We start from the raw sequence: 54,431 nt of genomic DNA on the forward strand, positions 1-54,431 counted from the left end.
CCTGGACAAGGAGCTTGCAGCCGTCGACGGACTCACCCGACTCCGGTCATCCCGAAGCTGAGAATCCATCGATCCACAGGTATTGACGATTGCTCCGTGGAATGTATGAGGATGAATCCACGGGGCGGGGCGGGGCAGCGGAAGCTGGCGCACCTCTACACGCCCTTTACGACCCATGAACGGACCGGAACCACATGGTTGCCTCGACGGACGAATCCTGGACTCGCATCGAGTCATGGCTCAGCGAACACGCCCCCCGTACCTACGCCACTCTCAACCCACCCGCCGACGCGGAATCACTGCGCGCGGCCGAGGAAGCCCTGGGGCTCGCCCTGCCACCGGACCTCGTCGCCTCGCTCCTGCGGCACGACGGCTCCGGTGCTGATCAGTACACCCAGGGACGCTTTACCCTCCCTGCGGAGTACGGGCTATTGGGCCTCGAAGGAATCACCCGGCAGTGGCACATGCTGGGCAAGCTACTTGCCTCCTACGATAGCTCTATGGTGGGGTCGTGGTGGCACACTCAGTGGGTCCCTATTGCCGAACATGTCACCGGTGACACCCTTTTCGTGGACCAACGCCCAGGCCCGCGCCAAGGCAGCGTCGGCGAACTTCTCACCCACGACGGCGCGTCGGTTGGCTTGTGGGCCTCCTTCGCCAATCTTCTGGAACAGACGGCGGAAGCACTGGAAACCGGTGAGGAAACTGCGGAATGCGCGGCCGTTGTCTACGGCGATGGGTCGCTCGGCTGGGAATAGTTCGCCATTGACCTCTGAGCGTACGCATTCAGCAGGGAGTCGATGGACGACCGGTGCTCTTCGGCGAGGCGAAGATCCTAGTCCAGCGGTTGTCGACTGGAAGGACCGTATCCGGACGTACCAGATAACTTGTGGCAGGTGAAGTGTTCCAGCGAGCCGTCGACAAGGAGTTCCGGACTGGTTCCGGCGAACTCCAGCCCGCCGTGATGGCAGTAGAACGGTAAGCATTCAGGTAGGTCGATCGTCCGTCCCGGTTCTGACGATGTGACAGGTCGGGGCTGGGTGGGGCAGGATCCGTGGTCATGTCGTCGGGGTTGGGGTCTGCGTCGCGTGAGGATCTCCTCGCGTTGATCGGGCTGCTCCAGCGGCAGAACGATGAGCTGGCTGCTGCGAACGAGCGGTTGACTGCCCGGGTCGCGGAGCTGGAGCGGCGCCTGGGCCGAAACTCGGGCAACTCCTCGCTGCCGCCCTCGACCGGTACCTTCGGACGTCCGGTGAAGAAGGCGGCCCCGTCCAGCGGGCGCAAGCGGGGCCGTCAGTCCGGTGCCCCGGGTGGCGCGCTGAGTATGGTCGTCGGTCCAGATCGCACCGAGGATCACTTTCCGGCTGCCTGCAGTGGCTGCGGGAGTGAGCTGGGCGAGCGCGACAGTGTCGGCTTCGAGCGGCGCCAGGTGCGGGACGTTCCGCTGGTCACGGTGGTGGTGACCGAGCACCGGGCGCATCGCTGTCGCTGTGCGTGCGGGACGGTCACCGCCGAGCCGATGCCCGGGACGGTGGCTGGCTCGCCGTCCTCCTACGGCCCGAACCTGCGGGCGTTGGCCGTTTACCGGGTCTTCGAAGTTGAGCGGTGCGGTGGCGCTGAGGGCCTGACCTACGGTCACTCCGCGTGAGCACCCATTTCTCAACCTGCACCCAGGCGATGGTTTCAAGCAGGTAGTGACTACACTCGCCGACGCCGTGATCGCGGGCCCGCAGAGCAGAAGGACACGAAGATGCAGAATCCGTTCAGGGATGGCGGTCCGCTCGACATCGCCATGGGACTGCTCGGTCTGATGTTCTCGATCGCTCTCTTGTGGCAGGGCCTACAGATGGCCCAGAACGGGGGCTCGTGGTGGTGGCCGCTGACTGCAGGCGTACTGGTCGTCCTCAGCCTGCATGGCCTGTACCGGCGCCGCCGGGCGAAACGCCGGAGCAGTTCGTAAGCGCGGCGCCGCAACCTGCGTCTGGTGTGTCTCATCAGCATGCTGACTGTTCGTCACGGCTGCGATGTGCATGGCCAGGACCGGTTCCCCGAATGCGGGACGCCCGTGGTCCTGGGTGATCATTTCTGTTCTCTACGCAGAAGGATCACTGGGGAGCCACGGGCTTGGTCAACGATACGACGTTGCTGCTCGACCTCGACGGGGTGTCCGTCATACGGGTCGAGCGGTGCGAGGATGGCAGGCGCCGGGTCCACCTGGCCACGGCGGATGCCTCGGCCCGGGCCTGCCCGGTCTGCGGGGTCTTCTGGTCCCGGGTGAAAGGGTCCGCGACCACCCGTCCCCGAGATCTCCCCTACGGCGAGCGCGGGCTGGAGTTCTTGTGGCACAAGCGGCGCTGGTGGTGCCGCGAGCCGGCGTGTCCTCGCAGGTCGTTCACCGAGCAGATCCCGCAGATCCCGGCCGGCGCCCGGCTGACCGGGAGGCTGCGGAGTGCGGCCGGGCGCCGGATACGGGACGCCGGCTCCACGGTCATCCAGGCAGCCCGCGATCTGCACCTGTCCTGGCCGACCGTGATGGACTCCTTCAAGGCCGCCGCCCGGCAGGTCGTCGAAGCACCGCTGCCCGAGGTCGAGGTGCTGGGCATCGACGAGACGAGGCGCGGAAGGCCCCGCTGGGAACAGGATCCCGACAGCGGCAAGTGGCAGCTGACCAGGGACCGGTGGCACACCGGGTTCGTCGATGCGCTCGGGGCCGGTGGCCTGCTCGGCCAGGTCGAGGGCCGCACGGTCGCCAACGTGCTGGCCTGGCTCGCCACCACACCCCTGACCTGGCGCAACAACATCCGGCACGTTGCCATCGACATGTCGGCCACCTACCGAGCCGCCCTGCGCATCGGCCTGCCCCACGCCACCGTCGTGGTCGACCACTTCCATGTCGTGCAGCTCGCGAACAAGATGCTGTCCCTGGTGCGGCGCCGCACCACCGCCGAAATCCGCGGACGACGCGGACGCGCCACCGACCCGGAATGGAAGGCTCGCAGGCGTCTGCTGCGCAACCGGGAGGACCTCACCTCCGAGCAGTTCGCGAAGATGTGGAACCCGCTGCTGGACGAGGGGAAGATCGGACAGACTCTGCTGAGCGCCTGGATCGCCAAGGAAAGCCTGCGCACCCTCCTTGCTCTGGCCCGCACCGGCGCCGACCGCCACCGCATCGGCCATGCCCGCTACAAGTTCCTCACTTGGTGCGCCAACGCCGACATCCCGGAAGTACGTACCCTCGCCGTCACCGTGGACCGCTGGTGGAACGAGATCGCCGCGTTCATCGACACCGGACACAGCAACGCCAAAAGCGAGGGCATCAACCGCGTGATCAAGCTCGTCGCCCGCGCCGCCTTCGGGTTCCGCAACGCCACGAACCAGCGGCTACGCACACGCTGCGTCACTACCCGCCGAGTCCGTGGACACCTCCGCACCGCTCAACTTTGAAGACCCCGTTTACCTGTTGGTCTTCCAGCACGTCCCCGTCGAGCGGACCGCGCAGCTGATCGCGGACGTGACCGGGGCTGCGGTGTCCACCGGCTGGGTCGCCTCCCTGCTGCCCGAAGCCGAGAGCCTGGTCGCCGACTCCGTGAACCTGATCCGCGCTCTGCTGGTCATGGGCCACATCCTGCACGCGGATGAGACCACCACCCGAATCGGTGCGACCCGCCGGTGGCTGCACGTGGCCTGCACCGAGTTCCTCACCCTGCTCCACCTCGCCCCGCGATCACGGGCCGGCGCCGATATGGGCGGGGTACTGCCGCACTACCGCGGAGTGCTGGTGCACGACTCGCTGTCGCTGTATGCCGGATACGCTGCCTGCACCCATCAACTGTGCGGGGCCCACCTGATCCGCGAACTCACCGCGGCCGAGGAGGACTTCCCCGACCAGAAGTGGCATCAGCAGATCCGCTGGGCCCTGGCCGGGCTGAACAAGCACGCCACCCGCGTCCGCAACGCAGAGATCACCGAGATCGCCCCGGACGCCCTGCTCCTGCACCTTGAAGCCTTCCACCAGGGCATCAAGGTCGGCCTGTCCAAGCATCCACGGGCTGAGGGGCGAAAACAGTCCACCGCCCGCAACCTCCTGGAACGTCTGCGCGATCAAGCGCACGACGTGCTCCGGTACGCCGACGACCCCCGCCACGTGCCCTTCACCAACAACTCCGGCGAACGCGCCCTGCGCCCGGTGAAGACCCAGTTGAAGATCTCCGGCTGCCACCAGTCCGAACACGGCGCGAGGGCCTGGCTCACCGTACGCTCCTACCTCGACTCCGCCCGCAAGCACGGCATCAGCGCCTTCGAAGCCATCCACCGCGCCTTCACCGGCAACCTCTGGATGCCCCCGATCGAGCAGACCGCCTGACCAGGCAGCATCACACAGCGCCACCGGTCAAGCCCATTCCTACTGAATGCTTACAAGAACGAGTCCCGCAGTCCGCCTGAAACAAGATCACCGGACTCTACAAAACTCAGGGCAGCTCACTTCTCCTTCTGCTGGGATCAGTGGTTCGCCCCACCCGGACCCCTGGATTCCACCGCGCCGGACCCGTGTCCCGACGAGGGGTCAGAGAGGGGGACCAGCCCCGTCCTACCAGCCCCAACAGCCTTGCTGGCCTATGGCCTTACGAGCCATTCGTTCCTGGCTCACCCCCGCCGTCACCCTGAACCGGTGGTGGCGAGCCTGGACGGACAAGGACCCACCCTCCGAGCTCCAGGCCCTGATCGACGCGGTCACCACCGGACACGGCATTGACCTCTACTGCCGGATTTAACGAACTACCGGTAAGAGTTCGCAACACGGCCCACGGGTCTACGGACACGACGGCCTCCTCACGCCGTCATCAGCCCGAAAGGTTTCGCAACAAGCACCTGCCGCCCCAGCCGCCGGAGCCGAACCTGGCCGTCATCAGCCCACGAGGGTTCGCAACGAGGGGATGCGGGGAGCCCCGTACGGCTGGCGGGCGTTTCCGATAGCGGTGCCGCCCTCCTCGTCGTCCGTGGCGGTGTCACTGCCGTGAGCCAGCGTCATCCGGAGATCATGGAGAGGCCCGCAAAATGGGCGGCAGCACTCATCAAGCCCGCAATGGGTCCGTGACCTCGGCTTTTTGGTGTGACGGAAGTCCCGTCTGCTGCCATCCGACGCGGCGGCAACATAGCCCGGAAACGCCGGTTAGCCAAACCGGCGTTTCCAGAGACGATTAATGCACCAACGTCCGCACCCGAGCACTACCACAGATCGAAGCGATGATGAAGGCGCGTCGCCGCTACCTGCCGAAAATTCGCCGCGCGTTCTCCGTTCGCGAACTGTGCTGTCCGTCTCTGGACTCTTCCGCAGATCCATCTAGTGTTCCGTACTCCCCGGAGAACAGCCGCACTTGCCCAATGAACCAATAGCCGCCATTGCCAACGCCGAACCGCATCGCGAGAAGGAGGCACCAGCGAACCCTGCAGCCGCTCACAATCACGCCGTCTCACCTGATATCCAAGCGCTTCTCCTCACCAGCGCCTGGTATTCAACCAGTGACCTCGCTGCCTGCCTGAGAGTCGACGCCTCTACCCTGCGCCGCTGGCGCACCACCCAGCCACCCCAGGGGCCACCGTTCGTCACGGTCTCGGAACGCGTCGTCATGTACAGCGCCCTTGACGTCGAGGAATGGCTGCGCCACCGACGTACCGTCCCGACCAAGGGACTCAATGGCCGATAAGACCAACGTTCCTGTCGGTGTCCGGCTCTCGACCGATATCGAGTACCGTCCTGACCGCCCCACTCCGTATCGGGCGCGTGTCCGGTGGACCGATCCGACCAGCAAGCGCCGCCAGTCACTGTCCGAGGGAAAGGACAGCGAAGAAGAGGCTCAGGAATGGCTCCAGGCCATCATCGAGGCCGCAGAGGCCGGCCTGAGCCCGTCGCTGGCCACCATGAAGCTCGCCGAATACGGCGAAGCGAACATGGCACTCGCCCTGCGTGGCCTGGAGTTGAAAACGCTGGACCCCTACCTGGCGGGGTGGCGGATGCGCGTGGTCCCCGCCCTGGGCCACCTCGCGGTGCGGATGATCACCAATGGTGTCGTCGACCGCACCGTGCAGAACTGGATCGCCGACGAGCACAGCCGCTCCACGGTGAAGAACACCATCGCCGTCCTGGTCCGCGTCATGGAGCAGGCAGTCCGTGACGGCATCATCAAGGTCAACCCCGCCCGGGTGACCGGCTGGCAGAAGCTCTACAAGCAGGCCGAGGACGAACTCCTCGACCCACGGGCGCTGGCCCTGCCCGACTGGGAGACCCTCGTCGCCCTGGCCAATGCGCTCGTTGCCGCCTCCCACGACCAGTACCGCGGCTGGGGAGACGTGGTCGTCTTCGCCGCGTGCACTGCCGCACGGATCGGCGAGGTCTCAGGCTGCCGTGTCGGGGACATCGACACCACCCAGTGGATCTGGACCGTGCGGCGCCAGACCACACCCGCGCCCGGCGGGCTGACCGACAAGGGCACCAAGGGCAAGCGGGCCCGCAAGGTTCCCATCGTCGAGGAGATCCGTCCCCTCGTCGCCCAGCGCGTCCTGTCCGCCGGCCCGAATCCCGATGCCCGCCTGTTCACCGGCCCGCGCGGCGGACGCATCTCCACCGCCGTCCTGCGCGACGCCACACACTGGGACGACGTGGTCACCAAGCTCGGCTACGAGCACCTGCGCCGCCACGACCTCCGGCACACCGGACTGACCTGGTTCGCCGACGCCGGAGTCCAGGTACACGTCCTGCGACGCATCGCCGGCCACGGCTCCCTGACCACCACCCAGCGCTACCTGCACCCGGACGTACACAAGATCACGGCCGCCGGGGCGGCGCTCTCCGCCCACCTCAGCGTCCTGCGTGCACCGCGCTCCCTGCCGAGCCCGATCGTCGTGACCCGCTGACCCCGGTCAAGGGCGCCGGTCCCCAACTGGTCCCCAAGAATGATCAAGGGCCGGTTTCGGACACCCCCGAAACCGGCCCTGACCTGCGACTGTCTCCAGTCGGGACGACAGGATTTGAACCTGCGACCCCTTGACCCCCAGTCAAGTGCGCTACCAAGCTGCGCCACGTCCCGGTGCCGTTTGACCTGGGGTTTCCCCGATCGAAACGCGCAGGGAAACAATACCGCACTCGGGTCGGTGGTCGCGCACCCGTTTACGGTTGACCTCGACCTTGGTTGAGGTTGCACGATCGTCAGCATGACGACCACAGCGCACGAGAACCGCGCGTCCGACCCGTCCCACAGCGGCGGAACCCACGGCTACGACGACCTGCCCCGGCTGATGGGTCTGATGACCGGCGACGAGAAGCACGGCCCGGCGGCCACCTCCACGCTCGACGTGCTGTGGGTGCTGTACGACCGGGTGCTGCGGGTCACCCCGGAGCGGACGGACGACCCGGCCCGGGACCGGTTCCTGCTCAGCAAGGGGCACGGGCCGATGGCGTACTACGCCGTCCTCGCCGCCAAGGGTTTTGTACCGGTGAAGTGGCTGCCGGGGTTCGGCTCGTACGACTCCCCGCTCGGGCACCATCCGGACCGGGTGCTGGTACCGGGGGCCGAGATCGGCAGCGGGTCGCTCGGGCACGGGCTGCCGATCGGCGTGGGCACCGCGCTGGGCCTGCGTGCGCAGGGGCTGAGCGACCCGGCCGTCTGGGTGCTGATCGGCGACGCCGAGCTGGACGAGGGCAGCAATCACGAGGCGATCGCCTTCGCCGGGGCCGCCGGGCTGGAGCGGCTGCACACGGTCGTCGTGGACAACTCCTCCGCCAGCCACGCCCTGCCCGGCGGGATCGCCGCCCGGTTCGAGGCGGCGGGCTGGTCCGCGGTGACCGTCGACGGGCGGGACCACGCGGCCCTGTACGCCGCGTTCACCGCCCCGCATCCGGGACGCCCGCACGTGGTCGTCGCCCGGGTCGAGCCGAAGACCGCGCTCTGACTCCCCGGCCCGCTGTCCCGCCGTCCGGCCACTCCCACTGTCCGGCCACGCCGCTGTCCGGCCACTCCGCTGTCCGGCCGTGCGGCGTCCGATCACCTCACCGTCCCATCTATGGAAAGGGCTCCCTTCATGGACACCATGCGTGACCGTTTCGCTCCGGTCGTCTCCCGGCTGCTGGACGAGGATCCGCGGGTCGCGGTCGTCCTCGCCGAGATCGGCAGGGACGGCTTCACCGAGGCCGCCCGCCGGCATCCGGACCGGGTGATCAACGTCGGCATCCGCGAGCAGCTGCTGGTCGGGGCAGCCGCCGGGATGGCGCTCACCGGGCTCCGGCCTATCGTGCACACCTTCGCCAGCTTTCTCGTCGAGCGGCCCTTCGAGCAGGTCAAGCTGGACCTGGGGCACCAGGACGCTGGCGCGGTGCTGGTCAGCGCGGCCGCCTCCTTCGACTGGCCGGCAGGTGGTTTCACCCACATGGCGCCCGGTGACATCGCCCTCCTCGACACGCTGGACGGGTGGACCGTACACGTGCCCGGACATCCGGACGAGGCGGAGACACTGCTGAGGCACGCGGTCGCCGCGGGCGACGACAAGGTGTACGTACGCCTGTCCGTGCAGGCCAACCGGCAGGCGCGGCCGGTCGACGGCGAGCGCCTGCTGACCGTGCGCGAAGGGCGCGCCGGCGTCGTTCTCGCGGTCGGGCCCGTCCTGGACGCCGTGCTCGCCGCCACGGAGGGGCTGGACGTGACCGTCCTGTACGCCACGACCGTGCGGCCCTTCGACGCGGCCGGGCTGCGCCGGGCGACGGAGGACGCGGGCACGGACGTCGTCCTCGTGGAGCCGTACCTCGCCGGCACCTCGACGGCCGCCGTGAGCGAGGCCCTGGCCGACGTCCCGCACCGTGTCCTCGGCCTCGGCGTCAGCCGCCGTGAGCTGCGGCGCTACGGGACCCTGGAGGAGCACGTGGCCGCGCACGGGCTGGACGCGAAGAGCCTCGGGGAGCGAATCCGGGCGTTTGTGGGAGCGGAGGCGGTCGGTGTGGGCGGGTGATCGGCGGCCCCTGGTGTGGGGGCGGTACCTATGTGGGGCGGTACCTGTGTGGGGCGGTACCTATGTGTGGGCGGTACCCATGTGTGGGCGTACCTGTGCCCCGGCCGCTCGGTGGTGGGCTCAGTGGGCGGATATCCGGGTGTCGGCCCGTACCAGGTCGCGTATCGCCGGGACCGCGAGCAGGGCCGCGGCCACGACCAGGCTCATGACGGCGGCGACGAGCAGGACGTGATCGGCGCCGAGAGCCTCGGCTGCCGGGCCGGCGAGGGCCTGGCCCACGGGCAGCATGGCGAGGGAACCGGCGACGTCGTAGGCGTGGATGCGGTTGAGGACGTCGGCGGGGACCTGGGTCTGCACACTGGTCGCCCACATCACGCCCCAGAACGACATTCCGGCGCCGGCCACCGCCGCCCCGGCCGCCATGGCCGGTACGCCGAGGCCCGCGCCGACGGCCGCAGGGAAGCCGACGAAGGCGAACAGGGCGATGGCGCCGGCCCGGAGCATGCGGCGGGGGCGCAGCCGGAGGGCGAGGAGGCCGCCGACGACGGTGCCGGCGCCGAGGGCGGAGTTGATCAGGCCGTAGGCGCCCGGACCGTGGTGCCGGACCACTTCCGTGGCCACGAGCGGGACCGTCGGCCCCCAGACGGCGATCATGTACACGCACCACACGGCGATCACGCCCCACAGCCACGTTCTGGCCCGGAACTCCCGCCAGCCCTCGACCAGGTCGGCCCGGAAGGCGCGCAGGGCCGGGCCGGCGCTGCGGGCGCCCTCGGGGAGCGGGGGCAGCCGGAGCAACAGCAGGCAGAGCGCGCTGATCGCGTAGGTGGCGGCGTGCGCGGCGAACACCCCGCCCGGTGAGGCGAGGCCGACGAGCACTCCGGCGACGGCGGGGCCCGCCAGCTGTGCCGCGGACTCGGCGATACGGATCGCGCCGTTGGCGCCCTGGATGTCGGCGGCGAGCCGGGGCACCGTGCTGGCCACGCCGGGCTGGAACGCGGCTCCCGCCACGCCGTTGAGGGCGCCGATGGCGCAGACCTCCCACAGGACCACATGCCCGGCGAAGAACAGCCCGGCGGCGAGGGACTGGGTGACGAGCCGCACCAGGTCGGCGCCGATCATCAGCCTGCGGGTGCTGAACCGGTCGGCGATGACCCCGCCGAGGACGACGAGGCCGGCGAAGGCCGCCGCCGTGGACGCCATGGCGAGTCCGACCGCGCCGGCGCCGTACCCGTGCTCCAGCAGACCGGCGGCCAGCGCCACGGGCAGGATGGTGTCGCCGAGCCGCGCGACGGCCCGCGCCACGAAGAACAGCGCGAAGTCCCGCGACCAGACGGCCGGGGACGGGGAACCGGACGAGGAACCGGACGCGGCACCGGAGCCGGCCTTCGCCCCTGCCGGCGCGACGCGCTCGTGCCGTGCGTCCGTACCGGTCACCCTGTGCACTCCCCCGGTTTCCCCGTGCTCCGTCCGCGATCCCCGCGCGGTCCGCCCGCGAGATCCGCCCGCCCGCGGGTCCGCCTCCGGGATCCGCCCGCCCGCGCGGGATCATGCCACGCCGCCCCGCCCCCTGCCGAGTGGTTTTCAGCGCTCGTCCGGCAGACCCAATTCGGGGTGCAGGTCCAGGAGCCGGGGCGGGGCGGCCTGGCGCCAGGAGTCGGCGAGGATGTCACGCAGCTCGTCCTCGTCCTCCAGGGCGGCGAGCCGGGCTCTGACCCACGCGAACTGTGCCTCGTGGTCGGCGATCCAGAACTTCCGGGGCTCGGACATGACCAGTTCGTCGCGCTCCTCCTTGGGGCAGCGCACGGCGATGGACGTCTCCTCCTCCGGGAGCGTGGCGAACATCTTCCCGGCCACCCGGAACGTGGGCATGCTCCAGGCGATCTTCTCCGTCGTGTCCGGCAGGGAGAGGGCGATACGGCGTACGTCTTCGGCATCGGGCATGCTTCGCACCGTAACCGCTGCCACTGACAGTCGCCCCCAGGTCACCCCCGGCGGCCCCTGGCACGGAGACCCCGGTCACTCGGTCACTCGGTCACTCGGTCACCCGGTCACTCCCGTCCGCCGAACGCGGCCAGCGTGCGTTCCAGCGCCGGCATCGCCCGCACCACCCGCTTCGAGCGGATCAGCAGGTCCCACGCGGGCTCGAACTTCTTCCAGCCGCCGGCGTACGCGAGGTGCCGGAGCCGTTCGTGCGCGCCGGGCTGGGCGGACGCGCCCCGCCAGATGTTGGACCAGCGGTAGAAGTCGCGGTACGCCCGCCAGTAGCCGTCCTCCAGCTGACGCGGTGTCATGCCCTTGGGCCGGTAGACGACATGGCGGGTGTCGTAGAGGTCCCAGTCGCGGTGGACGATGCGGTCCTCGGACTCCAGCTGCCGCCACAGTCCGGTCGACGGGTACGGCGTCATGATGTGGAAGGTCGCCGTCTCGATGCCCTGCCCGACCGCCCACGCGACGGTGCGGTCGAAGACGTCGGGGCCGTCCTGGTCGAGCCCGAAGACGAAGCTGGCGTTGACCATGACCCCGGCCTCGTGCAGGCGCCGGACCGCCGCGTCGTAGTCGGTGCCGATGTTCTGGTCCTTGCGGCGCTCGGCCAGGTTGGCGTCGTTGACCGTCTCGAAGCCGACGAACAGGCTGCGCAGCCCCGCTTCGACAGCCCGCTCCAACAGGTCGGGTTTCAGTACGGAGTTGACGGTGCCGGCGGCCTGCCACAGCCGTCCCATGCCGCGCATTCCCTCGAACAGGGCCTCCGCGAAACGGCGGTTGCCCAGCAGGTGGTCGTCGAGGAAGTAGAGGTGGCGGCCGGGCAGCCGGTCGATCTCCGCGAGGGCGTCGTCCACGGCCTGCGTGTAGAAGGACTTGCCGCCCTCGAAGAAGGCGTCCTTGTAGCAGAAGTCGCAGTGGTGCGGGCATCCCCGCGACACCACGATCGAGTTGGGTACGAGATAGAGGTGACGCTTGATCAGGTCCCGTCTGATCGGCGGAAGTCCGGCGAGGGTGCGCTGCGTGGAGTCATAGCGGCGGGCGGGGACGCCGTCGCGGAAGTCCTTCAGGAACAGCGGCCAGGTGTCCTCGCCGGGGCCGGTGAAGACCGTGTCGGCGTGGGCCGCCGCCTCCTCGGGCAGCGAGGTGACGTGCAGGCCGCCCATCACGACGTGGACACCCCGGGCGCGGAAGTGGTCGGCTATCTCGTAGCCGCGCCGGGCCGAGGTGATGTACGGCTGCACCACCAGCAGGTCCGGGGTGTCGAGGGAGTCCAGGTCGATGCGCTCCACGTGCTCGTCGTGGAGCGTGACCTCGTCGTCGGGGTCGAGGTAGCCGGCGAGGGTCGCGAGGCCGAGGGGCGGGAAGAGCGAGTACTTGATGGGCCGGAACAGCGGGCTCGTCGCCTCGGTGAGGGCCGGAAGGATCATCGTCACACGCATGAAAGCCCAGACTGCGCACGACCGGTGGCCGGTTCCCTACGCCCCGGCCGCCTCTCCCAGTGCCGCCAGCACCGGGCGGATCAGCGGGTGCTCCTCGGCGCCCCGTCGCACCGCCGCGAAGACCCTGCGGGTCGGGGCCACGCCGTCCACGGGGCGCACGACGACGCCGGTGAGGTCCATGCCGCGCAGGGCCGAGCGGGGCACGAGGGCCACGCCCGCGTCCGCCGAGGCCAGGGCGACGACGGCCCGGAAGTCGTCGGAGGAGTGCTCCAGCCGGGGCTGGAAACCGGCGCTCTCGCAGGCCAGGACGACCACGTCGTGGCAGGGGTTGCCGGGGTACGGGCCGATCCACGCGTCCTTGGACAGCTCGGACAGCGAGACCTCGGGGGTGTCGGCGAGGCGGTGGCCGACGGGTACGACCGCGTCGAACGGCTCGGCGTAGAGCGGGACGTGGGTCAGGCGGGGGTCGTCGGCGGGCGGGGCGCCCCGGTACTCGACGGCGACCGCCACGTCGACCTGCCGGTCCAGGACCATGGTCAGGCTTTCGTCGCCCTCCGCGTCCAGGACGCGCAGGCGGATGCCGGGCGCGGTGGAGGCGAGCCGGGCCACCGCGGGCGCCACCACCTGGGCGATGCCCGTCGCGAAGGCGGCCACGGTGACCGTGCCGGCCTCCCCGGAGCCGTAGGCGGCGAGCTCCGCCTCGGCCCGCTCCAGCTGGGCCAGGACCGCGTTGGTGTGGCTGAGCAGGATCTCGCCGGCCGGGGTGAGCCGTACGCCCTTCGCGCCGCGCTCGACGAGGCGGTGGCCGGTCTCCTGTTCCAGGGCCGACAGCTGCTGGGAGACGGCCGAGGGGGTCAGATACAGCGCGGCGGCTGCCGCCGTGACCGTGCGGTGGTCGGCCACCGCACGGAGGATGTGGAGCCGCCGTGCTTCGATCATGGGAACAATTATCGCAAGGTGAGTGCGTCGGTCAGGCCGGCCGGCTGGTCAGGCCGGCGGCCGGTCGGTTCGCCGGCTGCTCAGGGCCCGCGGCTGCCCAGAGCCGGCGGCTGCCCAGGGCCAGCAGCCGGTCAGGCCTCCAGCTCCGCGCGGGCCGCGACGAAGGCGTCGACCGCGCGGTCGACGTCCTCGGTGGAGTGCGCGGCGGAAAGCTGGACCCGGATGCGGGCCTGTCCCTGCGGGACGACCGGGTAGGAGAAGCCGATCACGTACACGCCCCGCTCCAGCAGCAGCTCCGCCATGCGGGCCGCCTTCGCCGCGTCGCCGATCATGACGGGCGCGATGGCGTGGTCGCCGGGCAGGACGTCGAAGCCCTCCGCGGTCATCCGGCTGCGGAAGAGCGCCGTGTTCTCGCTCAGGCGCACGCGCAGGTCGTCGGCCGACTCCAACAGGTCGAGGACCTTCAGGGAGGCGGCGGCGATCACCGGGGCGAGCGTGTTGGAGAACAGGTAGGGGCGGGAACGCTGGCGCAGCAGGGCGACGATCTCCGCGCGCGCGGAGACGTAGCCGCCGGAGGCGCCGCCGAGCGCCTTGCCGAGGGTGCCGGTGATGATGTCGACGCGGTCCATGACGCCGTGCAGCTCGGGGGTGCCCTTGCCGGACGGGCCGACGAAGCCGACGGCGTGCGAGTCGTCGACCATGACCATGGCGTCGTAGCGGTCGGCGAGGTCGCAGATCTCGGCGAGCGGGGCCACGTAGCCGTCCATGGAGAAGACGCCGTCGGTGACGATCAGCGTGCGCCGGGCGCCGCCGTCGGCCGCCTCCTTCAGCTTCGCCTCCAGGTCCGCCATGTCACGGTTGGCGTAGCGGAAGCGGCGGGCCTTGGACAGGCGGATGCCGTCGATGATGGAGGCGTGGTTGAGGGCGTCGGAGATCACCGCGTCCTCCTCGCCGAGCAGGGTCTCGAAGACACCGCCGTTGGCGTCGAAGCAGGAGGAGTACAGGATCGTGTCCTCCTGGCCGAGGAAGGCCGCGAGGCGGGCCTCCAGCTCCTTGTGGACCTCCTGGGTGCCGCAGATGAAGCGCACGGAGGCCATGCCGTAGCCCCAGCGGTCCAGGGCCTCGTGGGCGGCGGCGATCACCTCGGGGTGGTCGGCGAGGCCGAGGTAGTTGTTGGCACAGAAGTTGAGGACCTCGCCGGGACGGCCGCCGGCGGTGACGTTGACGGTCGCGGACTGCGGGGTGCCGATGACCCGCTCGGGCTTGTGCAGACCGGCGGCACGGATCTCGTCGAGGGTGGCGCGCAGGTCGTCACGAACAGAGGTGAACATGTGGGGACTCCATCAAGTACGAGGGCGAGTGAGCCGAAGGGGCGCCGTAGGAGCACCGAAGGGGCGCGCCGGCACCGGCTTTGGCGCCCGGAGGCGAACCGGGCCAGAAATCAGGCGGTCCAGTCGAGGATGATCTTGCCGCCGGTGCCGCTCGCCGCGTCGGCGAAGGCCGCGTCGAAGTCGCGGTAGTCGTAGCGGCCGGTGATCACCGGGGCGAGGTCCAGACCGCCCTCCAGCAGCACCGACATGGCGTACCAGGTCTCGAACATCTCGCGGCCGTAGATGCCCTTGATGGTGATCATCGAGGTGACGACGCGGGCCCAGTCGACGGGGAACTCCTGCGCGGGCAGCCCGAGCATGGCGATGCGGCCGCCGTGCGTCATGTTGGCGATCATGTCCCGCATGGCCTCGGGGCGGCCGGACATCTCCAGGCCGATGTCGAAGCCCTCGCGCAGGCCCAGCTCGCGCTGTCCGTCCGCGATCGTGGTCTTCGCGACGTTCAGGGCGAGGCTCACGCCGATCTTGCGGGCCAGCTCCAGGCGCTCCTCGCTGACGTCGGTGATGACGACGTTGCGGGCGCCCGCGTGGCGCGCGACGGTCGCCGCCATGAGGCCGATCGGGCCCGCGCCGGTGATCAGGACGTCCTCGCCGACGAGCGGGAAGGACAGCGCGGTGTGCACGGCGTTGCCGAACGGGTCGAAGATCGCGGCGATGTCGAGGTCGACGGGGACGCGGTGCACCCAGACGTTGGAGGCGGGCAGGGCGACGTACTCGGCGAACGCGCCGTCCCGGCCGACGCCGAGGCCGACGGTGGCCCGGCACAGGTGGCGGCGGCCGGCCAGGCAGTTGCGGCACTTGCCGCACACCAGGTGGCCCTCGCCGCTGACCCGGTCGCCGACCCGGATGTCCGTGACGTCGCGGCCGGTCTCCACGACCTGGCCGACGAACTCGTGCCCGAGCACGAGCGGGGTGCTGATGGCCTGCCGCGCCCAGCCGTCCCAGGCGCGGATGTGCAGGTCGGTGCCGCAGATGCCGGTCCGCATGACCTTGATCAGTACGTCACCGGCACCGATGACGGGCTCCGGTACGTCCGCGAGCCACAGCCCCGGCTCCGCCTTGTCCTTGACCAGCGCCTTCAACGCAACGGCTCCTGTGGGTGAGGTCCCGGCCGCGGGCATGCCGAAGGCGCCCGCACCGGGTCAGAGGGGTGGAATCACCCTGCAATCTGCCGTACGCGCGAGCCGGGGTCCATCGAGCTTTTCTTAACCGGCGCCTCAGGTTTCCTTCACGCCTGGCGCCTGACGCCTGAGGTCTGGCGCCCGGCGGGCGGCGTGCGGCGGGCGGCGTGTGGCGGGCCCGCGGTTCAGATGGGCAGGCCGTCCTGCGCGGACCGCTCGATCCGTGCGACGAGGTCGGCGGCGAGCGCCTTGATGGCGTCCAGTCCGGGCCTCCCCCAGGCCCTCGGGGCGGTGTCTGCGGCGCACACGGTGCCGAGCACCATGCCCGAGCTGTCGATGAGCGGGGCTCCGAGGTAGGAGCGGACACCGAGTTCGTCGACGACCGGGTTGCCGGCGAAGCGCGGGTAGTCGCGGACGTCCTCCAGCACCAGGGCCTTACGGCGGACCACCACATGGGGGCAGAAACCGTGCTCGCGCGGCAGCACACGGCCCAGCTCGGGCCTGCTGCCGTCCTCGCGGACCGCCGGCCCGGCCGCCGGGGTGCTGAGTCCGGCGAAGAACTGGTGCTCCTCGCCGATGAAGTTGACCATCGCGTACGGCGCCCCGGTGAGCTGGGCGAGCTGGTCCGCGAAGACGTCGAGGGCGGGTTCGGGCCGCTGGCCGAGGCCCAGCCGGCGCAGCCGGGAGATCCGGGCGGGTGCCTCCTTGTCCTCGGGGGTCAGCAACAGACCCCGGGCCGGTCGGGCCGGCTCGTAGCTCATGGCCGGGCTCCGTCACTGCGGGCGTCTCTCATAGGGCGGCTCCATGAAAGATATGGCTGGGAAGGACATAGCTGGGAAGCACATGGCTGGGAAAGACATGGCCGGGAAGGGCACGGCTGGGAAGGACATGGCCCGGTCACATGTGGGCGCCGTGGCTCGGCGCGGGCGCCGGGGCGTGGGCGATGAGGTGGCGTACGAGGGTCAGCAGGGTCTGCACGCCGGAGCTGGAGATTCGGGCGTCGCAGCAGACGACCGGGGTCTCGGGGCCGAGGTCGAGGGCCGCGCGCACCTCCTCGGGGTCGTAGCGGAATCCGCCGTCGAACTCGTTGATGGCGATGATGAAGGCGAGGCCGCGTTCCTCGAAGAAGTCCACGGCCGCGAAGCAGTCCTCCAGGCGGCGGGTGTCGGCGAGGATGACCGCGCCGAGCGCACCCGCGGACAGCTCGTCCCACATGAACCAGAACCGCTCCTGTCCGGGCGTGCCGAACAGGTACAGGACGTGCTGCGGATCGAGGGTGATCCGGCCGAAGTCCATGGCGACCGTCGTCTCGACCTTGTTCTCGATCCCGTCGAGGCTGTCCGTGGCGGCGCCGACCGTGGTGAGCAGCTCCTCCGTGCTGAGCGGGGCGATCTCGCTGACCGCCCCCACGAAGGTCGTCTTGCCGACCCCGAACCCGCCCGCGACGAGGATCTTGAGCGCGGTCGGGAAGGGATCAGAGCTGTCGTCGTAGTCCATCGAGCACTGCCTCCAGCAGGGACCGGTCAGTGGGGTTGTGGTGGAAGGCGGGGGGTTTGGTGGTCAGCGCGCCGCAGTCGACGAGGTCCGAGAGCAGCACCTTGGTGACCACGGCCGGCAGTTTCAGATGCGCGGCGACCTCGGCGACCGAGACGGGCCCGCGGGTCAGGTCGAGGGCCTGCGCGTGTTCGGGGCCGAGGTAGCCGAGCGGGGTGACTCCGGTGGCCATCACCTGCGACATCAGGTCCAGGGCGATGCTGGGCCTGGTGCGGCCGTTGCTGACCGTGAACGGCCGCACCAGTCGTCCGGCCGCGTCGTCGAGCCAGGGCCCGTCGCCGGCTGTGGCCACGCTCAAGGCCTCATCGCCGTGGGTTCGACGGCGTGCTGGCGAGGCGCGGTCATCAGGTAGGGGCGGACGCTCTTGACCAGCATGGCCATCTCGTAGCCGAGCACGGCGGCGTCGGCCTCGCGGCCGGCGAGCACGGCGAGGCAGGTGCCGGAGCCGGCGGTGGTGACGAACAGCAGGGTCGTGTCGAGTTCGACGACGACCTGGCGGACGTCGCCGCCGTCGCCGAACCGCACGCCCGCGCTGCGGCCGAGGGAGTACAGGCCGGAAGCCAGGGCGGCCATGTGGTCGGCGCTGTCGGCGTCGAGACCGTACACGGACTTCACCAGTCCGTCGCAGGACAGCAGTACCGCACTGCTGGTGTGCGGTACGCGTTGCACGAGGCCGCTGAGCAGCCAGTCGAGGTCGGAGGCGTGGGCGGTCGGCGCGTCGCTCGCCATGGTGGATCGACTCCTTGGGATACGAAGGTCGGTGGGAGCGCCGGCGGTGGGGGCAGCGTCGGCGGTGGGGGTGGAGGTGGGGACGGGCGGGGAACTGAGGTGGGGGGTCATCCGGCCGGTTCGCTCCCGTCGGCTCGACCGGCGCCCTCGGAGGCGGAGGCGGGCACGTGGGCGTGCGGCTGGGGTACGGGGGCCGGCTCGGCGTGCTGCGCGGGCCGGACCCGTGCCGGCTCCAGTGGCTCCAGGGCTGCGGGCCGGGTGGGTTCGGCAGCCGTGTGTACGGAGTCCGTGTGTACGGAGTCCATGGGGGCGGCGAGTTCGGTAGCCGCCGCCTCCATGGGGACGGCTACTTCTGTGTCGGCAGCCTCCATGGGGGCGGATTCCCCGACCGCGGCCTCCGTGTGCCCGGCATCCACATGTGTCGCATCCACATGTGTCGCATCCACATGTGCGGTGGTCACGGGGACGGGAGCCATGTGCCCGGCGTCCGTGTGCGGCGCCTCCATGGTGTACGTCTCGCCCATGGAATAAGCCTCCCCCATGGGGTGCGCCTCCCCCGTGGAGTACGACTCCGTGTGCGTCGGCTCCATCGACTCCAGGTGCTGCTGCGCCTCGGCCAGTCCGATGCCCCGCTGGAAGGCGGCCATCAGGCCGGGGTCGTGGCCCGCGACGGTGTCGCCGTCCTGGCGGGGGGCGGGACCGCCGCGGAGTTGGGGCACGATGTGTTCCTGGGCGCGCCGGCGCGGCAGTTGGGGCTTGCCCATGGTGCCGCGCACCGTGCCGTCGCGCGGGGTGGGCAGGATGCCCGCGTGGGCCTCGACGACAGGGAGGTGTTCACGGCTGACGCCGGGTACGGCCTCGGCGGGGTTGGGCCGGTGCTCCTGGGCTCCGCGTACGGGGAGCGGGGGCGGTGTGCCTCCGCTGCGCGCGTCCACGCTCCGCATCCCGACACTGTGCGCGCCGTTGCTCCCGGCGCCATTGCTTCCCGCGCCGCTGCTCCCCGCGCCGTTGCTTCCCGCGCCATTGCTCCGCGGACCCCCGCTCGATGCACCGCCGTTCTGCGCGTGCCGGCGACGGCCGGTGGCCGCCGGCTGCCCGGCCCCGTCCGGTCCGACGCCGTTCTGCCACCCGGTCCGCCGGGCCTGCGCCCCACCGCCGGAGGCGGGAGCAGCACCGACACCCTGGCCGGCGCCCTGTCCGACTTCCTCCTGACCTCGCACCTGTTGCGGAACCGGAACGGGGACCGGAACCGCCAACTGCCCGGTCTCCACAGGATCCCGTGGAGACTCCACGGCACCGCCGACCACGCCGAGCACACCCGGCGCCGTACCCAGCAATGCCTGCGGGACGACGAGTACGGCCTGTACGCCGCCGTAGATGTTGGTCTGCAGACGCACGCCGATGCCGTGCCGGCGGGCGAGTTGGGAGACGACGTAGAGGCCGATGCGGCCGTCGGCCAGCAGGCTGGCCACGTTGACCTGGTCGGGGTCGGCGAGCAGGGCGTTCATCCTGGCCTGCTCGCCGACCGGCATGCCGAGCCCGCGGTCCTCGACCTCGACGGCGAGCCCTGAGGTCACGAGGTTGGCGCGCAGCAGCACCTGGGTGTGCGGTGCGGAGAACACCGTGGCGTTCTCGACGAGTTCGGCCAGCAGGTGGATGACGTCGGCGACGGCGTGGCCGCGCAGTTCGCCGTCGATGGGCGGGACGAGTTTGACCCGGGAGTACTGCTCGACCTCGGCGATGGCGGAGCGCAGCACCTCGGTCATGCTCACGGGGTTGCTCCACTGCCGCCGGGAGACGGCCCCGCCGAGCACGGCGAGGTTCTCGGCGTGCCGTCGGATCCGGGTGGCGAGGTGGTCGACGTGGAACAGGCCCTTGAGGAGGTCGGGATCCTCGATCTCGTTCTCCAGGTCGTCCAGGATCGAGATCTCCCGGTGCACCAGGGACTGGAGCCGCCGCGCGAGGTTGACGAAGACTTCGAGCTTCTGCTCGCTGCCGGCCTGGCTGGAGAGCTGGGCGGCCTGCACGACGGCGGTGACGGCGCCGTCGTGCGCACGCGCCAGGTCGGCGGCGAGGAGTTCGAAGTCGTCCGCGTGCTCGGGCGCTTTGCGGCGCGCCCTGCGCTGCGGCGGAGTCGTGCCGTTGCGCAGTGCCTCGACGAGGGCGCGCAGGTCGGCCTCGCCGCGGGCGGCGCTGCTGCGCAGGGCCTCGACGCGGTCGCTCACGGAGCGGGCGGCGCGGTCGGCGGCCACGGCGGCGATGAGGATGCCGGCGAGCGTCACGGCGACGGCTCCGGCGAGCACGGCCCACAGGGTGAGGCCGGTGCGCGTCCCGGTGGAGCGGATGCTGAAGATCACGGCGGCGCTGGCGCTGAGCGCGACCGCGACGGGCGGGAGCACGGCGAGTCGCATGAGCTGGGGCCGTATGTGCGTCTCGGGCAGTGCGGGAGCGGGTCTGGCGACCGGTCGTCCGTGCCGGCCGCCCTCTCGGCGGTCGGCGCGTGCGGCCGGTGCACGGAGCTGAGACATCTGCGTCCTCGTACTGGTCCGTCGGGCCTGTTTTCTCGCGCATCGCGGAGCCGGAAGAGAGGACCCGAAAAGGGGCCCTGCGTCGCCCGGCGGACACTCACAGTAGTTGCCTGCGCATCACGTGCGATGGGGAGTTGACAAAGTCCCCCGAGCAGCATCCCGCTCTGGTATTAAGCCTCGTACGACAGATCGATAATCGCGCCGGAATTCCGGTACGAAGGAATGGGAAATCGCTCCGATTCGATCAAAAGAGAAAAGCGATTAACGCCAAGGGCCGGTACGTACATCTGTACGCACCGGCCCTTGGCAGACCGTCAGACCGTCAGTCCCTCGGTCCCTCAGCCCCTCGGTCCCTCAGCCCCTCGGTCCCTCGGTCCCTCAGACCGTCACGGCGATACCGGTGTGGATCACCGCGCTCGGGGTCTTGAGGACGGTGAGGTCCTCCAGCGGGCTGCGGTCGAACAGCACGGCGTCGCCGTGGAAGCCCTTGGCGAGCCGGCCGATGCTGCGGCTCTGGCCGAGCAGTTCGGCCGCCGACGTGGTGGCGGTGCGGATCGCGTCCAGGACCGACAGGCCGGCCTCGCGCATCCGCACCACCTCGCCGCCGATCGGGTCGACCACGCCACCGGCGGAGTCGGTGCCGGCGGCCACCGGGACACCCATGTCGTGCGCCGCGCGCACGGCACGCTGGAGGATCGGCACGTAAGTGCGCCCCCGCTCGTCGAGGATCGGGTCGGCGTCACCGATCATCCCGGCGATGGCACCGATCGTGGGGGTGAAGAACGTCCCGCGGCGGCTCATCTCGTGCAGGGTGTCCTCGGTGACGAAGACACCGTGCTCCATGCTGCGGACACCGGCGAACACGGCGTCGCGGCAGCCCGTTTCGCTGTAGCTGTGGCAGAGCACGCCCTTGCCGCCCTTGCGTGCCGCCGCCACCACGGTGGCGAGCTGCTCCCGGGTGTACACCTGCTGGAGCGGGTCCTGCTCGGCCAGGCCCGCGCGGGGGTTCGACCGGGTCTTGACGACGTCCACTCCCCGCTCCAGGTTGACCTGGACGACGCGGCGCAGCGCCTCTGTCGACGTCACCCCGCCCTTGAGACGGGCCAGCGGGGCGAGGTCGGGGTCGGCGAGGATCGTGTCACCGAGGTCCGGGGTGACGAAGACGCCGGCCGCGCGCATGCCCGGCACCTGCTCGGGGGCCCAGCGGGCCAGCTCGCGCAGGGCGATGTCCTGGTAGAAGTTGGTGGACCCGCTGCGCACGCTGGTCGCGCCCTGGTGCAGCGCGGCCCGCGCCTCGGCGAGGGAGTTGAGGTGGATGTGGGCGTCGACCAGACCCGGCAGCACCCACTTGCCGTGTGCGGCGACCACGTGCACGGTGGACGGCAGCGCGGCACGGGCGGCCCGGGTGGCGTTGCGGCTGCCGGCGGCCGTGACGACGCCGTCCTCGATGACGACGACGCTGTCCTCGGTCACCTCGCCGGTCAGCGGGTCGAGCAGGGTGCCGCCCTCGATCACGAGGGTGCCGCGGGGAGCGCCCGAGTCACGGGAGTCACGGGAGCCGTGCGTGGTCCGCTCGGCCGCCGCTGCGATACCGCCGGTCGCACCCGTGATCGCGGACGCGCCGACCAGTGCCATGGCGGCGCCGAGGACTCCGCGCCGGGCCAGGCTGGTGGGCGGGGGAGGAGCGGGGTGGTTCAGGCACATGAGGGTTTTACCTTCCAATTGAGGGTTTTTGTGGGAGTGTGTGGAGGTCTGAGGGGTGCGAGGGGCGGGGAGGGGGCGTGGGGGTCGGGGCGACCCCGGGGCCGGCCGGCCAGGTCAGCCCGGGGACCGGCCCGCCGCGGCCTCGCGGCGTCGCGGTTTCCAGCCGGGGCGGGGGACCGCGGCCAGGAGGGTCTTGGTGTAGTCCTGCTGAGGGGCGCTCAGCAGCTGGGCGGTCGGGCCGCGTTCAACCACGCGGCCCGCGGCCATCACCAGGGCGGTGTCGCTGATCTGGTTGACGACGGCCAGGTCGTGGGAGATGAAGACGTAGCTGATGCCGGTCCGTTCGCGGATGTCGGCGAGCAGGTTGAGGATCTGGGCCTGGATGGACACGTCCAGCGCCGCGACCGCCTCGTCCAGCACGAGGACCTGGGGTTCGACCGCGATGGCACGGGCGATGGCGACGCGCTGGCGCTGGCCGCCGGAGAGCTGGCGGGGCAGCATGCCGGCGTGGCGTTCGGCCAGTCCGACGGCTTCCAGCAGGTCGAGGGCGCGGGTGCGGCGCTCGCTCGCGGTGAGCCGGTTGTGGATGGCCAGGCTGGTCTCCACGATGTCGCCGACGCGCTGGAGGGGGTCCAGCGAGGAGTAGGGGTCCTGGAAGACGATCTGGATCTCCCGGGCCCGTCGTCTGCGTTCGGCGGAGCCCGCCCGGCCGCTCCGGGTCCGTCCGCAGACGCTGATCGTCCCGCTGGTGGGGGTCTCCAGACCGAGCAGCATGCGGGCGACCGTGGTCTTGCCCGAGCCCGACTCCCCCACGACGGCCAGTGACTGGCCGCGTGCGACGGTGAAGGAGACGTCGTCGACGGCGACCATCTCCTTGCCGAAGACCTTGCGCAGTCCTTCGGCTCTGACCAGGATCTCGCTCACAGTTCCTCCGCTCGTACGCAGGCGACGTGCGCGCCGGCCAGTTCCCGCAGCGGGGGCCGCTCGGTCAGGCACTGGTCGCCGCTGTGGGCGCAGCGCGGCTGGAAGGCGCAGCCCTGCGGGGCCTCGAAGGCGGCGACCGGCCGGCCCGGGATGACCGGCAGCCGGCCCGCGGCCTCGTCGAGACGGGGCCGTGAGGTCATCAGCCCGGCCGTGTAGGGGTGCCGCGGCGCCTCGGTGAGCGCCTCGGCGGACTGGACCTCGACGATGCGTCCGGCGTACATGACGGCCAGCCGGTCGCAGGTGGCCGAGGCGAGTTCCAGATCGTGGGTGATCAGGAGCATCGCCATGCCGCGCTCGGTGCGCAGTTCGTCCAGGATGGCCATGACCTCGGACTGGGTGGTCACGTCCAGCGCGGTGGTGGGTTCGTCGGCGAGCACCAGGTCGGGTTCGACGGCCAGCACCGAGGCGATCATGACGCGCTGGAGCAGTCCGCCGGACAACTCGTGCGGGTACTGGCGCATACGGTGCTCGCCGTTGGTGATGCCGACCTCGGCGAGCAGTCGTACGGCCTTGGCGTGGGCCTGCCGTGGCGGCACGGACAGATGCGTGACCATGGCCTCGGTCAGGAAGTCACCGATGCTGCGCACCGGGTTGATGTGCGCCCGCGGGTCCTGGAAGATCATCGCGATCCGGCGGGTGCGTACGGCGCGCAGTTCGCGTGGGCTCAGATCCAGGACGGAACTGCCGTCGAACTCGATGCGGCCGCCGAGCCGGGCTCCGGGCGGGGTCAGCCGCAGGACGGCGCGGGCCGTCATGGACTTGCCGGACCCGGACTCCCCCACCAGGCCGACGGCTTCGCCGGGGGCGATGGTGAGGCTGACGTCCTCGACGAGGGTGCGCCGGCCGTCCCCGGCCGGGACGTCGAGGCTGAACTGGTCGAGGACCAGGAGGTCTTTGCTCATCGGAGCTCACCTTCCTTGCCGGCCAGGCGGTCGCCGAGGAAGTTGACCGCCACGACCACGAGCGCGATCAGTACGCCGGCGCTGACGGCTTCCACCGGCTGGCCGCGCAGGGCGCTGTCCAGTCCGCTCTTGACCATCAGGCCCCAGTCCGCGTTCGGGGGCTGCACGCCCAGTCCGAGGAAGGAGATGGTGGCCAGGTCGACGATGGCGAAGCCGAGTGCGGAGACCGACTGCGCGATGATGATCGGCCGCAGGTTGGGCAGCAGGTGCCGGCCGCAGATGGCGAGGGCGGAGCGGCCCTGGACCCAGGCGGCGGCGATGTAGGGGAGATTGCGTTCCCGTAGCGCGGCACTGCGGACGACGCGGGCCACGTAGGGGGTGTAGGCGACGGCGAGGCCCGCGACGACGCCGGTGATGCCGGGGCCGAGGACGGCCACGGTGACCAGCGCGAACACGATGCCGGGCACCGCGAACAGCACGTCGAGCAGGCGGGAGATGAACGCGTCGACGCGGCCTCCGGCCCAGGCGGCGGTGATGGCGAGCGCGGTGCCGGCCGCGGTGGACAGGGCGATGACGACGAGCGGGCCGAGCAGCGTGGTGCGCGCCCCGTACATCAGGCGGGACAGGATGTCCCGGCCGAGCGCGTCGCCGCCGAGCGGATGGCCCCAGGAGCTGCCGGCCAGCGCGTTGAACAGGTTCGGCCGGTCGGGGTCGTACGGGGCCAGGAGGGGTGCGCCGATCGATACGACGGCGAGTACGGCGAGCAGCAGTACAGCGGTGAGCCCGAGGGGGCCGAGGCGTGACTTCATGTCGTCTCCCCAGCGGACAGACGGGGGTCGATGAACGAGCAGCAGATGTCGACGAGCAGGTTGACCAGGACGAACGCGGCGACGAGTACCAGGACGACGCCCTGGACCACCGCGAAGTCCCGCTGGAGGATGGCCCGGACGAGCAGGGAGCCGAGGCCGTCAAGGGCGAAGATGTTCTCCACGACGACCGAGCCGGCGATGAGTCCCGCGACGGTGAGGCCGGTGACGGTGACGACCGGGATGGAGGCGTTGCGCAGGACGTGTCTGCGGATGACGTGGCCCGGGGAGAAGCCGCGGGCGCGGGCGGTCTCCACGTGTTCGCGGCCCAGTTCCGAGGAGACCGAGGCGCGGGTGATCCGGGCGAGGAAGGCGGCGCTGCCCAGGCTGAGGGCGATCGCCGGGAGCGTCAGATGGTAGAGCCGGTCGGCCAGGCCCTCGCCGGGTCCGACGACGGGGAACCAGCCGAGGCCGAGGGCGAAGACGATGGCGAGCAGGGCGCCGACGACGAACGTGGGGGTGGCCAGGGCCGCTCCGGTCACCAGGGAGATCACCCCGTCGACCGGGCCGGGCCGCAGCGCTCCGACGAGGCCGAGGGCGACACCGACGACCACGATCAGGGCGGCGGAGTAGGTGACGAGGAGCCCGGTGGTGGCCAGCCGGGTGGACATCAGGGCGGAGACGTCCTGCTGGTAGACGAGCGATCGCCCGAAGTTGCCGTGCAGGGCGTCGCCCAGCCAGCCGAAGTAGCGGATCAGGAAGGGGTCGTCCAGGCGGTAGGCGTGGCGGATCGCGGCTATCTGTTCCGGGGTGCCGCTGCGGCTGCCCAGGAGGAAGGCCATCGGGCCGCCGGGGACGAGGTAGAGGAGCCCGTACACGAGGAACGAGGCGACCAGGAGTACGGCCACGAGCGCGGCCAGTCGACGGGTGAGGAAGAGGGTCCAGTTCATCGTGCACCGATCCCGGCGGCCCAGGGGTAATAGAGGTAGGAGAAGGAGGCGACCGCCCCGGTGATCCGCTTGTTCTGGTAGAGGATCACGGGCAGGTTGGCGATCGGTGTCCAGGGGACGTCCCGGGTGAGCCGGGACTGGATGCCGGCGACCAGGTCGGCGCGCTTGGCCGGGTCGTACTCGGCCTTGGCGCGCTTCAGGTCGGCGTCGACGGCGGGATAGTGGCTGAAGTTGGTGCGGCCGATCCTGGTGAAGATCCCGTACACGTCCAGCGGGTCGGGGACGTTGCCGTACCAGGTGCTGAGGAAGGCGTCGATGCCTTCGCGGGACTTGGGATCGTTGTAGAGGTTGCCGTACTGCTCGACCGGGATCACCTTGATCTCGACGTCGAGGCCGATCGACTCACCGGTGGCCTTGATGATGTCGGCGGTCTGCTCCTGCACCGCCGAACTGCCCTGGATGCCGAGGGTGATGCGCGGGTGGCGCAGGCCCGACTCCTTCAGCAGCCGCTTGGCCTTGTCCACGTCGGCGTCACCGTGGGGCAGGGCGTCGTAGGCCTTCCGGAAGCGGTCGCCGGCGTAGCCCCAGTAGTCGGGGCCGGCCAGGGAGCGTTCCGGGGCGGCGGTGCCCTGGAAGATCACCCGGGCGATGCCGGTCCGGTCGAGGGCGGTCGACAGGGCTTCGCGGACCTTGGGGTCGGCGTACGGGCCGGAGGTCGCGGAGCCGATGACGGTCCAGAAGATGAGCGAACGGCCGAGGGTGACCGATCCGGTGGGCGAGTTCTGCAGCCGGCTGATGCCGGCCGGCGGGAGGTAGAAGTACTGGCCGTCGACCTCGCCGGAACGCAGCGCGTTGACCGCGGTGGTCTCGTCGGCGATGAACTTGAACACCAGCTTCTGGGAGAGGGCCTTGTGGGCAGGGTCCCAGTAGTGGTCGTTGCGGGTCAGCCGCAGGGAGTTGCCGGGTATCCAGCCGGCGAACCGGAACGGTCCGGTGCACATGACGCCGGTCTTCGGCGAGCCGATGTCCTTGCCGGCCTTGGTCAGGAAGGACTTCTCCACGACCGCTCCGGCGGCGGTGGCCATCGCCTGGTTGAACAGCACGTCGGGCTGTTTGAGGTGGACGGTGACCTGCATCGGTCCGGTCGCCTTCACCGAGTCGACCGTCTCGAAGTACTGGGTCCACCAGCTGCCCTGGTCGGGGTCGAGGTGGCGGTTCAGGCTGGCCGCCACGTCGGCGGCGGTCACCGGCCGGCCGTCCCAGAAGCGCACGTTCTTGCGGATCGTGTAGACCCAGGTCTTCGGGGTGGGGTTGGTGGCGCGCTCGGCGAGCCCCGGTACGACCTTGAGGTCGGGGGTGAGCCGCATGAGGCTCTCGCACATGTTGGCGAGGGCCGTGTTCTCGGCGTAGTTGAAGGAGCGGATCGGGTCGATGGTCTGCGGCTCGTACGGCAGGTTCCAGCTGATGCTCGACACGCCGTGCGCCGCGCGCGCGGTGACCGTCTTGAGGTCGCTCCGGCTCGGGGGCGCCGCGGCGGTGCCGGCGCCCGTGCCGCAGCCGGTCAGCAGGAGGGCCGCGGCGCCGGCGGCGAGGCTCAGGCCCCGGCCCCTCATCTCGGGGCCCTCTCCAGGCGGCCTGCGCGAGCGACGATCTTCCCGGCCCTGACGACCAGTTCGGGCACGGGGTGGTCGACAACGACCTGGGCGACCGACTCGCCGCGGACGAGGACGAAGTCGGCGGGGTCCCCGACCCGCAGGTCGGCCCGCTCCAGGCCGAGCAGGTCGGCTCCGTGGTGGGCGACGACCGTGTAGCAGGCCTCGAGTTCCGCGTCGGTGCGGGCGTCGGTGCGGTAGGCGAGCAGATGGGCGCGCGCGATCATGTCGCCGTCGCCGAAGGGGGTCCAGGCGTCGCGGACGCCGTCGGAGCCGGCGGCGACCAGCACGCCCCGCTCGCGCAGCGGCGGGATCGGGATCACGGGTTCGCTGCCGAGCGCGCAGGTGGCCAGGGCCACGCCCGCCTCGGTGAGGAGGTTGGCGACATCGGTCAGCTCGGCCTCGTCACAGCCGTCCAGACAGAAGACGTGGCTGATGGTGACCTTTCCGTGCATGCCGGCCTCGGCGGTGCGGCGGGCGATCTCGGCGACCTGGTCGAGGCCGGGCCGGCCTCGGTCGTGGAGGTGGATGTCGATCGGCGCTCCGGTGCGCTCGGAGATGCCGAACAGGACGTCGAGGTGGCCGTGCAGGTCGCCGTCGATGCCGACGGGGTCCAGGCCGCCGATGATGTCGGCGCCCTCCTTGAGGGACTGCTCGATCAGGTCGGCCGTTCCGGGCCGGGCCAGCAGGCCGAGCTGCGGGAACGCCACGATCTGCACGTCCAGGACGTCGCCGAGGGACTCGGCGGCGGCCCGTACGCCGTGCACGTTGGACAGGCCGTAGACCGGGGCGACGTCGCAGTGCGCGCGCATCGCCCGGGTGCCGCGGCTGACGGCGTGAGCCATGAGGGCCCCGGCGCGCTCCTCGACCGAGGCGGTCATGCGCATCCGCAGGGCCACGTCGCCGTCGATCAGTTCGAGCAGCGTCTCGGCGGGGTCCCGGCTCACCCAGGGCTGGCCCCAGGTGGACTTGTCGGGGTGGATGTGGGCGTCGACCGGGGAGGGCAGCGCGAGGGCGCCGTCGCCGTCGACGACCAGGGCGTCCGCGGGCGGGGTCGCGGGATCGACGGCGACGATTCTGCCGTCCGTGACCAGCAGGTCACAGAGGGTTCCGCCGTGCGGGCGGACATGGGTGAACAGCACATGGGTCACGAAGAGGTCCCCCTGGTTTCCGGGCGCGAACATGGACGGGAACACTGGACCGCAGTCCGAGTGGTTCATATGGTTATCAAGTCATCTGATGTTTGAGAAGGGGAGGAGCAGAATGAAATCCGTACGGCGGGTGTCCCTCGTCGACCGCGTGATCGACGAACTGCGCGGGGAGATCTCCCGAGGGGTGTGGCAGATCGGCGACCGGATTCCCCCGGAGAGCCAGCTCGCCGAGACGCTCGGCGTCAGCCGCCTCTCGATCCGCGAGGCCGTCCGCGTGCTGGTGCACACCGGGCTGCTGAGCACCCGGCAGGGCGACGGCACCTACGTGACCGCCACCGACGACAGCCAGGTCGCCCTGCGCCGGCATCTGGCCCGCGCCAAGACCGGCGACATCCTGGAGGTCCGGCGAGGCCTGGACATCGTCGCGGCGCGGCTGGCCGCGACCACACGCACCGCGGACGACCTGACCGCGCTGCGGGACGCCATGGAGCGCCGCACCGCCGCGGGGCGGGCGGCCGACCTGGTCGCGTTCACCGACGCCGACGTGGACTTCCACCTGCGGATCGCCGAGGCCTCCCACAACCCGCTGCTGAGCGACCTGTACCGGAACATGAGCGACGCCCTGTGGGAGACCGTCCAGGCCAACCAGTGCATGGAGGCCGCCGGCGACGACCCGTTCCACACCGCGCTGTTCGCCGCCGTGGAGTCCGGCGACCCGGTCGCCGCGACCGTGGCGGCGCTGGCCATCCTGGACGACTACAGCGACCCGGACGACTCCCCCGGCGCCGGAGCCGGGGGCGGCACCGCGGACGCCGAGGACACGGCGAAGGCCGAAGACACGGCGGAGGCCGGCGCGTGACCGCCGCCGATCCGCCGATCCGCGATGCCGCGTACCCGCAGCGGCACGACGCCTGACACCCCGTCGGGCGACGGGGACGCGTCCCGGTACCGGCACCTTTCGGGACCGGTACCGGGACGTCAGGCATGCGGGTGGGTCTCGTGCCGCTCTGTCAGGCTTCAGGACCTCAGCCGGCTACGTGCCGAGCGAGCGAATCCAGCTCCCCGGCCGCGTGCCGAGGGGGCGAATCCAGTTCCCCGGCCGCTGCCGGCGACGCGAACTCGCCGTTTCGGCCGAGGCGACCGCTGTCGGTGGCCGTCCGCCGATGAGCCGTGCGATCATCAAGCGACAACTCTGCGCGAGGGCTTGGCCAATGGCACAATCGCAACGCGCGCTCTACTGTCTCATCCACGGCGCACGAGGCGACCTCGGTGAGCCGGTCATGGATCTCGTACACGCTGGAGTCATGCATGGCGGCAGACCCTTCCTCCCATGGTCCTATCGACACGAGCAGGCCCCACCCGGCTCGCGTCTACGACTGGCTGCTGGGCGGCAAGGACAACTATCCGGTCGATGAGGCGGTGGCGGCGAAACTGCCACCGGAGGCGCGTCTGAACGCCATGCGCAACAGGGCGTTCATGCAGCGCGCGGCGGCCTGGCTGGCCGGCAACGGCATCGACCAGTACCTCGACATCGGTACGGGCATCCCGACCCAGCCGAACCTGCATCAGATCGTGCAGGGCATCGTGCCGTCGGCGCGGATCGCCTACGCCGACAACGACCCCATCGTGCTGCGGCACGCGGAGGCTCTGCTCGTCAGCACCCCCGAGGGAAGCACCGACTACATCGAGGCCGACGTACGCGAGCCGGCCGCCATCCTCGACCACGCGCGCACGTTCCTGGACTTCACCCGGCCCATGGCGCTGTCGATGAACGCGCTGATGCACTTCATCACCGACGACCAGGACCCCTACGGCATCACGCGGACGCTTGTCGACGCGCTTCCCTCGGGCAGTTACTTCATGTTCTCCCACGGCACCACCGATGAACACCCGCACCTCGTCAAGTCGGTGACCACGACCTACCGCAAGGGCGAGATCCCCCTGCGCATGCGTACGCGGGCCGAGATCGAGCCGTTCTTCGAGGGCCTGGAACTGGTGGCTCCCGGACTGGTCACGGCGACCAGGTGGTACAAGGATTCACCGGCCCCCGCCCAGGAGCTGAGCGGCTTCTACGTCGGCGTCGCCCGCGTACCGTAGAGAACCACGACGACGTCACCCGGCTCCATCCCCGGATACAGTGCCCGCGACGGCAGCCCGGTCAAGGAGGGGAAGCGTGACCGACACCAGCAACACCCGGCCCATCGAGAGTGAGGCGCAAGGGACGCGGCAGACCCGGCCGCAGCGCCTGATCCGCTCCATCCCCCTGATCGCCCCGCTCCTGCTGTGGGCCGTGCCCTGCTGGGTGCTCCTGTACGCCGGCCAGCACTGGCCGCTGCCCGTCACGCTGGCCGGCACCGCCCTGTTCGCCCTCGGCCTGATCGGTATGCCGCTCGCGATGACGCGCGGCCACGGCCGGCGTCAGCAGGATGGGGCGGCGATCACCGGTGACACCCTGCTGGGCGTCAGCTGGGTCCTGTTCACCTGGTCCGTTCTGCTCGGCGTCCTGCTGCGGCTCGCCCTGACCGCGGCGGGCGTCGGCGAGGGCCAGGACCGGGCCCGCATCGTCACATGGGCCGTCCTCGGCGTATCCGCCGTCCTGCTCGCCTGGGGGTACGCCGAGGCGCGCCGCGTGCCACGCGTGCGCCGCCTCGACGTTCAACTCCCGCGCCTGGGTGCCGGGTTGGACGGCACCCGCGTCGCCCTCATCACCGACACCCACTACGGCCCCCTCGACCGCGCTCGCTGGTCGGGACGGGTGTGCGAGACGGTGAACACCCTGGAGGCCGACCTGGTCTGCCACACCGGCGACATCGCGGACGGCACGGCCGAACGCCGCCGCGCCCAGGCCGCCCCGCTCGGCACCGTGCGGGCCACCCGGGCCCGTGTCTACGTCACCGGCAACCACGAGTACTACAGCGAGGCCCAGGGCTGGGTCGACCTGATGGACGAGCTGGGCTGGGAGCCGCTGCGCAACCGCCATCTGCTGCTCGAACGCGGAGGCGACACCCTCGTGGTCGCCGGCGTGGACGACGTCACCGCCGAGTCCTCGGGCCTGGCCGGCCACCGCGCCCACCTCGCCGGCGCCCTGCACGGCGCCGATCCCGACCTGCCCGTCCTGCTCCTGGCGCACCAGCCCAAGTTCATCGACAGGGCGGCGGCCGAAGGCGTCGACCTCCAGCTTTCCGGGCACACCCACGGCGGTCAGATCTGGCCCTTCCACCACCTGGTCCGCATCGACCAGCCCGCCCTCGCCGGCCTCAGCCGGCACGGCACCCGCACCCTCCTCTACACCAGCCGCGGCACCGGCTTCTGGGGCCCTCCGTTCCGCGTCTTCGCCCCCAGCGAGATCACCCTGCTCGTGCTCCGCTCCCCGCAGAAGCCGGCTTCCCCACAGACGCAGACCTCCCCGCAGACGCCGCCCTCGCCACAGAAGCCCACCGCGCCGTAGCACCCGGCGGGCATCCCGGTGATCAGGCCGAGCTCATGCCCGCCCGGTGTCAGACGTCACCCGCGAAGTCGAGGTCCTCGCTCCGCTTCTCGGTAACAGCAGCCGCGTCCTCGTCGGCCGACACCGCCGGCCGTGGCCGGCGCCACGGGTGAGCGATCGGAGGGGACACGGCACGCCACCACGAATCCGCGGGAACGTGCCCGGCCGGCTCGAAGGGCTCACCGGGACGGGGAACCGCCACGGTCTGGCCGGCCTCCTGCGCGGCGTCCTTCGTCCACTCGCCGGGCTCGGCCCAGGCGTGCGGGGCGAGGTTGAAAGTGCCCCAGTGGATCGGAAGCAGGGCGCCGTGCGGGGCGCCGCCCTGGAGATCGAGGTGGGCGCGCAGGCCCTCCTCGGGGGTCATGTGGATGTCGGGCCAGAACTCGCTGTACGCACCGATCTGGATCATGGTGACGTCGAACGGACCGTGTTCGGCACCGATCTGCGCGAAGCCGTCGAAGTAGCCGGTGTCCCCGCTGTGGTAGATCCGGTGCTCCTCGCCCCGCACCACCCAGGAAGCCCACAGCGTGTGCTGGGTGTTGCGCAGGCCGCGACCGCAGAAGTGGCGGGCCGGGGTGGCGGTGAGGGTGAGACCGCCGACCTTGGTGACCTCGTGCCAGTCCAGTTCGCGCAGCCGGTCCGGGGACACGCCCCAGTGTTCGAGGTGGGCACCGACGCCGAGCGGCACGGCGAAGAGGGTGTCTGTGCCGGCCAGCGCCTTGATGGTGGGCATGTCGAGATGGTCGTAGTGGTCGTGCGAGATGACGACGACGTCGACCGGGCCGAGCGCGGCCAGCGGAAGCGGCACCGGGTGCAGCCGCTTGGGGCCGGCGAACGGGAACGGGGAGCAGCGCTCACCCCAGACGGGGTCGAACAGGACGCGGTGGCCGTCGATCTCGGCCAGCACGCTGGAGTGCCCCATCCATGTCACACGCAGCCCCGAGACCGGCGGCTTGGCCAGGTCGGCCAGGGTGGTGGCGTGGACCGGGACGGTGCCGCGGGGTGCGCGCAGGGGGCGGGTGTCCTTGTCGAGGAACACCTTCGCGAGGTCCAGCGTGGAGCCGGAGGGCCGGGTGCGGGTGGTGCCACCGGGGTTCTGGAAGACGCCGTCCTTGAAGTGGGGGGAACGGCGGATGCGTGCGAGACGCTCACCACTCGGTTCCGCGCCGAAGGCCTCGGGCTGAAGCGCGCGGAGCCCGAAGCTCTGGGAACGCAGACCGGTCACGGTACCTCCAGATGGTGTCACTGAGGCTCTCCATTATGGTCGCCGGCCGGGCGAACCGGAGGGGTGTCTCCGGTGGCCCCGCTCACACCCGACGACCGTACTGAAGCGTTGCACACGTTGGGTGTTCGGCGACGTCGGCCCGGACGCCGAGGAAGCGTTCTCCCCCCGGGACGCCCCCGCGCGTGGCCGCGCACGCCCTGGTCTGTGCCCGGCTTCCGTACCTGCGGGCGAGACCGGCCGGTCAAAAAGGTAAAGCGCCCGGTCCTTACGGCAACTCCCCGAACGACGCAATAGGGTGATCGCGTGGCGAGAGTGCGGTTGAGTGTGGCGGAGCGGCGGGACGAGTTGCTGCGGGCCGCCATCGGGCAGATCGAGGAACGCGGTGTGGCGGCGGTCAGGATCGCCGACGTGGCCGCGTCGCTCGGTGTCAGCAACGCGCTGGTGCTGTACCACTTCTCGACCAAGGAGAAGCTGGTCTCGGCCGCTTTCGCCTACGCGGCCGAGGGCGACCTCGCGCATCTGCGCAGGCTGCTCGACCGGCGCGGCCCCGCGCTGCGGCGGCTGCGCGCGGCCGTGCGGTGGTACGCGCCCACCGGCCAGGCCAAGGGCTGGCGGCTGTGGATCGAGGGCTGGGCGGTGGCGCTGCGCGAACCCGCGCTCCGCGAGGTCGGCCGGGGTCTGGACAGGCAGTGGAAGGCAGCGATCACCGAGGTCATCGCCGAGGGCGTGGCGGCGGGCGAGTTCGAGTGCCCCGACCCGGCGGCCACGGCCCTGCGGCTCACGGCCCTTCTGGACGGTCTGGCCGTGCAGTTGACGTCGTACCCGGGCTCGGTCCCGAGGGCCCGGGCCCAGACCTGGGTCGACGAGGCCCTGGCCCGCGAGCTGGAGCTGTCCCCGCAGGCCCTGTCCGAGCGGGAGGGCTGAAGGGCGCTCCGCACCGCTCCCGCGGCATGCGATGCGGAGCACGAGCAACAGGCGTCAGGCGTCAGGCGTCAGGCGTCAGGCGTCAGGCGTCAGGCGTCAGGCGTCAGGCGACCGACGCTATCCGCAGCTTGATGTCGTCGGGCGACAGGCTGCCCTTGGCCGTCACGTGGTCCCCGGAGGACTCGCCGCGCAGCCGGCGGCCGATCCAGGGGACGAGGTACTCGCGGGCCCAGTGCACGTCGTCGCGGCGGACCTCCAGCGTGCCCCGGGGCGGGAGCGGCGGCCACGGCTGGTCCGGGTCGGCCGGGACCTGGAGTCCGAGCACCTGGCCGGCGCGCAGCGCCACGCGCGTGTGCCCTTCGGGCGACAGGTGCAGCCGGTCGTCGTCCCAGGCCCTGCGGTCCTGCACGGACTTCAGGGACCACAGGTCGAGCACGGGGCAGCCGTACCGGTCGGCGACGGCCCGTACGTGCCCGTTGTAGGTGGCGATCTTGCCGCGCAGGTGCTTGAACACGGGCACGCCACGGGTGTCGAACCCGGTCGTCACCAGCACCGTGCCGACGGCCTCGGTCAGTCGCGCCACGGCCCGCTCGAACCGCTCGGCCACCTCGTCCGGGTCGGTGCCGGGCCGGATGATGTCGTTGCCGCCCGCGCAGAAGGACACGAGGTCCGGGGCCAGTTCGAGAACCTGCGGGACCTGGTCGGCCACGATCTGGTCCAGGAGCTTTCCGCGCACGGCCAGGTTGGTGTAGTCGAAGTCGCCCTCGGGCCGTCGGTCGGCGAGCAGGACCGCGAACCGGTCGGCCCAGCCCACGAAGGCCCCGTCGGGCCCGGGGTCGCCGACGCCTTCGGTGAAGCTGTCCCCCACCGCCACGTACGACCCGATCCCTGATCTGTTGTCATTCTTCGAATCGTCTGCCACGTCGGCCCATGATTCCCCTTCGGATGTGACCTACGCGACCGTAAGGAAGGGTTGACGAACGGTGAGATAAGACACTGGAAATTCGTTTGCCAACCCGGAATACGACCGGGATCACGCCCGCAGTAGGGGGACTGTTCAGCCGACGGGGACGCCGTGCTGACGGAGGTAACCGAGGGGGTCGATGTCCGAGCCGTAGTTCGGCGTCGTGCGGATCTCGAAGTGCAGGTGCGGTCCGGTCACGTTGCCGGTCGCGCCGGACAGACCGACCTGCTGGCCCGCGGTCACGGTCTGCCCGGCCGAGACGGACAGCTGCGAGAGGTGCGCGTACTGGGCGTAGTAGCCGTCGTTCAGCCTGATGACGACCTGGTTGCCGTACGCGCCGCCCCATCCGGCGGAGACGACCGTGCCGGCGCCGACGGCCTTGAGGGGCGTGCCGGTCGGGACGACGAAGTCGACACCGGTGTGGTAGCCGCTGGACCACATGCTGCCCGCCACGTGGTAGGCGGTGCCGATGGTGGCGCCGCTGACCGGGAGGGTGAAGTCGGGGGCGGGGGCGGCCACGGCGGTCTCCGGCGCGGTGTCCTGCTGCGGGGCGCTCGCCTGGGCGACCGGCACCTGCGTGGACTGCGGCGGCTGCGTGGACTTCGCGGGCTGCGTCGGCTGCACGGCCTGCGCGGGGGCGAAGGACTCGACGGCGGCGGAGGGCGCGGTGCGCGTGGAGGGCTCGGTGTGGGTCGGAGCGGCATGCCGGCCGAGCGTCAGCTTCAGGCCCGGGTGAATCAGTGACGGATTGTCACCGATGACCTGGCGATTGTCGTCGTACACCCGCTGCCAGCCACCGCTGACATTCTGCCGATCGGCGATCTTCGCGAGCCAGTCGCCGGGCCGCACCGTGTACGTACGCGCACCCGAATTCGCCTGCGGGGCGGCCACCGGAACGGCCTGGGTGACCTTTCCGGGAACGTTCTGTGCCGGGACGGCGTGGGCTCCGGTGGCGCCGATCAGCGGCAGGGCGAGCGCCGCGCCACCGGTTCCGGCGACGGCGATCTTGCGGGTGAGACGCCGGGTCCTGGGGCGGCGGTGTTTACCCTTCACGGGCATGGCGCATTCCTCTCCGGCGCCTGCGGGTGCGTTGCCGGGACCCCGCTCCTGCCGAACACGGATCACATGGACGGGAATTCCGGTCGGCGGCAGGACGCGGCGTTCCGTCCGGATGGAAAGGGAACGTAAGCGAGCGGGGCGCACGGAAACAAGCAATCGATTCCCGGTGTTCCCGATTCCATTGATCGAATTCCGGAATTCACGGTCACCCTCCGTGAATTCACGCCCCCTTCACCTCTCCAATCCCCCCGCGCCCGCATGGGAATTACGTGAACATGACGCGCGACGCACAGTCACCGATATGACGCTCCTCACGCACTATCGCCCACGAGGTGCCACACCGGAGCGAGTTGTAACCAAAGGGTCAATTCAGGCAAATCCGTCAGATGTGATGCAGTCGGATGACCGTCGCGTCGAGGTCACCCCGGAGCCCGGTGTGCAGTCCGTGATGCAGCAGTACGGCCCCTCGGTACATTTCTCCCGTTTCGCGGCATTCGTACGATGCTGTCGGGTCGAGCCCACGCAGCCGCAGGGCCGGCACCGGCTCGCCGTAGTGCTGTGCCTGGAGGCAGGCGAGGACCACTGTCTCGTCCCCGAGGACGTACTGGACGGCGCTCAGGCCGCCGGCCGGGGGCCGTAGCCGGTACAGGTCGCCGCGCTGCACGACGGGGCGGATCTCCTTGTACAGCTCCACCCACCGCCGGGCCTCGGCCAGTTCCTCCTCGGTCCATCCGGTGAGGTCGCCGCCGACGCCGAGGACGCCCGCCATGGAGCTGACGAAGCGGAGGCGCAGCGTGCTGACCCGCCCGTTGAGCTGCTCGTTCGGGCTGTCGGTGACCCAGGCGGCCATGACCCGCGCGGGGTGGATCTGGCTGAAGCCGTGCTGGATGGCGAGCCGGTCGAGCGGGTCGGTGTTGTCGGAGGTCCACACCTGGTCGGTGCGGCTCATCACCCCGAGGTCGACCCGCCCGCCGCCGCCCGAGCAGGACTCGAAGGCCACCCCGGGGTGGGCCGCGCGCAGCCGGTCCAGCAGGTCGTACAGGCCGCGGACGTGATCCACCCACAGGCGCTGCGGGTACGGCTCACCGGGCCAGCCGGCGTCGGTGAAGCAGCGGTTGAAGTCCCACTTCACATAGTCGATCGGGGCGCTGGACAGCAGGGTGTGGAGCTGGCCCCACAGGTGCTCCCGGACGTCCTCGCGCGCCAGGTTGAGGACGAGCTGATTGCGGAACTCCGTCCGCTTGCGTCCAGTCTGGTACTGCACCCAGTCGGGGTGGGCGCGGTAGAGGTCGCTGTCCGGGTTGACCATCTCGGGCTCGACCCAGATGCCGAACCGCATGCCGAGGCCGTGCACCCGCTCGGCGAGGGGGCCCAGGCCCTGCGGGAAACGGTCGGGGTTGGGCGTCCAGTCGCCGAGTCCGGCCCGGTCGCTGGTGCGGGCGCCGAACCAGCCGTCGTCCACGACGAACAGCTCGACACCGATCCCGGCCGCCAGCTTCGCGAGGGTGGCCTGCTGGTCCTCGGAGACGTCGAAGGTCGTCGCCTCCCAGGAGTTGAACAGCACCGGCCGGTCCCGCTCCGCGTCCGGGATGACGTACGCCCGCTGGTAGGCGTGCCAGGCACGGCTGGCCCCGCCGAAGCCGCCGTCGCTCCACAGGCCCGCGAGGACGGGGGTGGTGTACGACTCCCCCGGTTCGAGGAGCAGCAGGCCCGAGTCGTCGTAGCCGGCGCCGCCGGTGATCTGCACGCGCGCGTCGGGGAGTTGGGCGACGGCGATGCGCCAGGAACCGGACCAGCCGAGCGCGCAGCCGTAGACCTCGCCGTGTTCCTCGGTCGCGTCGGTGTCCAGCGCGACCCAGGGCAGGTGCTGGTGGCCGGTGTGGCCGCGGCGGCTGCCGATGACCTTCTCACCGTAGGTGAGGGGTGCGGTGGTGAGCCGGGACTCGGCGGCCCAGCGGCCGTGCAGCTGGGACAGTCGCCAGCCTTCGCGGTCGGGCAGCGTCCACGTCGCCGCGTCGGCGCGCAGCAGCTCCACGCGCGCGTGCCCGCCGTTCTCGACGGTCACCCGGCGCTCGACGACGTCCCCGCGCATCCGGTAGTGCAGGACGACGGCGATCCCGTCGTCGTCGAAGCGCAGCCGCAACTCCTCGCCGTCGGCGCCACCCGCATCGCCTGCTCCGCCCGCACTGCCCGCACCGCTCGCAGCGCCCTCACCACCCGCACCGCCTTCGACGGAGTACGACACGAAGCGCCACTCGGTACCGCGCCGCTCCTCGGTGCGTACGGACAGGGCGGGGCGGACGAAGCGGGGGCCGCCCTCGACGGGGTACTCCTCGCGTCCGTCGAGCGGGGACTCGAAGGGCCGGTGCGCGGGCAGCGGGCTCACCGCGAGGGCCTCGGCGTCGGCGAGCGCGATCCGTGGCCCCCAGTGGAGGTGCAGCAGCTCGTCCGCCTCGGTCAGGTGGAGGGCGTAGCTGCTGCCGGGCCCGGACAGGAGCCACGTGCGACCGTTTCCGGCGATGTCGACCATCGAGACCTCACAGGTGCCAACAGATCCGCTCAAGTGCCAACATCATCAAGCGCCCTGCCCCCGGGTGGCAACGCCTGTGGACAACTCGATGCCCGAGGAAATCGATGTCGTATGGTCGACTGTGCGCCCGCCGTCGAGTCGCGTCGGCGGGACCGACCGGGAGGAGCCCCCGTGACCCAGCAGGTCCCGTCGACCGAGCCCGAACTGGCCGGAGTCCGCAATTTCCGTGACGTGGGCGGGCTGCCCACCGTCGACGGGCGACGGGTGCGCCACGGAGTGCTGTTCCGCAGCGGCCACCTCGCGCACGCGACCGAGCAGGACGCGGACTTCCTCGCCTCCCTGGATCTGCACACGATCTTCGACTTCCGCAACGCGGCCGACCACAGGCTGGAGGGCCCGGACGTCGAGCTGCCCGGCGTGCGGAACGTGAACCTGCCGCTGAGCGACCCGGCGGACGGCGCCGAGTTCTGGAAGATGGTCCGCGACGGCGACCTCCACCAGTTGCGCGACATCCTCGACGACGGCAAGGCGGCGGCCCGGATGGTCGCCTCGTACCGGACGATCGTCAAGGAGCGCACCGCCGAGCACTCCCGGGTGCTGCACGCCGTCGCCGAGGACAGCGTGCCCGCGCTGATGCACTGTGCGGCGGGCAAGGACCGCGCGGGCATCTCCATAGCCGTCACACTCCTCGCCGTGGGCGTGGAGCGCGACGCCATCGTCGCGGACTACCTGGAGTCCAACGCCAAGCACCGCCGCTACAACGTCCGGCGCAGCGGCAGCGCGGAGAGCGCGTACACGCCCGAGGTGATGGAGCTGCTCAGCCCGCTCTTCGACGCGCGCGCCGAGTACCTGACGGCGGCCTTCGAGAGCATCGACGACACGTGGGGCGGGGTCGACACCTACCTGGAGCGGGGTCTGGGCCTCACGTCCGGGACCCGCGAGCGGCTGCGCGAGCGCCTGGTGGACTGAAGTCCCGCACACCAGGCCCCCGCACACCAGGCCCCCGCGCACCCCAGCCCCGCGCACCAGGCCGCCACGCACCGGCTCCCGCGCGCCGGCTCCGCCCTCGGCGGCGGCCGTCTCAGCTCTTGGCGCCCACCTCGAACAGCAGGTAGAGGAACGCGGCGAAGAGATGGCCGACGGCGATGTAGATGAGGAGACGGATCCACAGGGAGCGGGGGAACTTCTCTTCGAAGTTGCTCATGGCAGTTCTCCGGTCAGGTGGCCCAGGCACAGCGAGGCCGTGGGGCTCTGCAGCAGGGTGTGGACGAACAGCAGTTCCACGCCGTCCGGGTCCTCGGCGGCGAGGCGGTGCGGGGTGAGCGAGTCGAAGTGCGCGCTGTCACCGGGCCCGAGCAGGTGCGCGGTGTCTCCGAGGCGCACCCGCAGACGGCCCCGCAGGACGTAGAGCCACTCCTCGCCGGGGTGGACGCGCACGATGTCGCCCTGGGTGCGGTACGGCACCTGGACGCGCAGTGCCTGCATGGCGCGCCCGGGGGCGCCGGTCTGGACGTAGGTCCAGCCGCCCGCGTGGGTGGGCTCCATGTCGGCGGCGCGCACGACGGCGTCCCGGTCGGCGACCGCCTCGCCGAGCAGCTCCGAGACGGTCGTACCGTAGATACGGGCGAGCGCGAGGAGCATCGGCAGCGAGGGCTGGCGCCGGCCGGTCTCCAGCCGGGAGAGATGGGCCGGTGAGAGCCCGGCGGACCGGGCCGCGGCCTCCAGGGTCAGGCCGGCGCGCCGGCGCAGGGCACGCAGCTGCGGCGCCACGGCGGGCAGGTCGTCGCCCTCGCCCGCCGGTGGCACGGCTTCTGAGGCGTTCATGCCTCCATTCAGCCCGAATCTTGCCCCTGCGGCAAATCTCTTGCCTCAGAGGCAAAAAGCCGGACAGGGCGGGCCGGGCTCAGCGGTTGGCCACCGCCTGCTTGATCAGTGTCTTGCCGAAGTCCCACATCAGGCCGCCGCCGCTGTGCGCGTCGTCCATGACCGCGGTGAAGGCCTCGACGAAACGCTCCACGTCCGCCTCGTCGACGACCAGGGGCGGGATCAGCTTGATCACCTCAAGGTGGTCGCCGGAGACCTGGGTGAGGATCCGGTGGCGCTGCAGCAGCGGCACGACCACCATCTGGGCGAACAGGCCCTTCCTGGCGGTCTGGAGCATGGTCCAGCGGCCACGCAGCTTCAGCGAGCTCGGCCGGCCGAACTCGATGCCGATCATCAGGCCCCGGCCGCGGACGTCGGCGAGCAGCTCGTACCGGTCGATCAGGGCGCTGAGCCTGGACTTCAGCAGGTCGCCGGTGGCCCGCGCCCGCGCGACGGTCTGCTCGTTCTCCATGACCGACAGCACGGCGAGGCCCGCGGCCATCGCCTGGGCGTTGGACCCGAAGCTCGCCGAGTGGACCAGGACGCGGTCCATGGACGAGTAGACCTTCTTGAAGATCCAGTCCTTGCCCAGGGTGGCGCTGACCGGGACGTAGCCGCCGGACAGGGCCTTGGACACGCACACCAGGTCGGGTTCCACGCCGTCCTCGTGCTGGTAGGCGTAGAAGTCGCCGGTGCGGCCGAGGCCGGTCTGCACCTCATCGGCGATGAGCAGCGCCTTGTGCTTGTGCAGCAGTTCCTGCGCGGCGCGCAGATAGCCGGGCGGTGCCTCGTGCACGCCCTTGCCCTGGATCGGCTCGACGATCAGGGCGGCCACGTCGCCCTTCTTCAACTCCCGTGCGAGAGCGTCGAGATCGCCGAGGGGTACGGCGGTGTCGGGCAGCAAGGGGGCGAAGCCGTCGCGGAAGCCGTCCTCGCCGTTGACCGACAGGGAGCCGGTGGTCAGGCCGTGGAAGGCGTGGTCGCAGTAGAGGATCCGCCGCTTCCCGGTGGCGTAGCGGGCGAACTTGAGGGCGGTCTCGACGGCCTCGGTGCCGCTGTTGCCGAAGAACACCCGGTCCAGGTGCGGGCTGTGGGCGAGGAGCCGCTCGCCGAGCAGGCCGGGCAGCGGCTGGCAGTCGAACCGGGTCAGGTCGGCGAGGTTCAGGTCGAGGACGTCGTGCAGCGCCTTGCGGACGACCGGGTGGTGGCGGCCGAGGCCCATCACCCCGAACCCGGCGAGCATGTCCAGGTAGTCGTTGCCGTCCGCGTCGAAGAAGTGGGCGCCCTCGGCCCGCTCGTAGACCTTGTCGAAGCCGATGGTGTGCAGCATGCGCGGGAGCTGCGGGTTGAGGTATCGCGCGTGCAGCTCGTAGCGTTCGGCTCCGCGCTCGGCGAGGAGGGCGCCGAGGTCGAACTCCTTGCTCATTCCTTCTCCTTGGCTGTGCCGTCCGCGTCGCCGACGGCCAGGCTCGCGCTGATCCGCCCGGCGATCTCGACGGGCGTGAGACCGATGTCCGCCAGCACCTCGCCGCGTTTGGCGTGCGCGAGGAACTGCTCCGGGATGCCGAACCGCCGTACCGGCACGTCCACGTCGGCGTCACCGAGGGCCAGCGCGACGGCCGAACCGACGCCGGCCGCACGGCTGTTGTCCTCCACGACGGCCACCAGGCGGTGTTCGGCGGCCAGCCCCGGCAGTGCGGGGTCGACGGGCTTGACCCAGCGGGGGTCCACCACCGTGCAGCCGATGCCCCGCGCCTGGAGCAGGTCGGCGGTCTGGAGGCAGACCGGCGCCATCACGCCGACGGCCACCAGCAGCACCTGGGGGCGTTCGGCGCGGTGCAGGACGTCCATGCCGCCGACGTGCCCGACCGCCGGGATTTCCGGGCCTACGGACTCCTTCGGGAAGCGGACCAGGGTGGGGGCGTCGTCCACGGCGACGGCCTCGCGCAGCTGGGCGCGCAGCTGGTCGGCGTCGCGCGGGGCGGCGATCCTGAGGCCGGGGACGACCTGGAGGACGGACATGTCCCACATGCCGTTGTGCGAGGCGCCGTCCACACCCGTGACACCGGCCCGGTCCAGCACGAAGGTGACCCCGCAGCGGTGCAGGGCCACGTCCATCAGCAGCTGGTCGAAGGCGCGGTTGAGGAAGGTGGCGTAGACGGCGACGACCGGATGCAGTCCGCCGGTCGCGAGGCCGGCGGCGGAGACGGCCGCGTGCTGCTCGGCGATGCCCACGTCCCACACCCGGTCCGGGAAGCGCTCGGCGAAGGCGCCGAGGCCCACCGGGTGCAGCATGGCAGCCGTGATCGCCACGACGTCCTCGCGCTCCTCGCCGATCCTGACGATCTCCTCGCCGAACACCGAGGTCCAGGACGGGCCGCTGGAGGGCACGAGCGGGGCGCAGGTCAGCGGGTCCATCACGCCGACGGTGTGGAAGTGGTCCTCCTCGTGGGCGAGGGCCGGTTCGAACCCGCGGCCCTTCTCCGTGAGGCAGTGGACCAGGACCGGGCCGTGGAAGCGCTTGGCGCGGCGCAGCGCGGACTCGACGGCCTTGATGTCGTGGCCGTCGATCGGGCCGACGTACTTCAGGCCCAGGTCCTCGAACATGCCCTGCGGGGCGAAGGCGTCCTTGAAGCCCTTCTTCGCGCCGTGCAGGGACTCGTAGATCGTGTTGCCGACGACCGGGGTGCGCTGCAGGACCTCCTTGCCCCAGGCGAGGACCTTCTCGTAGCCGTCGGTGGTGCGCAGGGTGGCCAGGTGGTTGGCGAGGCCGCCGATGGTGGGGGCGTAGGAGCGTTCGTTGTCGTTGACGACGATGATCAGCGGCCGGTCCTTGGCTGCCGCGATGTTGTTCAGCGCTTCCCAGGCCATGCCGCCGGTCAGCGCGCCGTCGCCGATGACCGCGACCACATGGCCCTTGTCCCCCCGCACCTGGTTGGCCTTGGCGAGGCCGTCGGCCCAGCCGAGCGCGGTGGAGGCGTGGCTGTTCTCGATGACGTCGTGCTCGGACTCCTCGCGCGAGGGGTAGCCGGACAGGCCGCCCTTGCCGCGCAGCTTGGAGAAGTCCTGACGTCCCGTCAGCAGCTTGTGGACGTAGGCCTGGTGGCCGGTGTCCCACAGGATGCGGTCGACGGGCGACTCGAAGACCCGGTGGAGCGCGATGGACAGTTCCACCACCCCCAGGTTGGGCCCGAGGTGGCCGCCGGTTCTCGCCACCGCCTGCACCAGGAACTCCCTGATCTCCGTGGACAGTTCACCCAGTTCCGCCTCGGACAGCGCCTTCAGGTCATGTGGTCCCCTGATGCTCTCCAGAATCGTCACGCTGGGCCCCCTCTTCTTCCGTGCCGTGCCTCTGCTCAACTCACTTCGACTGCTCGGCCAGCCTCATGGCCTCCTCGATCAGGGTCTCGACGATCTTCGACTCGGGGACGGTCCTGACGACTTCGCCCTTCACGAAGATCTGCCCCTTGCCGTTGCCCGAGGCGACCCCGAGATCGGCCTCCCGCGCCTCTCCCGGACCGTTGACCACACAGCCCATCACCGCGACCCGGAGCGGCACTTCCAGGCCGTCCAGACCCGCGCTGACCTCGTCGGCCAGCTTGTACACGTCGACCTGGGCGCGACCGCACGACGGGCAGGAGACGATCTCCAGGCGCCGCTGCCGCAGCCCCAGGGACTGAAGGATCTGGATGCCGACCTTGACCTCCTCGGCGGGCGGGGCGCTCAGCGAGACCCGGATGGTGTCGCCGATCCCCCGCGACAGCAGCGCCCCGAACGCCACCGCCGACTTGATCGTGCCCTGGAAGGCCGGGCCGGCCTCCGTGACGCCGAGATGGAGCGGGTACGCGCAGGCCTCGGCGAGCTGCCTGTACGCCTCGATCATCACGACCGGGTCGTTGTGCTTGACGGAGATCTTGATGTCCCGGAAGTCGTGCTCCTCGAAAAGGGACGCCTCCCACAGCGCGCTCTCGACCAGGGCTTCCGGGGTGGCCCTGCCGTACTTGCGCAGCAGGCGCCCGTCCAGCGAGCCCGCGTTGACGCCGATCCGGATCGGGGTGCCGTGGTCCTTCGCGGCCCGCGCGATCTGACCCACCTGGTCGTCGAACTTCTTGATGTTTCCGGGGTTCACGCGGACCGCGGCGCAGCCGGCCTCGATCGCCGCGAACACGTACTTCGGCTGGAAGTGGATGTCCGCGATCACCGGGATCTGCGACTTCCCGGCGATGGTCGCGAGGGCGTCCGCGTCGTCCTGCGTGGGGCAGGCGACGCGGACGATCTGGCAGCCGGACGCGGTGAGTTCCGCGATCTGCTGCAGGGTGGCGCCGATGTCCGACGTACGGGTCGTCGTCATCGACTGCACCGACACCGGGGCTCCGCCCCCGACCGCCACCGGCCCGACCTGGATCTGCCGCGACACGCGCCGCGGTGCGACCGGCCGGACCGGTACCTCGGGGACGCCGAGCGGTACGGCGGCCACGGCGTCAGTCCTGCTTTCCGCTCGTCATCGTCTCGCGCGCGGCCCGCAGCGACTCCTTGAGGGAGCCCATCGTGGCGAGCACGGCGGTCGGTTCGTAGCCGCAGTGCGCCATGCAGTTGGCGCAGCGCGGGTCCTTGCCGCGGCCGTACTTGTCCCAGTCGGTGTCTTCGAGGAGTTCGCGGTACGTGGCCACGTAGCCGTCGCTCATCAGGTAGCAGGGGCGCTGCCAGCCGAAGAGCGAGTAGCTCGGGATCGCCCAGGCCGTGCACGGGAAGTCGACCTTGCCTTCGAGGAAGTCAAGGAAGAGCGGGCTCTGGTTGAGCCGCCACTTGGCGCGGTTGCCGCCCGCGAAGGCCTTCTTGAACAGCTCGCGGGTCTGCTGCACGCCGAGGAAGTGCTCCTGGTCGGGTGCCTTCTCGTAGGCGTAGGCGGGCGAGAGCATCATCTCGTCGACCTCCAGGTCGTCGTTGAGGAAGTTCAGCACCTCGACGACGGTCTGCGGGGTGTCGGTGTTGAAGAAGGTCGAGTTGGTGGTCACCCGGAAGCCGCGCCGCTTGGCCTCCTTGATGGCCTCGACCGCCTCGTCGAAGGTGCCCTCCTTCGCGACCGAGGCGTCGTGCCGCTCGCGCAGTCCGTCGATGTGCACGGCCCACGCGAAGTACGGCGACGGCGTGAACTTGTCCATCTTCTTGCGCATGAGAAGTGCGTTCGTGCACAGGAACACGAACTTCTTCCTGGCGACCAACTGCCGTACGATCTCGTCGATCTGAGGGTGCATCAACGGTTCTCCACCGGCGATGGACACCATCGGCGCACCGGATTCCAGGACCGCGCCCACGGCCTGGGCGACGGGCATCCGCTGCTTGAGGACGCCTGCCGGGTGCTGGATCTTCCCGCAGCCCTCGCACTTGAGGTTGCACGCGAACAGCGGCTCCAGCTCGACGAGCAGGGCGAACTTGTCCCGCTTCCTGAGCTTTTGTTCGAGCAGATATGTAGCGACCTTGATGGACTGACGCAACGGCATGGCCATCTGGCTCACCTCCGGGGGAGCAGCAAAGAACGGTGCCATTCGAAAAAAGCGGGCAGTACAGAACGGAGAACTCGGAAAGCCGATATTCCACCGCGCACCGTGCCGATCCGGACGAGCTCATGTTCCGGAGCGTCCACGACCACCCGGACAGCCGCAACGGGGCGCTCGCCCGTACGCACGGCGCTCAGAAGCGTGGCCGCCGACTCCATGTCGACCGCGATCGCGCCGGTCGCCAGCAGTTCGGATCGCTCCGGGCCACGCACGACGTGGTCGGAGCCGGTGAGCGGGCCGGTGTGGACCGTGCGCCCGGGAACGGCGCGCACGAGTTCCTTCACCAGCAATTCGGTACTCACGCACGGGACGGTCCCGCGCGGGTCCCGGGTCTCCTCGGCGACGACCAGGTCGCCGGGGTGCATCCCGGGGGCGAGCCCGGCGCAGAAGCCGGTGGCCAGCACGGCCGCGTCGGCCAGCGCCGGTTCACCGAGGAGCCGGGTGACGGAGCGTTCCGCCGCACGGGGCCCCATGCCCGTACGGAGGAAGCTCACCGGCCCGCCCGCACCCCCCGCGCCCCCGCGCCGCACACCGCGTTCGCCGGTGCGCAGGGCGAGGTGCTCGATGCCGAGCGCGCAGGCGATCAGCAGCGGGGCCGGGACGGGCTGGTCGCTCAAGTCAGCTCACCTTCGCCTCGGCCGGTGGCTTCGCCTCGGCGGGTGACTTGGCCTCTGCGGGTGACTTGGCCTCCGCCAGTGGCTTCCTGGTGAGGAGGCCGCGCTCGAAGGGGTCCCCGTACAGATACCGGCCGAGCGCGGTGAGCGGGAACACCTGCCGGTACAGGTGGTAGTTGATGGAGAAGTCCCAGGGGAAGCCGGTGCCGGTGAAGTACGGCTCGTCCCAGGAGCCGTCCTCCCGCTGGGTGTCGGCCAGCCAGCGCACGCCGCGCTCGACGGCCTTGGAGTCGTGCTCCCCCGCCGCGAGCAGTGCCATCAGCGCCCACGCCGTCTGGGAGGCCGTGGAGGCGCCGCGGCCACTCCACTCCTTGACGTGCTTGTAGGAGCGCAGGTCCTCGCCCCAGCCGCCGTCGTCGTTCTGGACACGCTCCAGCCAGGTCACCGCCCGCCGGATCGCCGGGTGGGAGGCCGGCAGGCCGGCCGCGGTCAGGGCGGGCACCACCGAGCCGGTGCCGTAGACGTAGTTGACGCCCCAGCGCCCGAACCACGAGCCGTCCGGCTCCTGTTCGGCCAGCAGCCAGTCGATGCCGCGCCGGGTGCGCGGGTCGTGGGCGAGGCCCTCGGCGGCGAGCATCTCCACCACGTGCGCGGTGACGTCCGCGGACGGCGGGTCGATGACCTCGCCGAAGTCGCAGAAGGGCAGCCGGTTGGGGAACGGGCTGGTGTTGTCGACGTCGAACGCGCCCCATGCGCCGTTCTTCGACTGCATCCCCAGGTTCCAGCGCACCCCGCGGCCGATCGCCCCGTCCACCTGCTCGGGGTCGTGGTGCCGGACCCGGCGCAGCGCGAGCGCGACCTCGGCGGTGTCGTCGATGTCCGGGTAGTTGTCGTTGTGGAACTCGAACGCCCAGCCGCCCGGCGGGAGCTGGGGGCGGCGTACGGCCCAGTCGCCGGGCCGCACGATCTCCTCGCCGAGCATCCAGTCGGCGGCCTTGACCAGTTGCGGGTGGTCGACGGGCAGCCCTGCGTCGACGAGCGCGATGGTGGCGAGGCAGGTGTCCCAGACCGGGGACTGGCAGGCCTCGATCATCCGGGCGCCGTCCTCGCACCACACGGCGAAGCGGTCCAGCGACGCGAGGCCCTCGCGCAGCACCGGGTGCTGGAGGTCGTAGCCGAGCAGGTGCAGGGCGATGACGGAGTACACGGCCGGGGGCTGGATGCCGCCCCAGCAGCCGTCGTTCTCCTGCCGCTCGACGATCCAGCGTGCCGCTGAGTTCAGCGCGGCCTTGCGCAGCCGGCGCACGGCGACCTTGCGATAGCCGCGGACCACCTTGTCGAGCCGCTGGAAGAGCCCGTCCCAGCTCGCCACCGGGGCGAGCGGCTGCGGCGGGTTGGGGTTCGCCGGGTCGGTGTGCAGCTCGTCCAGCGCGAACGGCGCCGGACGCACCGGGCGTTTGGCGGAGACGACGGTGAGCGGCACGATGGTCTGCCGCGCCCAGCACCCGAAGTTGTAGATGTTGAGCGGGAACCAGGTCGGGAAGTAGATGAGTTCCGGCGGGAGTTCGGGCAGGTCGTCCCACTTCCACCAGCCGAACAGGGCGAGCCAGATCCGGGTGAAGACACGGGAGGCGGCGATCCCGCCGCGCTCACGGATCCAGGCGGACGCCTTCGCCATGTGCGGGGCGTCGGGGGCGTCGCCCGCGAGGCGGAGGGCGACGTACGCCTCGACGGTGGTGGAGAGTTCACCGGGCCCGCCGTGGAAGGTGGCCCAGGCGCCGTCCTCGCGCTGCTCGCCGCGGATGAACATCGCGGCGGCCTGCGTGGTCTTCTCGTCGAGGATGCCCAGGAACTGACGGAGCAGCAGGTCCTCGGCGTCCATGGTGACGTTCGTCTCGAGGTCGCCCTTCCACCAGCCCTGCGCGTCCTGCCGGGCGAGCAGGAAGTCGGTGGCGCGCCTCGCGGCGTGGGAGGCGGCTTCTTGTACCCCGGCCGCCGCGGGGATGGTGATGTCGTTGTCGCTGGCCGCGGCTGCGCGAGGCGGAACGGTCGCCCCGGTGCTTCCGTCGGTCGTCGCTGTCATGGCTTCCCCTTCGTGCAGTCGTGCGAGTCGTGCTGCTGCGGGTCCGCCGTCGGCCGGTACCTGTCGTTCCACAGGACCGGCCGGCGACTAAGCGAGGGCTATGCGCCCGGTAGTGATCATCTCTTCCGTACGACGACGAAGTCGGCGAGCGCCGTGAAGGCGGCGCGCACCCGGTCGGGCATGTCGACCGCGTCGAGTGCCTGGACGGCGATGGTGTGCTGACGGCGCGCTTCCCCGGCCGTCCACTCACGGCCGCCCGCCTCCTCGATGAGGGCGGCGCGGGCCGCGAACTCCTCTTCGGAGAAGTTCGCGAAGTCGCTGCTCTTGGCGTCGGCGGCGAGGATCTCGCCGAGCCGCTCGGAGGCCGGGCCGCCCGCCGCGAGCGCGGCCACCACCGGGAGGGACTTCTTGCGCTGGCGCAGGTCGCTCCAGGTCTGCTTGCCGGTGGCGTCCGGGTCGCCCCAGATGCCGAGGAGGTCGTCGACGGCCTGGAAGGCGAGGCCGAGGTGGTAGCCGTACTTCTCCAGGGTGTCGGCGGTGCGGTCGTCGGCGCCGCCGAGGACCGCGCCGACCGAACAGGCGCAGGCGAGCAGCGCGCCGGTCTTGTTGCCCTCCATCTCCAGGCACTCCTCGACACTGACGCGGTCGCGGTGCTCGTAGGAGATGTCCTGCGCCTGACCGTCGATCAGGGAGCGGGTGGCGGTGGTCAGACGGCGGGTGGCGCGGCCGGCCTCGGCGGTGCCGAGTTCCAGCAGGACCTCGTTGCCGAGGGCGAACAGGGCGTCGCCGACCAGGATGGCCTGGGCGGGTCCGTGAACCTTCCAGACGGTGTCACGGTGCCTGCGCTGCTCGTCGCCGTCCATCAGGTCGTCGTGCAGCAGCGAGAAGTTGTGGACGAGTTCGACGGCGACGGCACCCGGGATGCCCACCTCGGGTGCGGCGCCGGTGACCTCGGCGGAGAGGACGGCGAGGGCGGGTCGTACGGCCTTGCCGCCGTCCCCGTCGGCCGGGTTGCCGGCGGCGTCGATCCAGCCGAAGTGGTAGGCGGCGACGGTGTCCATGGGAGACGCCAGGCGGTCCACGGCCGCGCGCAGGACCGGGGTGGCCAGCGTCCGCCCGCGCTCCAGCAGCGCGGTCACGTCCACCGCGTCGGCGGCTCTCGAGGCCGGGGGCACAGTGGGCACAGTCTCTCCTCTTGTTGCGGTACGGGGGGTGCGGGGGCCTGCCGCCGGCTGCTGATCGAGCATCAGGCCGCCTCCTCGAACGCGAAGAGGTGGCTGGGGCGGGGCCGGCCCAGGGCGCTCAGCGCGGCATCGGCCGCGCTCACTCCACTGCGGACCGCACTCTCCATGGTTGCGGGCCACCCTGTGGCGGTCCACGCTCCGGCCAGGTACAGGCCGGGGGTTTTGGTGCGGGCGCCGGGCCGCAGACGCCCGACGCCGGGACGGGCGGCGAAGGTCGCCGTGCGCTCCCGGGTCACGAAGAAGTCCTGCACCCGGGCACCGCGCGTGCCCGGGATCAGGCGCTCCAGTTCGGGCAGGTAGCGCGCGCGGAGCGCGGAGACCGGGGCGTCGATGTCGTCGTACGCGGCCGACTGGGACAGCGCCAGGTACTGTCCCGCCCGTCGCCCACCACCCTTGTTCGGAGGCCCTTCGGGCCCGCCCCTCAACAGCCCGGACGCGTCGGTGCGGTCGAAGACCCACTGCACGGGGGTGCCGAGGGCCGTGAAGAAGGGCTGGGCGAGGACCTTGCGGTCGTAGACGACATGCACGTTGAGGATCGGCGCGGTGCCGATCTCCAGGAGCCGTTCGGGGGCGTCGAGGGCGCCGGGCGGCAGCAGGTCGTGCGTCTCGCGCTGGGGTACGGCGAGGACGACGGCGTCCGCCGGGATCGTCTCGCCGGGAACCTGAACGCTCCAGCTCCCGTTCTCGTTACGGGAGACGGAGGTGACGCGCGTGCGCAGTTCGGTACGGACACCGGCGGAGTCGAGTGCCTTGCGGGCCAGCCCGTCGTGCAGGTCGCCCAGCGGGACGCCGGCCCAGCCGATGTCGGCCGCGCCCGGTTCGGACAGCAGACCGGTCTTGAACACCTTCGCGGCGAGCGCCAGCGAGGCGTCGCCCGCGACCGCGTTGAGGGTGGCCACCCCGACCAGGTCCCACAGGGCCTCGACGGCACGCGGCGTCTGGCCGTGCGCGGCCAGCCAGCTGCCGAAGTCCTGGGTGTCCAGGGCGGGATCGTCGAGGTCGAGGCCCTTGAGCGCGAGCGCGGCCCGGCCGACCGCGGCCCGCTCGGTGAGCGAGAGGTGGGGATAGGTGGCCAGGCTGCGCCCCAGGTGGAGCGGGACGGGCAGCGGGTCGCGCCGCAGCCTGCCGAGCCGCCTGCCCTCGGGCTTGTCGAGGTCCACGACGGGGACGTCCAGACGGTCCTGCAGCGGTGCGAGCGCCGTGCCCTGGATCCGGTCGAGGAACCAGCGGTAGGCGGTGCAGCAGCGCAGGTAGACGTGCTGGCCGTTGTCGACGGTGAGGTCGCCGCGCCGGAAGGAGAAGGCGAGGCCGCCCAGCCGGGGCCTGCTCTCGAGCAGGGTGACACGGACGCCCGCGTCGGCGAGCGCGAGCGCCGCGGTGGCCCCGGCGAGCCCGCCGCCGACCACGACGGCGCTGCGGCCCGCCGCGCCCGCGGGTGCCGGGGTGTGGCCGTCCGCCCGCGCGGGGCGGGAGCCGTCGCTCATCGTGCGTCCTTCCGTCCGTGCGCGAGCGCTCCGCTGAGGGTGCCGCGATGGGCCGTCGGCCGGCTGCGGAGCCGTCGTGGCGTGTCGCGCCCGCGCGGCGGCAGCCGCACGTCCAGCGCCGCCTCGCGCCCCTTCGGGGCACGAGCATGCGGGCTGAACGGTGCGTGTCCGGTCTTCGCGATCAGGGACGCCGTGCCGGGACAAAGGGTTGCCTGTGGCCTGTCCCCTGGCTCGGTGAGGTCCATCAGGCGCGCCTCCTGACGGTCCGCCGGGAGACGTGCCGGGTGTCCAGGCCGGACAGTCCGCGCACGGCGACGTACGCCTTCTCGCGTCCGGGCAGCGAGACCCGGCCGCGCAGTACGGCCTCCGGGTCGCGCTCGATGCGGTCCAGCAGCCGGCGGTAGATGCCGGCCATGGCCGCGACGCAGGCGCCGCTGCGCCGGTCGAGCATGGGCAGCAGCCGGTAGCCCTCGGCGAACAGGGCACGGGCCCGGCGCACCTCGAAGTGCACGAGGCCGGCGAAGTCGGAGCCCTCCGGCGGGGTCGGCCCGGCGAACCCGGCCGAGCAGCCGAACTTGGCGAGGTCGTCGGCGGGCAGGTAGGTACGGCCGCCCTCGGCGTCCTCGCGGACGTCGCGCAGGATGTTGGTCAGCTGGAGCGCGAGGCCGAGGGTGTCGGCGTACTCGGGTGCGCGCTCGGTGCCCCGCGCGCCCGGTTCGGTGCCGAAGACGCCGAGCGAGAGACGGCCGATGGCGCCGGCCACGCAGCGGCAGTAGACCTTGAGGTCGTCCCAGGTCTCGTAGGTCTCCCCGCGCACGTCCATCTGGACGCCGTCGATCAGCTCGTCCAGGCCGCCGAGCGGGATCGGGAAGACGCGGGAGGCATGGGCGAGGGCGACGGCCACCGGGTCGGTGTCGTCGTCGGCGACCTCGCCCTCGCGGACGCGCGTGAGCAGCGCCCGGGTGTCTTCCAGGCGCGTGACCTTGACCTCGTCGGGCAGGTCGCCGTCGCCGATGTCGTCGACCCGCCGTGAGAAGGCGTACAGCGCCGACATCGCGCGGCGCTTGGGCGTCGGCAGCAGCCGGATGCCGTACGCGAAGTTGCGGGCCTGCTGCCCGGTGACGGCCTCGCAGTAGCTGTAGGCGGCGAGTACCGGTGCGGACACGTGCGGCCAGGACTCCACGGTCCGGATCACCCCTTTCCTCGCAGGGTCACGCCCACCTCGCGCAGCAACTGGACCTTGCCGGGTCGGGGCGGGCCGGGAAGTACGTCGTATTCGGCGGCGGCGATCGCCCTGATCGCCGCCCTTCCTCCCGCCACGAACCCTGCGAGCAGCAGCTTCAACCTGCCGTGGACGCTACCCACGAGGGGGGCGCCTTCATTCAGCAGATCGCGGGCGCGTTGCGCCTCGTATGCAACCAGGGCGCGCACCGATGCGCCCGCGGTTTTCGCCGCGAGGTCCGTTTCCTGGACGTGGAAACGTTTCATGTCCTCGGCGGGGAGGTAGATCCGGTCGCGGCCGAGGTCCTCGGCGACGTCCTGGAGGTGCTCGACGATCTGCAGGGCGGTGCAGATCGCGTCGGACAGCCGGATCCGCTCGGGGGTCGCCGTGCCGGTGACGCCGAGGACGAGCCGTCCGACGGGGTTGGCGGACAGTTCGCAGTAGGCGAGGAGGTCGTCGTAGGTCTCGTAGCGGGAGACCAGTTGGTCCTGGCGGTTGGCGGCGATCAGGCCGAGGAACGGTTCGGGGGTCAGCGAGCGCCGGCGCACGGTGGGCCGCAGGCGGCGCAGCAGCGGGTGGCGCGGGCCGGCGGGGGCGGGGTCGAAGACGCGGCGCAGGTCGGCCTCGAACGCGTCGAGCAGGACCAGCCGGTCCTCGGCCTCGGTGGCCGACACGCCGAGGGCGCGGGCGTCGGCTCCGCCGGGGGCCAGGTCGCCGTCGCCGATGTCGTCCACCAGTCGGGCGAAGCCGTAGACGGCCATGAGGTCGTCGCGCCAGTCGCGGGGCAGGAAGAAGGGCGCCACGGGGAAGTTCTCGCTCGCGGCCTTGTCCAGGGTGGCGCTCTCCAGTTCCGGCGCCGTGTCTCTTCCCGTCACCGAGCGCTACCCGGAGGGGGGACGGCACATGCTGCGCTGAGCTGGGGAGTTTCCGTAGCCATTGCCGTCACATCTCCCGTTCTACACCGCTGACCCGATACACTCTATTTCGGACACGCCGCTCTGCCCTCCGAGGGGTCGCCCGGCGGAGGGTGTCGCGCGTTATCGCCCCACTTGCCGCTTTCCGGGACCGGTACAGCTTACGTTGTACAACGCGGCAGGGCCCCAGGGGGTGTCCTGCGGATCACAACAACACACCGATTGGCGCCAAGATTCCTACGGAACACCGGAGTTGACGCTTCCTTTGCTGGAGCACGCAGACGCGGGGCCCCGCCGGGGACGTTTCGATGCCGTTGGTTAATTCCGGGGCCCTGCGTCTTCTTCGCCCCGTCGATCGTCTGGTCGGCGGGGCGAAGTGCTGCGAAGTGGCTGGTGCGGGTGCGGGCTCGGGGTGTGCCGGTGAGGTGGG

Annotated in this window: 48 protein-coding genes and 1 tRNA gene; 13 read left to right on the forward strand and 36 right to left on the reverse strand. The window is 71.0% G+C overall.

Annotated elements, in window-relative coordinates; translation table 11 throughout:
* Positions 1-194: 194 nt before the first annotated feature.
* From ACGFYV_RS32780 to tnpC, 5 genes are all read left to right on the forward strand, one after another.
* A complete protein-coding gene (locus ACGFYV_RS32780; RefSeq protein ID WP_393882155.1) occupies positions 195-758 on the forward strand; it encodes an SMI1/KNR4 family protein in 564 nt (187 codons plus the stop codon).
* Positions 759-1,105: 347 nt separating this feature from the next.
* Positions 1,106-1,648 (forward strand): DUF6444 domain-containing protein, encoded by a 543-nt coding sequence (locus tag ACGFYV_RS32785; protein ID WP_393882156.1) that lies wholly within the window; start codon positions 1,106-1,108, stop codon positions 1,646-1,648.
* 102 nt (positions 1,649-1,750) lie between these two features.
* Positions 1,751-1,960, forward strand: coding sequence for a hypothetical protein (locus tag ACGFYV_RS32790; RefSeq protein WP_393882157.1), 210 nt, complete (start codon positions 1,751-1,753; stop codon positions 1,958-1,960).
* Positions 1,961-2,124: 164 nt separating this feature from the next.
* Positions 2,125-3,444 carry an ISL3 family transposase gene (locus ACGFYV_RS32795; protein ID WP_393882158.1) on the forward strand — a complete coding sequence of 440 codons (1,320 nt, stop codon included), beginning with the start codon at positions 2,125-2,127 and terminating at the stop codon, positions 3,442-3,444.
* Positions 3,416-4,363: an IS66 family transposase gene (tnpC, locus tag ACGFYV_RS32800; RefSeq protein ID WP_393882159.1), complete on the forward strand. Its 948-nt coding sequence runs from the start codon at positions 3,416-3,418 to the stop codon at positions 4,361-4,363. Before ACGFYV_RS32795 ends, tnpC begins: the two co-directional genes overlap by 29 nt.
* Positions 4,364-4,906: 543 nt before the next feature.
* Here tnpC and ACGFYV_RS32805 read toward each other — a convergent pair.
* Complete coding sequence (locus ACGFYV_RS32805) at positions 4,907-5,029, reverse strand: hypothetical protein (protein WP_393882160.1); 123 nt, start codon at positions 5,027-5,029, stop codon at positions 4,907-4,909.
* Between the two features lie 665 nt (positions 5,030-5,694).
* Between ACGFYV_RS32805 and ACGFYV_RS32810 the strand changes: the two genes are divergently transcribed.
* A complete protein-coding gene (locus ACGFYV_RS32810; protein ID WP_393882161.1) occupies positions 5,695-6,912 on the forward strand; it encodes a tyrosine-type recombinase/integrase in 1,218 nt (405 codons plus the stop codon).
* Positions 6,913-7,011: 99 nt separating this feature from the next.
* On the opposite strand, the gene ACGFYV_RS32815 is transcribed toward ACGFYV_RS32810, so the two are convergent.
* Positions 7,012-7,085 (reverse strand) — tRNA-Pro (locus ACGFYV_RS32815).
* Between the two features lie 124 nt (positions 7,086-7,209).
* Between ACGFYV_RS32815 and ACGFYV_RS32820 the strand changes: the two genes are divergently transcribed.
* On the forward strand, positions 7,210-7,947 hold the full coding sequence (locus tag ACGFYV_RS32820) for a transketolase (protein ID WP_393882162.1): 738 nt from the start codon (positions 7,210-7,212) through the stop codon (positions 7,945-7,947).
* A 129-nt stretch (positions 7,948-8,076) separates the two neighbouring features.
* Complete coding sequence (locus tag ACGFYV_RS32825) at positions 8,077-8,997, forward strand: transketolase family protein (RefSeq protein WP_393882163.1); 921 nt, start codon at positions 8,077-8,079, stop codon at positions 8,995-8,997.
* Positions 8,998-9,117: 120 nt separating this feature from the next.
* On the opposite strand, the gene ACGFYV_RS32830 is transcribed toward ACGFYV_RS32825, so the two are convergent.
* From ACGFYV_RS32830 to ACGFYV_RS32915, 18 genes are all read right to left on the reverse strand, one after another.
* Positions 9,118-10,311 carry an MFS transporter gene (locus ACGFYV_RS32830; protein WP_393882201.1) on the reverse strand — a complete coding sequence of 398 codons (1,194 nt, stop codon included), beginning with the start codon at positions 10,309-10,311 and terminating at the stop codon, positions 9,118-9,120.
* A gap of 270 nt (positions 10,312-10,581) precedes the next feature.
* The gene (locus ACGFYV_RS32835) at positions 10,582-10,941 is read right to left on the reverse strand and encodes an MmcQ/YjbR family DNA-binding protein (RefSeq protein WP_393882164.1); all 360 of its coding nucleotides are present in this window, start codon (positions 10,939-10,941) and stop codon (positions 10,582-10,584) included.
* Positions 10,942-11,048: 107 nt separating this feature from the next.
* Positions 11,049-12,422 (reverse strand): B12-binding domain-containing radical SAM protein, encoded by a 1,374-nt coding sequence (locus ACGFYV_RS32840; RefSeq protein ID WP_393882165.1) that lies wholly within the window; start codon positions 12,420-12,422, stop codon positions 11,049-11,051.
* A gap of 36 nt (positions 12,423-12,458) precedes the next feature.
* Positions 12,459-13,361, reverse strand: coding sequence for a LysR family transcriptional regulator (locus ACGFYV_RS32845; protein ID WP_393882166.1), 903 nt, complete (start codon positions 13,359-13,361; stop codon positions 12,459-12,461).
* A gap of 131 nt (positions 13,362-13,492) precedes the next feature.
* Complete coding sequence (locus ACGFYV_RS32850; RefSeq protein WP_393882167.1) at positions 13,493-14,692, reverse strand: glycine C-acetyltransferase; 1,200 nt, start codon at positions 14,690-14,692, stop codon at positions 13,493-13,495.
* 110 nt (positions 14,693-14,802) lie between these two features.
* Positions 14,803-15,831, reverse strand: a complete 1,029-nt coding sequence (tdh, locus tag ACGFYV_RS32855) for an L-threonine 3-dehydrogenase (RefSeq protein WP_393882168.1) — start codon at positions 15,829-15,831, stop codon at positions 14,803-14,805.
* A gap of 224 nt (positions 15,832-16,055) precedes the next feature.
* The gene (locus ACGFYV_RS32860) at positions 16,056-16,631 is read right to left on the reverse strand and encodes a GAF domain-containing protein (RefSeq protein WP_393882169.1); all 576 of its coding nucleotides are present in this window, start codon (positions 16,629-16,631) and stop codon (positions 16,056-16,058) included.
* Positions 16,632-16,767: 136 nt separating this feature from the next.
* Positions 16,768-17,367: an ATP/GTP-binding protein gene (locus tag ACGFYV_RS32865; RefSeq protein WP_393882170.1), complete on the reverse strand. Its 600-nt coding sequence runs from the start codon at positions 17,365-17,367 to the stop codon at positions 16,768-16,770.
* Positions 17,345-17,716: a DUF742 domain-containing protein gene (locus ACGFYV_RS32870; protein WP_393882171.1), complete on the reverse strand. Its 372-nt coding sequence runs from the start codon at positions 17,714-17,716 to the stop codon at positions 17,345-17,347. Before ACGFYV_RS32870 ends, ACGFYV_RS32865 begins: the two co-directional genes overlap by 23 nt.
* A 2-nt stretch (positions 17,717-17,718) precedes the next feature.
* The gene (locus ACGFYV_RS32875) at positions 17,719-18,153 is read right to left on the reverse strand and encodes a roadblock/LC7 domain-containing protein (RefSeq protein ID WP_393882172.1); all 435 of its coding nucleotides are present in this window, start codon (positions 18,151-18,153) and stop codon (positions 17,719-17,721) included.
* Between the two features lie 107 nt (positions 18,154-18,260).
* Positions 18,261-20,681 carry an ATP-binding protein gene (locus tag ACGFYV_RS32880; protein ID WP_393882173.1) on the reverse strand — a complete coding sequence of 807 codons (2,421 nt, stop codon included), beginning with the start codon at positions 20,679-20,681 and terminating at the stop codon, positions 18,261-18,263.
* Between the two features lie 378 nt (positions 20,682-21,059).
* Positions 21,060-22,385: an amidohydrolase family protein gene (locus ACGFYV_RS32885; protein WP_393882174.1), complete on the reverse strand. Its 1,326-nt coding sequence runs from the start codon at positions 22,383-22,385 to the stop codon at positions 21,060-21,062.
* A gap of 114 nt (positions 22,386-22,499) precedes the next feature.
* On the reverse strand, positions 22,500-23,309 hold the full coding sequence (locus ACGFYV_RS32890) for an ATP-binding cassette domain-containing protein (RefSeq protein WP_393882175.1): 810 nt from the start codon (positions 23,307-23,309) through the stop codon (positions 22,500-22,502).
* Complete coding sequence (locus ACGFYV_RS32895) at positions 23,306-24,271, reverse strand: ABC transporter ATP-binding protein (protein ID WP_393882176.1); 966 nt, start codon at positions 24,269-24,271, stop codon at positions 23,306-23,308. Before ACGFYV_RS32895 ends, ACGFYV_RS32890 begins: the two co-directional genes overlap by 4 nt.
* Positions 24,268-25,080: an ABC transporter permease gene (locus tag ACGFYV_RS32900; protein WP_393882177.1), complete on the reverse strand. Its 813-nt coding sequence runs from the start codon at positions 25,078-25,080 to the stop codon at positions 24,268-24,270. Before ACGFYV_RS32900 ends, ACGFYV_RS32895 begins: the two co-directional genes overlap by 4 nt.
* Positions 25,077-26,027, reverse strand: coding sequence for an ABC transporter permease (locus ACGFYV_RS32905; RefSeq protein WP_393882178.1), 951 nt, complete (start codon positions 26,025-26,027; stop codon positions 25,077-25,079). The genes ACGFYV_RS32900 and ACGFYV_RS32905 overlap by 4 nt, the downstream gene beginning before the upstream one ends.
* On the reverse strand, positions 26,024-27,640 hold the full coding sequence (locus tag ACGFYV_RS32910) for an ABC transporter substrate-binding protein (RefSeq protein WP_393882179.1): 1,617 nt from the start codon (positions 27,638-27,640) through the stop codon (positions 26,024-26,026). The genes ACGFYV_RS32905 and ACGFYV_RS32910 overlap by 4 nt, the downstream gene beginning before the upstream one ends.
* Positions 27,637-28,863 (reverse strand): amidohydrolase family protein, encoded by a 1,227-nt coding sequence (locus ACGFYV_RS32915; protein WP_393882180.1) that lies wholly within the window; start codon positions 28,861-28,863, stop codon positions 27,637-27,639. Before ACGFYV_RS32915 ends, ACGFYV_RS32910 begins: the two co-directional genes overlap by 4 nt.
* A gap of 79 nt (positions 28,864-28,942) precedes the next feature.
* Here ACGFYV_RS32915 and ACGFYV_RS32920 point away from each other — a divergent pair, with 79 nt between their 5' ends.
* The 3 genes from ACGFYV_RS32920 to ACGFYV_RS32930 all read left to right on the forward strand — a co-directional run bounded on the left by ACGFYV_RS32920 (position 28,943) and on the right by ACGFYV_RS32930 (position 32,278).
* Positions 28,943-29,689 carry a FadR/GntR family transcriptional regulator gene (locus tag ACGFYV_RS32920; RefSeq protein ID WP_393882181.1) on the forward strand — a complete coding sequence of 249 codons (747 nt, stop codon included), beginning with the start codon at positions 28,943-28,945 and terminating at the stop codon, positions 29,687-29,689.
* Between the two features lie 449 nt (positions 29,690-30,138).
* On the forward strand, positions 30,139-30,927 hold the full coding sequence (locus tag ACGFYV_RS32925) for an SAM-dependent methyltransferase (RefSeq protein ID WP_393882182.1): 789 nt from the start codon (positions 30,139-30,141) through the stop codon (positions 30,925-30,927).
* A gap of 76 nt (positions 30,928-31,003) precedes the next feature.
* Positions 31,004-32,278: a metallophosphoesterase gene (locus ACGFYV_RS32930; RefSeq protein WP_393882183.1), complete on the forward strand. Its 1,275-nt coding sequence runs from the start codon at positions 31,004-31,006 to the stop codon at positions 32,276-32,278.
* A gap of 49 nt (positions 32,279-32,327) precedes the next feature.
* Here ACGFYV_RS32930 and ACGFYV_RS32935 read toward each other — a convergent pair whose 3' ends face one another.
* Positions 32,328-33,542, reverse strand: a complete 1,215-nt coding sequence (locus tag ACGFYV_RS32935; protein ID WP_393882184.1) for an MBL fold metallo-hydrolase — start codon at positions 33,540-33,542, stop codon at positions 32,328-32,330.
* 303 nt (positions 33,543-33,845) lie between these two features.
* Here ACGFYV_RS32935 and ACGFYV_RS32940 point away from each other — a divergent pair, with 303 nt between their 5' ends.
* Positions 33,846-34,466 carry a TetR/AcrR family transcriptional regulator gene (locus ACGFYV_RS32940; RefSeq protein ID WP_393882185.1) on the forward strand — a complete coding sequence of 207 codons (621 nt, stop codon included), beginning with the start codon at positions 33,846-33,848 and terminating at the stop codon, positions 34,464-34,466.
* A gap of 103 nt (positions 34,467-34,569) precedes the next feature.
* On the opposite strand, the gene ACGFYV_RS32945 is transcribed toward ACGFYV_RS32940, so the two are convergent.
* The 3 genes from ACGFYV_RS32945 to ACGFYV_RS32955 form a co-directional block, all read right to left on the reverse strand.
* The gene (locus ACGFYV_RS32945; protein ID WP_393882186.1) at positions 34,570-35,388 is read right to left on the reverse strand and encodes an SGNH/GDSL hydrolase family protein; all 819 of its coding nucleotides are present in this window, start codon (positions 35,386-35,388) and stop codon (positions 34,570-34,572) included.
* Positions 35,389-35,523: 135 nt separating this feature from the next.
* Entirely contained in the window at positions 35,524-36,489 is a 966-nt protein-coding gene (locus ACGFYV_RS32950; RefSeq protein ID WP_393882187.1) for a peptidoglycan DD-metalloendopeptidase family protein, read from the reverse strand.
* A 382-nt stretch (positions 36,490-36,871) separates the two neighbouring features.
* Positions 36,872-39,019 carry an alpha-galactosidase gene (locus ACGFYV_RS32955; RefSeq protein WP_393882202.1) on the reverse strand — a complete coding sequence of 716 codons (2,148 nt, stop codon included), beginning with the start codon at positions 39,017-39,019 and terminating at the stop codon, positions 36,872-36,874.
* 171 nt (positions 39,020-39,190) lie between these two features.
* Between ACGFYV_RS32955 and ACGFYV_RS32960 the strand changes: the two genes are divergently transcribed.
* Positions 39,191-39,988, forward strand: coding sequence for a tyrosine-protein phosphatase (locus ACGFYV_RS32960; RefSeq protein ID WP_393882188.1), 798 nt, complete (start codon positions 39,191-39,193; stop codon positions 39,986-39,988).
* 112 nt (positions 39,989-40,100) lie between these two features.
* Here ACGFYV_RS32960 and ACGFYV_RS32965 read toward each other — a convergent pair whose 3' ends face one another.
* The 12 genes from ACGFYV_RS32965 to hpnC all read right to left on the reverse strand — a co-directional run bounded on the left by ACGFYV_RS32965 (position 40,101) and on the right by hpnC (position 53,962).
* Entirely contained in the window at positions 40,101-40,223 is a 123-nt protein-coding gene (locus tag ACGFYV_RS32965; protein ID WP_393882189.1) for a DUF6126 family protein, read from the reverse strand.
* Positions 40,220-40,843, reverse strand: coding sequence for a helix-turn-helix domain-containing protein (locus ACGFYV_RS32970; protein WP_393882190.1), 624 nt, complete (start codon positions 40,841-40,843; stop codon positions 40,220-40,222). Before ACGFYV_RS32970 ends, ACGFYV_RS32965 begins: the two co-directional genes overlap by 4 nt.
* 79 nt (positions 40,844-40,922) lie before the next feature.
* A complete protein-coding gene (locus ACGFYV_RS32975; protein WP_393882191.1) occupies positions 40,923-42,308 on the reverse strand; it encodes an aspartate aminotransferase family protein in 1,386 nt (461 codons plus the stop codon).
* Complete coding sequence (dxs, locus tag ACGFYV_RS32980; RefSeq protein WP_393882192.1) at positions 42,305-44,203, reverse strand: 1-deoxy-D-xylulose-5-phosphate synthase; 1,899 nt, start codon at positions 44,201-44,203, stop codon at positions 42,305-42,307. Before dxs ends, ACGFYV_RS32975 begins: the two co-directional genes overlap by 4 nt.
* A 40-nt stretch (positions 44,204-44,243) precedes the next feature.
* Positions 44,244-45,359, reverse strand: a complete 1,116-nt coding sequence (ispG, locus tag ACGFYV_RS32985) for a flavodoxin-dependent (E)-4-hydroxy-3-methylbut-2-enyl-diphosphate synthase (protein ID WP_393882193.1) — start codon at positions 45,357-45,359, stop codon at positions 44,244-44,246.
* A gap of 4 nt (positions 45,360-45,363) precedes the next feature.
* Entirely contained in the window at positions 45,364-46,389 is a 1,026-nt protein-coding gene (hpnH, locus tag ACGFYV_RS32990) for an adenosyl-hopene transferase HpnH (protein ID WP_393882194.1), read from the reverse strand.
* Positions 46,390-46,394: 5 nt separating this feature from the next.
* Entirely contained in the window at positions 46,395-47,057 is a 663-nt protein-coding gene (locus ACGFYV_RS32995; protein ID WP_393882195.1) for a 1-hydroxy-2-methyl-2-butenyl 4-diphosphate reductase, read from the reverse strand.
* Position 47,058: 1 nt separating this feature from the next.
* Entirely contained in the window at positions 47,059-49,137 is a 2,079-nt protein-coding gene (gene shc / locus ACGFYV_RS33000) for a squalene--hopene cyclase (protein WP_393882196.1), read from the reverse strand.
* Positions 49,138-49,253: 116 nt separating this feature from the next.
* Entirely contained in the window at positions 49,254-50,384 is a 1,131-nt protein-coding gene (locus ACGFYV_RS33005; protein ID WP_393882197.1) for a polyprenyl synthetase family protein, read from the reverse strand.
* On the reverse strand, positions 50,384-51,865 hold the full coding sequence (gene hpnE / locus ACGFYV_RS33010) for a hydroxysqualene dehydroxylase HpnE (protein WP_393882198.1): 1,482 nt from the start codon (positions 51,863-51,865) through the stop codon (positions 50,384-50,386). The genes ACGFYV_RS33005 and hpnE overlap by 1 nt, the downstream gene beginning before the upstream one ends.
* A gap of 244 nt (positions 51,866-52,109) precedes the next feature.
* A complete protein-coding gene (hpnD, locus tag ACGFYV_RS33015; RefSeq protein ID WP_393882199.1) occupies positions 52,110-53,060 on the reverse strand; it encodes a presqualene diphosphate synthase HpnD in 951 nt (316 codons plus the stop codon).
* Entirely contained in the window at positions 53,057-53,962 is a 906-nt protein-coding gene (gene hpnC / locus ACGFYV_RS33020) for a squalene synthase HpnC (protein WP_393882200.1), read from the reverse strand. The genes hpnD and hpnC overlap by 4 nt, the downstream gene beginning before the upstream one ends.
* Positions 53,963-54,431: the final 469 nt, after the last annotated feature.

The sequence above is a fragment of the Streptomyces sp. NPDC048297 genome (assembly GCF_043201585.1).
Taxonomy (GTDB): Bacteria; Actinomycetota; Actinomycetes; order Streptomycetales; family Streptomycetaceae; genus Streptomyces.

Bases quoted from the DNA above. Each gene is read 5' to 3' on its own strand.
- ACGFYV_RS32780 (WP_393882155.1), top strand. From the start codon at position 195: ATGGTTGCCTCGACGGACGAATCCTGGACTCGCATCGAGTCATGGCTC.
- ACGFYV_RS32955 (WP_393882202.1), bottom strand. From the start codon at position 39,019: ATGGTCGACATCGCCGGAAACGGTCGCACGTGGCTCCTGTCCGGGCCC.
- shc (WP_393882196.1), bottom strand. From the start codon at position 49,137: ATGACAGCGACGACCGACGGAAGCACCGGGGCGACCGTTCCGCCTCGC.
- ACGFYV_RS32950 (WP_393882187.1), bottom strand. From the start codon at position 36,489: ATGCCCGTGAAGGGTAAACACCGCCGCCCCAGGACCCGGCGTCTCACC.
- ACGFYV_RS32805 (WP_393882160.1), bottom strand. From the start codon at position 5,029: ATGACGCTGGCTCACGGCAGTGACACCGCCACGGACGACGAGGAGGGC.
- ACGFYV_RS32965 (WP_393882189.1), bottom strand. From the start codon at position 40,223: ATGAGCAACTTCGAAGAGAAGTTCCCCCGCTCCCTGTGGATCCGTCTC.
- ACGFYV_RS32845 (WP_393882166.1), bottom strand. From the start codon at position 13,361: ATGATCGAAGCACGGCGGCTCCACATCCTCCGTGCGGTGGCCGACCAC.
- ACGFYV_RS32910 (WP_393882179.1), bottom strand. From the start codon at position 27,640: ATGAGGGGCCGGGGCCTGAGCCTCGCCGCCGGCGCCGCGGCCCTCCTG.
- ACGFYV_RS32860 (WP_393882169.1), bottom strand. From the start codon at position 16,631: ATGAGCTACGAGCCGGCCCGACCGGCCCGGGGTCTGTTGCTGACCCCC.
- ACGFYV_RS32850 (WP_393882167.1), bottom strand. From the start codon at position 14,692: ATGTTCACCTCTGTTCGTGACGACCTGCGCGCCACCCTCGACGAGATC.
- ACGFYV_RS32900 (WP_393882177.1), bottom strand. From the start codon at position 25,080: ATGAAGTCACGCCTCGGCCCCCTCGGGCTCACCGCTGTACTGCTGCTC.
- ACGFYV_RS32970 (WP_393882190.1), bottom strand. From the start codon at position 40,843: ATGAACGCCTCAGAAGCCGTGCCACCGGCGGGCGAGGGCGACGACCTG.
- ACGFYV_RS32825 (WP_393882163.1), top strand. From the start codon at position 8,077: ATGGACACCATGCGTGACCGTTTCGCTCCGGTCGTCTCCCGGCTGCTG.
- ACGFYV_RS32925 (WP_393882182.1), top strand. From the start codon at position 30,139: ATGGCGGCAGACCCTTCCTCCCATGGTCCTATCGACACGAGCAGGCCC.
- ACGFYV_RS32905 (WP_393882178.1), bottom strand. From the start codon at position 26,027: ATGAACTGGACCCTCTTCCTCACCCGTCGACTGGCCGCGCTCGTGGCC.
- ACGFYV_RS32920 (WP_393882181.1), top strand. From the start codon at position 28,943: ATGAAATCCGTACGGCGGGTGTCCCTCGTCGACCGCGTGATCGACGAA.
- ACGFYV_RS32885 (WP_393882174.1), bottom strand. From the start codon at position 22,385: ATGTGCCTGAACCACCCCGCTCCTCCCCCGCCCACCAGCCTGGCCCGG.
- ACGFYV_RS32790 (WP_393882157.1), top strand. From the start codon at position 1,751: ATGCAGAATCCGTTCAGGGATGGCGGTCCGCTCGACATCGCCATGGGA.
- ACGFYV_RS32875 (WP_393882172.1), bottom strand. From the start codon at position 18,153: ATGGCGAGCGACGCGCCGACCGCCCACGCCTCCGACCTCGACTGGCTG.
- ACGFYV_RS32895 (WP_393882176.1), bottom strand. From the start codon at position 24,271: ATGAGCAAAGACCTCCTGGTCCTCGACCAGTTCAGCCTCGACGTCCCG.
- hpnH (WP_393882194.1), bottom strand. From the start codon at position 46,389: ATGGCCATGCCGTTGCGTCAGTCCATCAAGGTCGCTACATATCTGCTC.
- hpnE (WP_393882198.1), bottom strand. From the start codon at position 51,865: ATGAGCGACGGCTCCCGCCCCGCGCGGGCGGACGGCCACACCCCGGCA.
- ACGFYV_RS33005 (WP_393882197.1), bottom strand. From the start codon at position 50,384: ATGCTCGATCAGCAGCCGGCGGCAGGCCCCCGCACCCCCCGTACCGCA.
- ACGFYV_RS32810 (WP_393882161.1), top strand. From the start codon at position 5,695: ATGGCCGATAAGACCAACGTTCCTGTCGGTGTCCGGCTCTCGACCGAT.
- ACGFYV_RS32880 (WP_393882173.1), bottom strand. From the start codon at position 20,681: ATGTCTCAGCTCCGTGCACCGGCCGCACGCGCCGACCGCCGAGAGGGC.
- ACGFYV_RS32865 (WP_393882170.1), bottom strand. From the start codon at position 17,367: ATGGACTACGACGACAGCTCTGATCCCTTCCCGACCGCGCTCAAGATC.
- ACGFYV_RS32820 (WP_393882162.1), top strand. From the start codon at position 7,210: ATGACGACCACAGCGCACGAGAACCGCGCGTCCGACCCGTCCCACAGC.
- ACGFYV_RS32840 (WP_393882165.1), bottom strand. From the start codon at position 12,422: ATGCGTGTGACGATGATCCTTCCGGCCCTCACCGAGGCGACGAGCCCG.
- ACGFYV_RS32915 (WP_393882180.1), bottom strand. From the start codon at position 28,863: ATGTTCGCGCCCGGAAACCAGGGGGACCTCTTCGTGACCCATGTGCTG.
- ACGFYV_RS32975 (WP_393882191.1), bottom strand. From the start codon at position 42,308: ATGAGCAAGGAGTTCGACCTCGGCGCCCTCCTCGCCGAGCGCGGAGCC.
- ACGFYV_RS32835 (WP_393882164.1), bottom strand. From the start codon at position 10,941: ATGCCCGATGCCGAAGACGTACGCCGTATCGCCCTCTCCCTGCCGGAC.